This is a genomic window from Bradyrhizobium sp. LB8.2 (assembly GCF_040548035.1).
Classification (GTDB): domain Bacteria; phylum Pseudomonadota; class Alphaproteobacteria; order Rhizobiales; family Xanthobacteraceae; genus Bradyrhizobium.
Genome location: NZ_JBEPQV010000023.1, coordinates 1 through 56,144 on the forward strand (window position 1 = coordinate 1; position 56,144 = coordinate 56,144).

At 64.2% G+C, this 56,144-nt stretch carries 51 protein-coding genes and 1 tRNA gene (1 of these 52 running past the window's edge); 27 read left to right on the forward strand and 25 right to left on the reverse strand.

The window, feature by feature from the left end:
* Positions 1-527 precede the first annotated feature (527 nt).
* Entirely contained in the window at positions 528-1,655 is a 1,128-nt protein-coding gene (locus tag ABIB06_RS25130; RefSeq protein WP_354050795.1) for an alkene reductase, read from the reverse strand.
* A 118-nt stretch (positions 1,656-1,773) separates the two neighbouring features.
* On the reverse strand, positions 1,774-3,270 hold the full coding sequence (locus ABIB06_RS25135) for an aldehyde dehydrogenase family protein (RefSeq protein ID WP_354050793.1): 1,497 nt from the start codon (positions 3,268-3,270) through the stop codon (positions 1,774-1,776).
* Between the two features lie 184 nt (positions 3,271-3,454).
* Here ABIB06_RS25135 and ABIB06_RS25140 point away from each other — a divergent pair, with 184 nt between their 5' ends.
* Positions 3,455-4,300 carry an SDR family NAD(P)-dependent oxidoreductase gene (locus ABIB06_RS25140; protein ID WP_354050791.1) on the forward strand — a complete coding sequence of 282 codons (846 nt, stop codon included), beginning with the start codon at positions 3,455-3,457 and terminating at the stop codon, positions 4,298-4,300.
* Between the two features lie 117 nt (positions 4,301-4,417).
* On the opposite strand, the gene ABIB06_RS25145 is transcribed toward ABIB06_RS25140, so the two are convergent.
* The 4 genes from ABIB06_RS25145 to ABIB06_RS25160 form a co-directional block, all read right to left on the reverse strand.
* The gene (locus ABIB06_RS25145; RefSeq protein WP_354050789.1) at positions 4,418-4,624 is read right to left on the reverse strand and encodes a hypothetical protein; all 207 of its coding nucleotides are present in this window, start codon (positions 4,622-4,624) and stop codon (positions 4,418-4,420) included.
* 71 nt (positions 4,625-4,695) lie between these two features.
* Positions 4,696-5,109, reverse strand: coding sequence for a Rieske (2Fe-2S) protein (locus tag ABIB06_RS25150; RefSeq protein ID WP_247339726.1), 414 nt, complete (start codon positions 5,107-5,109; stop codon positions 4,696-4,698).
* Between the two features lie 17 nt (positions 5,110-5,126).
* On the reverse strand, positions 5,127-6,239 hold the full coding sequence (locus ABIB06_RS25155) for an amidohydrolase family protein (protein WP_354050787.1): 1,113 nt from the start codon (positions 6,237-6,239) through the stop codon (positions 5,127-5,129).
* A gap of 14 nt (positions 6,240-6,253) precedes the next feature.
* Complete coding sequence (locus ABIB06_RS25160; protein WP_354050785.1) at positions 6,254-7,318, reverse strand: amidohydrolase family protein; 1,065 nt, start codon at positions 7,316-7,318, stop codon at positions 6,254-6,256.
* Between the two features lie 221 nt (positions 7,319-7,539).
* On the opposite strand from ABIB06_RS25160, the gene ABIB06_RS25165 reads away from it, so the two are divergent.
* Positions 7,540-7,662: a hypothetical protein gene (locus tag ABIB06_RS25165; protein ID WP_354050784.1), complete on the forward strand. Its 123-nt coding sequence runs from the start codon at positions 7,540-7,542 to the stop codon at positions 7,660-7,662.
* Here ABIB06_RS25165 and ABIB06_RS25170 read toward each other — a convergent pair.
* Positions 7,659-7,799 carry a hypothetical protein gene (locus ABIB06_RS25170; RefSeq protein ID WP_354050782.1) on the reverse strand — a complete coding sequence of 47 codons (141 nt, stop codon included), beginning with the start codon at positions 7,797-7,799 and terminating at the stop codon, positions 7,659-7,661. The genes ABIB06_RS25165 and ABIB06_RS25170 overlap by 4 nt on opposite strands.
* 79 nt (positions 7,800-7,878) lie before the next feature.
* On the opposite strand from ABIB06_RS25170, the gene ABIB06_RS25175 reads away from it, so the two are divergent.
* The 5 genes from ABIB06_RS25175 (at position 7,879) to ABIB06_RS25195 (ending at position 12,819) form a co-directional block, all read left to right on the forward strand.
* Positions 7,879-8,448, forward strand: a complete 570-nt coding sequence (locus ABIB06_RS25175; protein WP_247445069.1) for an alpha-ketoglutarate-dependent dioxygenase AlkB — start codon at positions 7,879-7,881, stop codon at positions 8,446-8,448.
* Between the two features lie 233 nt (positions 8,449-8,681).
* Positions 8,682-9,176, forward strand: coding sequence for a hypothetical protein (locus tag ABIB06_RS25180; protein ID WP_354050781.1), 495 nt, complete (start codon positions 8,682-8,684; stop codon positions 9,174-9,176).
* A 125-nt stretch (positions 9,177-9,301) separates the two neighbouring features.
* Positions 9,302-10,231, forward strand: coding sequence for an alpha/beta hydrolase (locus tag ABIB06_RS25185; protein ID WP_354050779.1), 930 nt, complete (start codon positions 9,302-9,304; stop codon positions 10,229-10,231).
* A gap of 168 nt (positions 10,232-10,399) precedes the next feature.
* Positions 10,400-11,623 (forward strand): ABC transporter substrate-binding protein, encoded by a 1,224-nt coding sequence (locus ABIB06_RS25190; RefSeq protein ID WP_247339817.1) that lies wholly within the window; start codon positions 10,400-10,402, stop codon positions 11,621-11,623.
* Between the two features lie 104 nt (positions 11,624-11,727).
* The gene (locus ABIB06_RS25195) at positions 11,728-12,819 is read left to right on the forward strand and encodes an enolase C-terminal domain-like protein (RefSeq protein WP_354050777.1); all 1,092 of its coding nucleotides are present in this window, start codon (positions 11,728-11,730) and stop codon (positions 12,817-12,819) included.
* A 221-nt stretch (positions 12,820-13,040) separates the two neighbouring features.
* Here the strand turns inward: ABIB06_RS25195 and ABIB06_RS25200 are convergent, their stop codons facing one another.
* Complete coding sequence (locus ABIB06_RS25200; RefSeq protein WP_354050775.1) at positions 13,041-14,468, reverse strand: sulfatase family protein; 1,428 nt, start codon at positions 14,466-14,468, stop codon at positions 13,041-13,043.
* A gap of 169 nt (positions 14,469-14,637) precedes the next feature.
* Between ABIB06_RS25200 and ABIB06_RS25205 the strand changes: the two genes are divergently transcribed.
* The 5 genes from ABIB06_RS25205 to ABIB06_RS25225 are packed head-to-tail and all read left to right on the forward strand — an operon-like array spanning position 14,638 to position 19,319.
* Positions 14,638-15,402 carry a FadR/GntR family transcriptional regulator gene (locus tag ABIB06_RS25205; protein ID WP_354050773.1) on the forward strand — a complete coding sequence of 255 codons (765 nt, stop codon included), beginning with the start codon at positions 14,638-14,640 and terminating at the stop codon, positions 15,400-15,402.
* Positions 15,403-15,432: 30 nt separating this feature from the next.
* The gene (locus tag ABIB06_RS25210; protein WP_247339714.1) at positions 15,433-16,785 is read left to right on the forward strand and encodes an ABC transporter substrate-binding protein; all 1,353 of its coding nucleotides are present in this window, start codon (positions 15,433-15,435) and stop codon (positions 16,783-16,785) included.
* Positions 16,782-17,678, forward strand: coding sequence for a carbohydrate ABC transporter permease (locus tag ABIB06_RS25215; RefSeq protein WP_247339695.1), 897 nt, complete (start codon positions 16,782-16,784; stop codon positions 17,676-17,678). Before ABIB06_RS25210 ends, ABIB06_RS25215 begins: the two co-directional genes overlap by 4 nt.
* Positions 17,675-18,502, forward strand: a complete 828-nt coding sequence (locus ABIB06_RS25220; RefSeq protein ID WP_354050770.1) for a carbohydrate ABC transporter permease — start codon at positions 17,675-17,677, stop codon at positions 18,500-18,502. Before ABIB06_RS25215 ends, ABIB06_RS25220 begins: the two co-directional genes overlap by 4 nt.
* 4 nt (positions 18,503-18,506) lie before the next feature.
* Positions 18,507-19,319, forward strand: coding sequence for a shikimate dehydrogenase family protein (locus ABIB06_RS25225; RefSeq protein WP_247339691.1), 813 nt, complete (start codon positions 18,507-18,509; stop codon positions 19,317-19,319).
* 35 nt (positions 19,320-19,354) lie between these two features.
* Here the strand turns inward: ABIB06_RS25225 and ABIB06_RS25230 are convergent, their stop codons facing one another.
* From ABIB06_RS25230 to cpdR, 4 genes are all read right to left on the reverse strand, one after another.
* Positions 19,355-19,597, reverse strand: a complete 243-nt coding sequence (locus ABIB06_RS25230) for a hypothetical protein (RefSeq protein WP_247339815.1) — start codon at positions 19,595-19,597, stop codon at positions 19,355-19,357.
* Positions 19,598-19,611: 14 nt separating this feature from the next.
* Positions 19,612-20,085, reverse strand: coding sequence for an L-2-amino-thiazoline-4-carboxylic acid hydrolase (locus tag ABIB06_RS25235; RefSeq protein ID WP_354050768.1), 474 nt, complete (start codon positions 20,083-20,085; stop codon positions 19,612-19,614).
* A gap of 200 nt (positions 20,086-20,285) precedes the next feature.
* Positions 20,286-20,360 (reverse strand) — tRNA-Val (locus tag ABIB06_RS25240).
* Positions 20,361-20,434: 74 nt separating this feature from the next.
* On the reverse strand, positions 20,435-20,794 hold the full coding sequence (cpdR, locus tag ABIB06_RS25245; protein WP_007597092.1) for a cell cycle two-component system response regulator CpdR: 360 nt from the start codon (positions 20,792-20,794) through the stop codon (positions 20,435-20,437).
* A gap of 360 nt (positions 20,795-21,154) precedes the next feature.
* On the opposite strand from cpdR, the gene ABIB06_RS25250 reads away from it, so the two are divergent.
* From ABIB06_RS25250 to ABIB06_RS25260, 3 genes are all read left to right on the forward strand, one after another.
* Positions 21,155-22,045 (forward strand): N-formylglutamate amidohydrolase, encoded by an 891-nt coding sequence (locus ABIB06_RS25250; protein WP_354050767.1) that lies wholly within the window; start codon positions 21,155-21,157, stop codon positions 22,043-22,045.
* A 535-nt stretch (positions 22,046-22,580) separates the two neighbouring features.
* A complete protein-coding gene (hisN, locus tag ABIB06_RS25255) occupies positions 22,581-23,363 on the forward strand; it encodes a histidinol-phosphatase (RefSeq protein WP_354050765.1) in 783 nt (260 codons plus the stop codon).
* An 18-nt stretch (positions 23,364-23,381) separates the two neighbouring features.
* Positions 23,382-24,347, forward strand: a complete 966-nt coding sequence (locus ABIB06_RS25260) for a Bug family tripartite tricarboxylate transporter substrate binding protein (protein WP_354050763.1) — start codon at positions 23,382-23,384, stop codon at positions 24,345-24,347.
* 8 nt (positions 24,348-24,355) lie between these two features.
* Here the strand turns inward: ABIB06_RS25260 and ABIB06_RS25265 are convergent, their stop codons facing one another.
* Positions 24,356-25,249, reverse strand: coding sequence for a LysR substrate-binding domain-containing protein (locus ABIB06_RS25265; RefSeq protein ID WP_354050762.1), 894 nt, complete (start codon positions 25,247-25,249; stop codon positions 24,356-24,358).
* 93 nt (positions 25,250-25,342) lie between these two features.
* On the opposite strand from ABIB06_RS25265, the gene ABIB06_RS25270 reads away from it, so the two are divergent.
* Positions 25,343-26,095, forward strand: a complete 753-nt coding sequence (locus ABIB06_RS25270) for a sulfite exporter TauE/SafE family protein (RefSeq protein ID WP_354050760.1) — start codon at positions 25,343-25,345, stop codon at positions 26,093-26,095.
* Positions 26,096-26,101: 6 nt separating this feature from the next.
* Here ABIB06_RS25270 and ABIB06_RS25275 read toward each other — a convergent pair whose 3' ends face one another.
* Positions 26,102-26,734, reverse strand: coding sequence for a LysE family translocator (locus ABIB06_RS25275; RefSeq protein WP_354050758.1), 633 nt, complete (start codon positions 26,732-26,734; stop codon positions 26,102-26,104).
* 244 nt (positions 26,735-26,978) lie between these two features.
* On the opposite strand from ABIB06_RS25275, the gene ABIB06_RS25280 reads away from it, so the two are divergent.
* Both ABIB06_RS25280 and ABIB06_RS25285 read left to right on the forward strand, forming a co-directional pair.
* Positions 26,979-28,775, forward strand: a complete 1,797-nt coding sequence (locus ABIB06_RS25280; protein WP_354050756.1) for an adenylate/guanylate cyclase domain-containing protein — start codon at positions 26,979-26,981, stop codon at positions 28,773-28,775.
* 173 nt (positions 28,776-28,948) lie between these two features.
* Positions 28,949-31,714: a di-heme-cytochrome C peroxidase gene (locus ABIB06_RS25285; RefSeq protein ID WP_354050754.1), complete on the forward strand. Its 2,766-nt coding sequence runs from the start codon at positions 28,949-28,951 to the stop codon at positions 31,712-31,714.
* Between the two features lie 205 nt (positions 31,715-31,919).
* Here the strand turns inward: ABIB06_RS25285 and ABIB06_RS25290 are convergent, their stop codons facing one another.
* On the reverse strand, positions 31,920-32,867 hold the full coding sequence (locus ABIB06_RS25290) for an alpha/beta fold hydrolase (RefSeq protein ID WP_354050752.1): 948 nt from the start codon (positions 32,865-32,867) through the stop codon (positions 31,920-31,922).
* A 205-nt stretch (positions 32,868-33,072) separates the two neighbouring features.
* On the opposite strand from ABIB06_RS25290, the gene ABIB06_RS25295 reads away from it, so the two are divergent.
* Both ABIB06_RS25295 and ABIB06_RS25300 read left to right on the forward strand, forming a co-directional pair.
* A complete protein-coding gene (locus tag ABIB06_RS25295; protein WP_247445457.1) occupies positions 33,073-33,543 on the forward strand; it encodes an Hsp20 family protein in 471 nt (156 codons plus the stop codon).
* Positions 33,544-33,697: 154 nt separating this feature from the next.
* Positions 33,698-34,468, forward strand: coding sequence for an alpha/beta fold hydrolase (locus ABIB06_RS25300; RefSeq protein WP_354050750.1), 771 nt, complete (start codon positions 33,698-33,700; stop codon positions 34,466-34,468).
* 61 nt (positions 34,469-34,529) lie between these two features.
* Here the strand turns inward: ABIB06_RS25300 and ABIB06_RS25305 are convergent, their stop codons facing one another.
* Positions 34,530-35,309 carry a hypothetical protein gene (locus tag ABIB06_RS25305; protein ID WP_354050748.1) on the reverse strand — a complete coding sequence of 260 codons (780 nt, stop codon included), beginning with the start codon at positions 35,307-35,309 and terminating at the stop codon, positions 34,530-34,532.
* A gap of 490 nt (positions 35,310-35,799) precedes the next feature.
* Between ABIB06_RS25305 and gltB the strand changes: the two genes are divergently transcribed.
* Positions 35,800-40,533, forward strand: coding sequence for a glutamate synthase large subunit (gltB, locus tag ABIB06_RS25310; protein WP_354050746.1), 4,734 nt, complete (start codon positions 35,800-35,802; stop codon positions 40,531-40,533).
* Between the two features lie 141 nt (positions 40,534-40,674).
* A complete protein-coding gene (locus tag ABIB06_RS25315; protein WP_354050744.1) occupies positions 40,675-42,126 on the forward strand; it encodes a glutamate synthase subunit beta in 1,452 nt (483 codons plus the stop codon).
* Positions 42,127-42,285: 159 nt separating this feature from the next.
* On the opposite strand, the gene ABIB06_RS25320 is transcribed toward ABIB06_RS25315, so the two are convergent.
* Positions 42,286-44,052, reverse strand: coding sequence for an outer membrane beta-barrel protein (locus ABIB06_RS25320; RefSeq protein WP_354050742.1), 1,767 nt, complete (start codon positions 44,050-44,052; stop codon positions 42,286-42,288).
* A gap of 191 nt (positions 44,053-44,243) precedes the next feature.
* Between ABIB06_RS25320 and ABIB06_RS25325 the strand changes: the two genes are divergently transcribed.
* Entirely contained in the window at positions 44,244-45,251 is a 1,008-nt protein-coding gene (locus ABIB06_RS25325) for a KpsF/GutQ family sugar-phosphate isomerase (protein WP_354050740.1), read from the forward strand.
* Between the two features lie 107 nt (positions 45,252-45,358).
* Here ABIB06_RS25325 and ABIB06_RS25330 read toward each other — a convergent pair whose 3' ends face one another.
* A complete protein-coding gene (locus ABIB06_RS25330) occupies positions 45,359-45,910 on the reverse strand; it encodes a carboxymuconolactone decarboxylase family protein (RefSeq protein ID WP_354069331.1) in 552 nt (183 codons plus the stop codon).
* A 72-nt stretch (positions 45,911-45,982) separates the two neighbouring features.
* Here ABIB06_RS25330 and ABIB06_RS25335 point away from each other — a divergent pair, with 72 nt between their 5' ends.
* Complete coding sequence (locus ABIB06_RS25335; RefSeq protein WP_354050737.1) at positions 45,983-46,321, forward strand: winged helix-turn-helix transcriptional regulator; 339 nt, start codon at positions 45,983-45,985, stop codon at positions 46,319-46,321.
* A gap of 118 nt (positions 46,322-46,439) precedes the next feature.
* Here the strand turns inward: ABIB06_RS25335 and ABIB06_RS25340 are convergent, their stop codons facing one another.
* The 4 genes from ABIB06_RS25340 to hemH form a co-directional block, all read right to left on the reverse strand.
* Entirely contained in the window at positions 46,440-46,883 is a 444-nt protein-coding gene (locus ABIB06_RS25340) for an NfeD family protein (protein ID WP_354050735.1), read from the reverse strand.
* A gap of 74 nt (positions 46,884-46,957) precedes the next feature.
* Positions 46,958-47,962, reverse strand: a complete 1,005-nt coding sequence (locus tag ABIB06_RS25345; RefSeq protein WP_354050733.1) for an SPFH domain-containing protein — start codon at positions 47,960-47,962, stop codon at positions 46,958-46,960.
* Positions 47,963-48,188: 226 nt separating this feature from the next.
* On the reverse strand, positions 48,189-49,166 hold the full coding sequence (locus tag ABIB06_RS25350; RefSeq protein ID WP_354050731.1) for an ABC transporter substrate-binding protein: 978 nt from the start codon (positions 49,164-49,166) through the stop codon (positions 48,189-48,191).
* Positions 49,167-49,176: 10 nt separating this feature from the next.
* Positions 49,177-50,214, reverse strand: coding sequence for a ferrochelatase (gene hemH, locus ABIB06_RS25355; RefSeq protein ID WP_354050730.1), 1,038 nt, complete (start codon positions 50,212-50,214; stop codon positions 49,177-49,179).
* Positions 50,215-50,297: 83 nt separating this feature from the next.
* On the opposite strand from hemH, the gene ABIB06_RS25360 reads away from it, so the two are divergent.
* Positions 50,298-50,696, forward strand: coding sequence for an MAPEG family protein (locus ABIB06_RS25360; protein ID WP_247445097.1), 399 nt, complete (start codon positions 50,298-50,300; stop codon positions 50,694-50,696).
* Between the two features lie 154 nt (positions 50,697-50,850).
* Here ABIB06_RS25360 and ABIB06_RS25365 read toward each other — a convergent pair whose 3' ends face one another.
* From ABIB06_RS25365 to ABIB06_RS25375, 3 genes are read right to left on the reverse strand one after another with little or no spacing between them, the layout of a single operon-like run.
* Positions 50,851-51,963 (reverse strand): nickel/cobalt transporter, encoded by a 1,113-nt coding sequence (locus tag ABIB06_RS25365; RefSeq protein ID WP_354050729.1) that lies wholly within the window; start codon positions 51,961-51,963, stop codon positions 50,851-50,853.
* Positions 51,960-52,598 carry a DUF1007 family protein gene (locus ABIB06_RS25370; RefSeq protein ID WP_354050727.1) on the reverse strand — a complete coding sequence of 213 codons (639 nt, stop codon included), beginning with the start codon at positions 52,596-52,598 and terminating at the stop codon, positions 51,960-51,962. Before ABIB06_RS25370 ends, ABIB06_RS25365 begins: the two co-directional genes overlap by 4 nt.
* On the reverse strand, positions 52,598-54,679 hold the full coding sequence (locus ABIB06_RS25375) for a M3 family metallopeptidase (RefSeq protein WP_354050726.1): 2,082 nt from the start codon (positions 54,677-54,679) through the stop codon (positions 52,598-52,600). Before ABIB06_RS25375 ends, ABIB06_RS25370 begins: the two co-directional genes overlap by 1 nt.
* A 138-nt stretch (positions 54,680-54,817) precedes the next feature.
* Here ABIB06_RS25375 and ABIB06_RS25380 point away from each other — a divergent pair, with 138 nt between their 5' ends.
* Together ABIB06_RS25380 and ABIB06_RS25385 are read left to right on the forward strand one after the other, a co-directional pair.
* The gene (locus tag ABIB06_RS25380) at positions 54,818-55,072 is read left to right on the forward strand and encodes a hypothetical protein (RefSeq protein ID WP_247445101.1); all 255 of its coding nucleotides are present in this window, start codon (positions 54,818-54,820) and stop codon (positions 55,070-55,072) included.
* 657 nt (positions 55,073-55,729) lie between these two features.
* Positions 55,730-56,144 carry the beginning of a type III PLP-dependent enzyme gene (locus ABIB06_RS25385; protein ID WP_354050724.1) on the forward strand. The gene runs 728 nt beyond the window's last position, so 415 of the gene's 1,143 nt are visible here — the first part of the coding sequence; the start codon lies at positions 55,730-55,732; its stop codon lies beyond the right edge, outside the window.

Genomic DNA, 56,144 nt, shown 5'->3' on the forward strand with positions numbered 1-56,144 from the left:
GACTTGACGCACAGACCCCGGGCGTCAGGACCACACGACTTCTCCGTCCGCGGACGGTCCCGCCTGATCGTCAAGGGCTTGCGTGTGCTCACCCCGGACAACCGACCAGCCCGTTCTCCAGCGCCGTGTCGTACCGCGTCGCGTGAGGACTCACGGTTGCCCGCCCTGTCATCACGCTGCCCGCGCCGTCGCTGCCGCGTCCACCGCCACCCGGCCCGCATGTCGTGACGATCGCGAACGCCCCTTTGGCAGGGCCAGGATGACCGTCGTATGCCATAAATCCGAAATTCGGAAAAGTGAAATTTTTTTACGCGGAGGGCTTGACGGGGTGTTTTGCCCGACGCCTCGCGGGTGCAGGCCGCGCGCGGCGAGAGGGCTTGGGCAGCCCGCAGCTACACCGTCATTGCGAGCGCAGCGAAGCAATCCAGACTGTCTCTGCGGAAAAGATTCTGGATCGCTTCGCTTCGCTCGCAATGACGGAAATTATGCTGGCGGTCGGAGCATCACTATCCGGGCCACGGAAAAGTCTACGCCGGCGTCAGCTCGTCATACACCGGATAATCCGTATACCCCTTCTCCTCGCCGCCATAGAACGTCGCACGGTTATACGGCGTGACCGGGTAATCGTGCTGCAGGCGGCGCGGCAGATCGGGGTTGGAGATGAAGATGCGGCCGAAGGCGATGATGTCGGCATGTCCCTCCGCGATCGCGGCGTTCGCCGTCTCGCCTGTGAAGCCGCCGGCGGTCATCAGCACACCGCGGTAGAGCGGGCGGAACAGCAGCATCGCCGACGGCACGTTCTGCCAGTTGACTTCCGCTCGCCCCGAGCCGCTGGAGCGCGGTTCGATGAAATGCAGATAGGCGAGACCGAGTTTGTCGATCGCCTTCACCACATGCGTGTAGAGCGGCATCGGATCGGGCTCGCCGGAATCATTGGCGATGCCGTGGGGCGACAGCCGCACGCCGACGCGGCCCGCGCCCCAGACGTCGATCGCGGCCTGCGTCACTTCGAGCAGAAGCCGCGCGCGGTTCTCGATCGAACCGCCGTACTGATCGGTGCGCTGGTTGCTGCGCGACTGCAAGAACTGTTCGAGCAGATAGCCGTTGGCGCCGTGGATCTCGACGCCGTCGAAGCCGGCGGCCAGCGCGTTCTTCGCGCCCTGCCTGAAGGCCTCGACGATGCCCTTGACCTCTTCGGTCTCCAGCGCGCGCGGCGTCTCGTAGTCGGAGATCTTGCCGTCGGCGGTCATCGCATTCACGCCTTCGGCCTTGATCGGGATCGCCGAGGCCGAGACCGGCAGCTCACCACCGTGGAAAGAGGAATGAGAGACGCGGCCGACATGCCAGAGCTGGAGAAAGATGATGCCCCCCGCAGCATGCACGGCGTCGACCACCTTGCGCCAGCCGGCGATCTGCGTCTCCGAATAGATGCCGGGCGTCGCCGGGTTACCGCGGCCATGCGAGAGCACGGGCGAGGCCTCGGCGATGAGCAGGCCGCCTTGGGTGGCGCGCTGACCGTAATATTCGGCGTTGAGCGGCCGCGGCGAAAAGCTCTCGCGCTCGGCCCGCATGCGCGTCAACGGCGCCATCGCGACGCGATGCGCGAGCTTGTACGGACCGACCTGCAACGGTTTGAACAACGCCTCGAATTTCATGTGGGCCCCAATGGCTAAGAAAGGATGCGGATCATATAGCGAGGGGCGGCCACCGGAAAAGGCGCCGCCCCTACAAAAGCAGATATTCCCTCCCGCGGAACGCGGGAGAGAACAGGCCTTACGCCGTCTTGATCCAGACGGCCTTCACGTTGAGATATTCCTCGACATGCTGCTTGCCAGACTCGCGGCCGTAACCGCTCATCTTGTAGCCGCCGAAGGGCACTGCCGGGTCCATCGCCTGGTAGCAATTCACCCACACCGAGCCGGCGCGGAGCCTCTTCGCAACCGCATGTGCCTTGCTGACGTCGCGCGTCCACAGGCCCGAGCCCAGGCCGAACGTGGTGGTGTTGGCGCGCTTGACCAGTTCGTCCATGTCCTTGAACGCGATGGCGGAGATGACCGGTCCAAAGATCTCCTCCTGCGCGATCCGCATGTTGTCCTGGACGCCCGCGAACACGGTGGGTGAAACGAAGAAGCCTTTCGACAGCGCGCCTTCGGTGACCCGGCCGCCGCCGGCGAGCGCCTTGGCGCCTTCCTTCTGGCCGATGTCGAGATAGCTGGTGACACGTTCGAGCTGCTGCTCGGAGACCAGCGGCCCGATCTGGGTGTTGGGATCGAGGCCGTTGCCCACTTGCAGCTTCTTGCCGAACTCGGCGACACGTCCGACGAATTCCTCGTAGATCGACTGCTCGACGAACAGCCGCGTGCCCGCGCTGCAGATCTGCCCCGAATTGGCGAACACCGCCATCGCCGCACCAGGCACGGCGGCATCGAGATCGGCATCCGCGAACACGATGTCCGGCGACTTGCCGCCGAGTTCGAGCGAGACACGCTTGAGGTTGCCGGCCGAGGCACGGATGATCGACTGGCCCGTGACATGCGAGCCGGTGAAGGCGACCTTGTCGACGTCGTGGTGCGAGGCAAGCGCCGCACCCGCGGTCTCGCCATAGCCAGGCACGACGTTGATGACGCCGGGCGGCACGCCCGCTTCCATCGCGAGCTCGGCGATGCGCAGCGAGGTCAGCGGCGCTTCTTCGGCGGGCTTGAGCACGACGGTGCAGCCGGTCGCGATCGCCGGACCGATCTTCCAGATCGTTGCGGTCAGCGGGCCGTTCCAGGGAATGATGGCGCCGACGACGCCGATCGGCTCCTTCAGCGTGTAGGAGAATATCTCGCCGGGCAGCGAGTTTTCGATGGTTTCGCCGTAGATCGCGGTGGTCTGGCCGGCATAGTAGCGCAGCATGCCGACGGCGCGCAGGCGATAGGCGCGGGTACGGCTGAGCGGGGCGCCCATATCGAGCGTGTCGAGCTGCGACAATTCGTCGAAATTCTTCTCGACGAGGTCGGCGAGCTTCAAGAGCAGGTTCTGCCGCTCGAACGGCTTGACCTTGCTCCAGGCCCCTTCGAAGGCGCGGCGGGCGGCAGCAACTGCACGGTCGATATCTTCCTTGTCGCCCTCGGCGACGGTTGCGAGCAGTTCGCCGGTGGCGGGGTTGTGGGTCTCGAAGCGCTTGCCGGAGGCAGCATCGACCCACTTCCCGTCGATCAGCATCTGCTTGTAGGACCCGTTGGCGAATGGATGGCGCGTGATCGGAATTGCCTGCGACACAGCCATGGCTGAACTCCCTGTCAAATGATTGATTGGTTCGATCTGGGCGGGATCGTTAGGTCGATAGAATACTGCGATGCCGGATAGGCGTAAAGTCGGTGCGGAACGAAGACCTCCCATGCCGACTTGTGCAGGGTCGCGCGAGTGCCATGTTATAGCTCGACCGAGCCCCTCCCCCGGAGACCGATCCATGCCGCACCCCGCCATCGTCAAAGACAATGTTGCCGTGATCACCGGCGGAGCGTCCGGCATCGGATTCGCCGCCGCCGCAGCGTTCGCGCGCGGCGGCATGAAGGTGTGTATCGCCGATGTGGATCAGGCGCGGCTGGCGGAGGCCGCCGCAAAACTGTCATCCATCACTTCTGCCACACATGTGATGACCTTCGCGGTCGATGTCAGCAAGGCCGAGAGCGTGACGCAACTGGAGCGCGCCGTGCACGAGCGCTTCGGCGGCACCGACATTCTCATGAACAACGCCGGCATCCAGCCCGGCAGCACGCTGTTCGGCGAACCCGACAACTGGCAGCGCATCATCAGCGTCAATATGTGGGGCATCATCAACGGCTCGCGCATCTTCGCGCCCAACATGATCGCGCGCGGCAGCGCCGGCCTCATCATCAACACCGGCTCGAAGCAGGGCATCACCACGCCGCCCGGCGATCCCGCCTATAACGTCTCCAAGGCCGGGGTGAAGGCTTTTACGGAAGCGCTCCAGCACGAACTGCGCAGCACCAGGGATTGCCGCATCACCGCGCATCTGCTGATTCCGGGCTTCGTCTTTACGGGCCTCACCGCGAAGGGCCGCACTGAAAAGCCGGCGGGCGCCTGGACGGCCGAGCAGACCGTGGATTTCATGCTGGCGCGGCTGGAGGCCGGCGATTTCTACATCCTGTGCCCGGACAACGACGTCCCGCGCGTGCTCGACGAAAAGCGCATGCTGTGGGCCGCCGGCGACATCGTGGAGAACCGCCCGCCGCTGTCACGCTGGCATCCGGACCATGCGGATGCGTTCAAGAGATTTGTCGAGGGGGATTAGATGAGCCGTGAGCCCCTCATGGTGAGGAGCGCGGAACGCGCGTCTCGAACCATGCAGGCCCGGCTGGGGCTCGATCCTTCGAGACGCCCGCTTCCAGCGGGCTCCTCATGATGAGGGTTAGAGCGTCTCTTGCTGATGCCCGCAATTCTTGCAGGCGAATTTGACGCGGGACTGGCCCTTTGGCGCCTGCACCCGGTTCGGGGCGCCGCATTTGCCGCAGACGGCCTCGATGCGGGTATCGCCCTGCTTGACGACGACGGTCTTCTTTTCCATCGATTCGCGGATCAGGCGCTCGGCCTCCTCACGCAGGGACTGTTTGGACAAAGCTCGTCTCCGCCATAAATGCGGGCGAGGCTTATCCCACCTGCGGCGAAATCACAATCCGAAACGGCTGCTCAGACTTCGACAATCACGTAGCTGTCCTCGACATGCACCGCAAACGTCTCGGCAACATACGGGCCTTTCTGGAGTTCCTCGCCTCGCTCAACCGCGACGGGATATGACCTTATCTTGACGCGCTTCGGGTCGAACCACGACTGGCCGTTGCGCATGTCGAACTCCCAGCCATGCCAGGGACAGCGCAGCATCTCGCCGACGCGCGAGCGCTGATAGATGCCGGGCTCGGGCGAGGTCAGCCGCGCCACGCAGGCCGCTTTCTCCAGCGGCGCGCCTTCGTGCGGGCAGCGGTTCAGCAGCGCGAAGAACTCGCCATTGACGTGGAACACGACGATGTCGCGGCCCTCGACGTCGACGACCTTGTTGCCGCCGGGCGGGATCTCCGAGGTGGACGCAACGATGTGACGGGCCATATTCGCTCACACCGCTCTCAGAATTTATAGACCGCGCGGGCATTGGTGCTGAAGATCTTTGTCCGCTCGGCTTCTGTCAGCGGCGTCTTGAAAGCGAAGCGCGGATCGTCAAAGTCCCAGTGCGGATAGTCCGATGAGAACAATAGACGGTCGATGCCGACCCATTCGATCAGCGAGCGCAGATGCCGGGCTTCGTCAGGCTCGTCGATCGGTTGCGTCGTGAACCAGAAATGCTCGCGCACATATTCCGACGGCTTGCGCTTGAGATGCGGCACCTCGCTGCGGAAGCGCGCAAAGTGCTGGTCCATCCGCCACACCGCAGATGGGATCCAGCCGAAGCCGCCCTCGATGAAGACGAACTTCAATTTTGGAAAGCGCTCCGGCACGCCCTCGATCACGAGACTGGCAAGCTGCGCCGCAATGGTGTGTGCGTTGGACTGGTGCTCCTCGACATAATAGGACGGCCAGCCGCCGCCGGTCGGCGCATGCCCGCCATAGCCGCCGACATGGATGCCGAGCGGCAGATCCAGTTCTTGGGCACGTTCGTAGATCGGCCAGTAGCGGCGGCGGCCCAGCGGCTCGTTGGCGCGCGGCGAGACGTTGATCTGGATGTATTCGCCGATTTTCGCGCAACGTTCGATTTCGGCAATCGCAAGATCGACGCCATCCTGGCCGACCAGAATCGAAGCCTTCAGGCGCGGGTCGCGATGCGACCAGAACGCCAGTTGCCAGTCGTTGATGGCACGCTGGATCGCGGCGCCAAATTCGAGGTTCTGCTGCGAGAAGATAAAGAGATCGAGCACCTGCAAAATCCCGAACTCGACATCGAGCGGATCGAGATGCTGCTTCTGCATGAAGGCGAGATCAGAGCCGGGTGGCCCGCCGGTCGGCGGCCAGGCGTCGCGCCGGGCGATCAAAGGCGAGGAGCGCGGATATGGCGTGGTGAACAGATAGGGCGTGCGCAGATGGCTGCCATATTCCTTCAGATGCTGCTGCCAGCGCTTGGGCAGGAACTCGTTGAGATCGTCGAACGAATGCAGGCTCGGATGCACGTCGCAATCGACGATGCGCAGCCGGGTCGCCATCGGCTTCTCGTCTTCACGCAGCGGACGGTCGATGACTTCACTCATGCGAACCTCCAAAGTTAGTTGGCGAGCGACAGCCGCGGAAACGTCTCCAGCGGGTTGTCGACGCACATCTTCGAGATGATGCTCTTCGGCAGGTTCGGCGGGATCGGATCGTCGCCGTCGAACTGCCAGTGCGGATAGTCGGACGCGAACAGGAACATCTTTTCGGAGCCGATCTGGTCGATGATCTCCTCGACGCTTTTGGCGTCGGCCGGCGCGTCGAACGGCTGCATGGTGACGCGAAAATTGTCGCGGATGATCGCAGCCGGCTCGCGCTCGACCCAGGGCACCTCGACGCGCACCCCGCGCCAAGTCTTGTTTGCGCGCCACATGAAGGTCGGCAGCCAGCTCACACCGGATTCCATCAGCACGACCTTGAGGTTCGGAAACTTGCCGAACACGCCCTCATAGATCAGGCTCAATATCTGCGCCTGACACGCCTGCGCCTCGACGAAGTAATATTCGTAGCGGTGCGACGGCCAGCCGGCCGAGCTCGGCGCCTGCCGATATTGCGTGCCGGCGTGGATCGCGAGCGGCAGCTTGTATTTCTCCGCGAGCCGATAGACCGGCCAAAAATGCCGCCGCCCCAGCAGCGTCTCGCCCTGAGCCAGCACCAGGATGGAGACGAAGCGATTGTCGCCGGCGCGGCGCTCGATCTCCTCGATCGCCAGATCCGGATCCTGCATCGGCACCATGATCGAAGCCCGCAGGCGCGGATCGCGCGACAGCCACTCAGTGGCGATCCAGTCGTTGATCGCCTTGCAGAAATCGGCCGCCATGTAGGGGTCGAACACGGCCTGCGCGCCATAGAGCACGTTGAGGATGGCGTGGCTGGCACCGAGCTGCTCGAACGCGCCCTTCTGCACCATCGCGAGATTGGAACCAGGCTTGGCGCCGTTCGCCGGACGCCAGTCGGCGCGGCCCGCCAGCGGCATGCTCGGTGGATAGGAGGTGAGATCGAGTCCGTCGATGGCGCGGCTCACGACCTGCTCTTTCCAGTGATCGCTGAGATAGGGCAGCAGCGTCGTGCGCGTGCCACCAACCGCCGGGTGGACGTCGCAGTCGATCCGCGTCACCGCCATGAGCTTCCTCGCCGAGATCTTGTAAGCACATCTTATTGGCGGCGTTCTTGTGCGCCGCCCGCGAAGACTGCCCCTGCCCGTACGTTTGCGCAAGGTCGCGCGACCGCGCGATCCGTCATGGCTCGGTTGCATTTCCCAAGCGCGATATGAAGTTTGGCGGAATGTGCTCCGCCGCCGAAGCAGCGGAGCGCATTGGTCCGCCGCCTTCTTGCGTATTGTCTATGCCCATCAAGCCTCGATCAAGGGCGCGGCCCGAAGCGATGGCGCAGCGGCTGCGCGGCTCGATCAGGCTGAAGCCGACCGACGAGGGCGCGGCCTTCGAGCTGCAGTTTCCAATAGCCTAGATCGCGAACACCCAGGCGGCGACGATGGTGCCGATGGTGACCAGACCGGCGATGGTCCAGCCGGCGGCGTATTCCAGCTCAGGATGACCGGTCGCCCGCATGATCTCTGCCGGATCGGCGGCATGCTTCTGTGCCATGACAGCCTCGCACATTACTTCCTGCGTCATATGTAAGTCGCATCAGCAGCCATTAGGTTCCATCACGGAAATGCGAGGAATGACGCAGCTTGGTTTGTTCGCTGATCCGCAAGAAGGCCCCGTCGGCCTTCGCTACACGGACAATTTTATCGAGGCCGCCGCCGAGCAGGCGCTGATCGGCCGCATCGCGGCATTGCCGCTCCAGCGCTTCCAGTTCGGCGCCTTCGAGGGCAACCGCCGGGTGGCGTCCTTCGGCTATCGCTATGACTACGCCCTGCAGCGGCTGGCGGAGGCCGAGCCGATCCCGGACTGGGTGCTGCCCCTCGCGCATCAGGTCGAGAGATGGGCGGGCCTCGTTGGCGGCAGCGTCCAGCAGGTGCTCTGCACCGAATACGACGCGGGCGTCGGGATCGGCTGGCATCGCGACAAGCCGCATTTCAAAGAGATCCTCGGCCTGTCGCTTGGCTCGTCCTGCAAATTCCGCTTCCGCCGCCGTAGCGGCGACAAATGGGAGCGCCACACGCTCGAAGCCCTGCCGCGCTCGCTTTACATGATGGACGGCGAGGCGCGGTCGCAATGGGAGCACAGCATCCCGCCGGTCGAGGCGCGCCGCTACTCCATCACCTTCCGGACGATGAAGCAGGCCTGACGGGTCGGCCAAAACAAAAACCGCGAAAACAACCCCATGCACAGTAGAACGGCCTTCTCGGCGCGAGGCTCGGCTCTGCGGCGTAACCGTTTGACACCTCGATGCAAAACAGCCGTGCCGCGCAAAGGCGCAAGGCCTGGCGAACTTGCCTTCCAATTCGCGTTTACATGCTAAACTGGTTCCACGCGCCGCCCAGGAGGGAAGCCGCGATTGCAGGGTCCAGGGAGCCACGGATGAAACCCGTTCGATTGATCCTCGCCTGCGCCCTCGCTGTCGCAACCGCGTCCGGCGTCGCCGGTGCCTCCGGCGCGGCGCCCGCAAAAGTCTCCGGCTCGATGGCGCTGGGGCTCGCGGGGGTGATCGCGCCGCTGTCACCGGTTCTGTCCGGCGCCGAGAAGAAGGCAATGGCGATGCTGTCCGCCGCCAACAGCGACATTCCCTACAAGAAGCCGATCGTGGTGACCGCCGATAGAATCGTTTGTCGCACCGGCAACGTCGACATCACCGTGCGGAACTGCGAGGTCGCCTTCGGCAAGAAGACCAGGACGGTGAACGGCTCCACGGCCAACGAGATATTCGCCACCGAAGCACTGGCCGGCATTCCGCCCGACGGCGCGGCGGGATCGAATTTCGAGAGCCTGACGAACCTGAGCTGCACGATCGACCCCAATGCCATCAGGCGGAAGGACGGCAGCGGGGCAGATTGCACGTTCCAGCCGGGGAATTGAACCGGGCCGGGAGGACGAAACCGGGGTGCCGTCAAATCGCCTCAAGACCAGCTAACTAATAAGGCGAATTGAAAAGACAGGCCAAGCGCGCGAGCCCATATCGGGCACGCAGGGCCGACACCGACATGAAGAATTATCTCGCTTTTTTTCTAATTCTGGGCGTGACGGCAGCCTCCGCGCACGGTCCGTTGCCGATGCTGCCGGCCGCGCCGTCCGATCTCGTCCGGGTGGGCCTCACCGACAACGACACGAGCGCCGGTGGCACCGCGCGGCTGTGCGAGCAGGTCACCTTCTCGCGCGGCCTGCGCTACGGCGAGAGCGAAGCCAATGTGCTCGATATCGCCACCAGCACGGCCAAGGCGGATACCCCGCGGCCGGTGCTGTTGTTCGTCGCCGGCGACACCTTCACCGGCGACCACGCCGCGCCGGAACTGTCGCGCCAGATCCAGGACCAGGCCATGTGCTTTGCCGCGCGTAACGACATGATCGGCGTGCGCGTCAGCTACCGGCTGGCGCCCTCGGCGACCTGGCCCACTGGGGCGACCGACGTGGCGGCGGCGCTGTCCTGGATCCACGGCAATATCGACCTGTTCAATGGCGATGCCCGCGAAATCGTCGCGGTCGGCTACGGCGCCGGCGCCTTCCATGTCGCCACCCTGCTGGCCCATCCCGAGTTCCAGACCGACCGCGCCGATGTCGCGGCGGTCGTGCTGGTGTCCGGGGTCTATCGCGCGGGCAAGGACGCGAGCGACAGCGAGAAGGCGTATCTCGGCAGCGACGCCGGCCAGTATGACAAGCGCTCGGTCTTCCCCGGCATCCTCAACGTCGACGTGCCGATCGTGCTGGCCTGGGCCGCGGACGATTCCGCCGGGCTCGTGGCACAAGGCGAGACCCTGAAGAAGACGCTCTGCGGCGCCGGCCATTGTCCGCGCGCCACGCTGCTGCGCAGCCGTGACGGCATCGCGAGCGCCTTCGGCCTCGACGGCTCCGGCGACAGCCTCGCCGAGCCGACGCTGCTGCTGGTGCATCAACTCGAGGCGCGCGGGCTGCCGTAGCGGCACCCCGCTATCAGCGTCAGCGAGGCTGCCGTGTGGCTCCGAGCGCGCCGCGCACGGTCGAACGGAGCCATCAGGCCACACGATCGACAAACGCTTGACCTAGATCAAGCGGCCCTGGTGCAAATTGAGCCGACCTCGATCAGGGCCAACGTCAAGGTATCGAGCATGCGCGTCTCCGGCAGGATGCTGTTCGTGTTGATGGTTGCCCTGGCATCGCTCGGGGCGATGTCCCAAGAGCGCGCCGATCAATCCACCGTCGATAACGAAATCCGCATCGGCAACGTCATGCCGTATTCAGGACCGCTCTCCGAATTCGGCGCCATCGGCCAGGCGGAAGCCGCCTATTTCGACATGGTCAACGCGCGTGGCGGCATCAACGGCCGCAAGATCCGCTTCATCACCCGCGACGACAATTCCGATCCGGCGACCGCGCTGGAGCTGACCCGCAATCTGGTCGAGACGGACGACGTGCACCTGATGTTCGGCTCGTTCGGCACGCCCGGCAATCTCGCCACGCGCTGGTATCTCAACGAGAAGAAGATCCCGCAGCTGTTCGTCGCATCCGGCGACGAGGAGCTGAGCCAGGCCAAGGCGTTTCCCTGGACCATGGGCTGGCAGCCGCCGTTCCGGTCGGAGGGGCGCATCTATGCCAACTACATCCAAGCCTATTATCCGCGGAAGAAGATCGTAGTGCTCTGGCAGAACGACCAGTTCGGGCGTTCGCTCCTCAAGGGCATCGAGGAAGGTCTTGGCGATCTGAACCGTCTCATCCTCGTCGACATCGCCTTCGACATTGCCGACGAGCATCTCGACGGACACGTCTCGATCCTCAAACGCGCCGGCGCCGATGTTTTCGTCTTTCTCGGCGTGCCGTCGACGGCGTCCAAGGTGATCAAGCTGGCGGCGTCACTGAAATGGCGCCCGGTCTTCATCGTCAACGACGCCTCCGCCTCGATCGCCAACGCGATGGCGCCCGCGGGCCTGGAGAATTCGGCCGGCGTGATCTCGGCGGCCTTTCTGAAAGATCCAAGCGATCCCGCGTGGAAAGACGATCCTGCCATGAAGGACTGGTTCGCCTTTATGGACAAGTACCATCACGTCGAAAGCACCAACAACAGCGCGGCGCTCTATGGCTACGCCGCGGCCGAGACACTGACGCAGGTGCTGAAGCAATGCGGCGACGACTTCTCGCGCGAGAACATCATGCGTCAGGCAGCTTCGCTCAAGAGTTATCAGCCTTCCGTCGCGCTGCCCAACATCAGGATGAACACCTCGCCGAACAGCTATCTGCCGATCAGGCAGATGCGGCTGGTCCAGTTCGACGGCCGGTCCTGGCAACCGTTCGGCGAGGTGATCGAAACCGCATTCACGGAAGGTGCGGCGCGGTAGGCGCAAAGTCAGTTTATTGTGGTTGCGGCAAATGCCTTTTCGTTTCATGACGAATGCTTAAAATCGACCCAGATCTGCATTCACTCCGCCGGGAGATCCTCCAAATGACCGAGACCATCCGCATCAAGCGCTTCAATGCGCGCCCCGTGATCGTGCCGATGAACCTGCCGCTCAAGACCTCGACCGGGGCTGTCGCAAAGGCGCCGCTGGTGCTGATCGACTGCGAGACCGACCAGGGCGTGCGCGGGCACGCCTATCTGTTCTCGATCACGCCCTCGGCCTTGAAGCCGCTGACGGCGATGGTCACGGAAATGTCGGACCTCGTCGCCGGCGACGAGCTGCTGCCGTTCGAGCTCGAGCGCAAGCTGACCCAGCGTTTCACGCTGCTGGGGCTCGCCGGCCTGCAGCGGATGGCACAATCCGGCATCGACATAGCCGCATGGGACGCGCTGGCGCGCGCACGCGGCCTGCCGCTGGCGCGGCTGCTCGGCGGGACGCCGAAACCGGTCAGAGCCTACAATTCGAAGGGCCTCGGCATCATGCCGGCGGGTGCCGCGGTGGAGGAAGCTCACAAGCTGCTGGCCGAGGGCTTTCAGGCCGCAAAGATCCGCGTCGGCCGCCCCGATGCGCGGGAAGACCTGAAGGTGGTGCGCGCGGTGCGCGAGGCGGTCGGCGACGACGTGACGCTGATGTGCGACTACAATCAGGCGCTGACGGTCACCGAGGCCATCCGCCGCGGCGAGATGCTCGACGATGAGGGGCTGACCTGGATCGAGGAGCCGATCCGTCACGACGACTATTCCGGCTGCGCCCGTATCGCGGATGCGCTGCGCACCCCGGTCCAGATCGGCGAGAACTTTGACAGCGCGTTCGCGATGCAGTCCGCGCTGTCGGCGGAAGCCTGCGACTACGTGATGCCCGACGTGCAGCGCATCGGCGGCGTCACCGGCTGGCTGCGCGCCGCGGCGCTCGCGCATGCCGCCGGCAGCGAGATGTCGACGCATCTGTTCTCGGAAGTCAGCGCGCATTTGCTTTGCGTGACGCCGACCGCGCATTGGCTGGAATATGTCGACTGGGCCGACGCGGTGCTGGCGACGCGGTTGCAGATCAAGGATGGCTTTGCGCTGCCGAGCGAGGAGCCCGGCAACGGCATTGCGTGGGACGAGGCGGCGGTGAGGAAGTATTTGGTGGGGTGATCGACCCGGCTTCCTTGTGGCCATCCTTCGAGACGCCCGCTTTTAGCGGGCTCCTCAGGATGAGGTCCTGTTGCGCGGCGAGACCGTAGACCCTCAGGCAAGACTGTAGACCCTCATGGTGAGGAGCGCCGCTTACGGCGCGTCTCGAACCATGAAGGCCGAGCACTCTCGCAGCCTCGCCATATGCGTTAGGCCTGCCGGGACCGGGCGAGGGAGCGCCGTCAACGCACCGCCGCGTTCAAATCCATCGTCTCCAGCAGGCTGTTCTGGCGCCAGTCGATAAAGGCATCCTTGAGCCGGCTGATGATTCCGGCATGCTCAGGCATACCCCAGAGATTGCGCTGTTCAAGCGGATCGCGCTCGAGATCGAACAACTGCCCGTCCTCGGCGCCGTGGATGAACACGACCTTCCAGCGGTCATCGCGCACCATCGTGATCAGCCGCGCGCCGGTCATGGCGACGTCGCCGGCTTGCTCGCTGAACACGAACTCGCGGCCACTCCATTCCTCGCCCTTCAGCGCCGGCAGCAAGCTGCGGGCCTGGAACGGCTTTGGATGCTGCGCGCCGGCAAGATCGAGGATGGTCGGGCCCAGATCGAACAGCTGGCACTTTTCCTGAATCCGTCGCCCGTCGGAAAGAAGGCTGGGTGACCAGAACAGCAGCGGGACGCGGGTGACGGGCTCGTACATCGACCATTTCTGGCTGAGACCGTGTTCGCCGAGATTGTCACCGTGATCCGACATGAAGACAACGACGCAATTATCAAGGTAGCCCTTGTTTTCCAGCACCTCGATCAGGCGGCCGATCTGCTCGTCGATCATGGTGACGTTGGCATAGTAATGCGCGCGCAGGCGCCGCATCTCTTCGTGCGTCGGCGCCAGCTTCCATGACACCGCGTCGTGGTCGACCTCGGTGTCATGGCGCCGCTTCTCCTTCAGATACGCCGGAAGCCCCTCGATCTCGGCCTCGGTCGGCTGCGGCACCGGAAGGTCGTTGCGCGCGAGATAATGCTCCAGATATTCCGGAAGGGGGTCATAGGGCGGGTGCGGTCCGGGCAGGCCGATCTGCATGAACAGCGCTTCCGGCTTGGGGCGGGTCTCCAGCCACCACATCGCGGTCTCGGCGACAAAAATGTCCGGATGCAGCGACTTCGGCATCTCCCAGGTGAACGCGCCCATCCGGTCGCCATAATCCGGCAGGCTGCGATAGCCGGCGCGCGACGGCTTTGTCAGCTTGTGCGTGGCGAAGGCCTTGTCGAGCTCGTCGGCGAACCAGCGTCCCTCCAAAAAGCGATCCTTGTTCTCGACCACGAAGCGTTCGTGAAAGCCGGCCTTGGCGTCATAGGGGATCGTGTGCATCTTGCCGACATTGACGCAGTGATAGCCGGCTTCCGCCAGATTGCTGACCCAGGTCTTCTGCCAGTGTTGCCCGTTCTTCAGGACGCCCGAGGCGTGCGGGTAGAGACCGGAGAACAATGCCGCGCGCGAGGGAACGCAGCTCGGCGCATTGATGAAGCAATTATCGAAATAGATGCCTTCACGCACCAGACGATCGAGATTCGGCGTCTTCATGTAGGGATGGCCCGTCGCCGCGATCGTGTCGAAGCGTTGCTGGTCGGTCATGACCAGGACGATGTGGGGCTTTGTCACGATTGTTTTGTCCTACGCGGCATTGGGAGAGGAGAAAATATGTCTGACATAATAATTCTTGTCAAACTGCCATTGGCTGGATTATCCTTCAGAACGGCCGCGTTTTATGCCGGTCATTTCTTCGCACTCGCAATATATCAGACATTAAACCCAGCAGAGCCGGATCAACGTGGCAAAGGCCGACAGCAAGGACAGTCAGCAATCAAGCGGTCACGTCGCCCGCGAGGTGGCGCGGCTGATCCTCACCGGCGTGTGGCGCGAAGGCGCGACCCTGCCGCGCGAGATCGAGCTTGCGTCACGCTTCGGCGTCAGCCGCGCATCGATGCGCGAATCGCTTTCGCTCCTGAAGGCGAAGGGGCTGATCGCCTCGAAGCAGAAGGCCGGCACGCATGTGCGCACGCGCTTCGACTGGAACATGCTCGACGCGGAACTGCTGAACTGGACCTTGATGGCGTTGCCGACGCAGGAGTTTGCCAAGCAGATCATGGAGATCCGCAGGATCGTCGAGCCCGAGGCCTGCGCGATTTGCGCGACGCGCGGCACGGACGAAGACTTTGCCAGGATCGAGCGGGCCTATCGCGGCATGGACGCTGCCGGAATGGACCGCGTCGCCTATGCCGAGCCCGACTTGCAGTTTCACCGCGGCATTCTCATCGCCACGGGCAATGACTTTCTGATTGCCTTTGGCGCCACGGTCGCAGCCGCACTGCGGATGTCGTTCAACCTGTCGAGCACCAATCCGGGCGCGCCGCGCAAGAGCCTGCCCTATCATCGCGCGGTGCTTGAGGAAATCTGGGCGCGCAATCCCGACGGCGCGCGTCAGGCCATGCACAAGCTGATGGATCTCACCGAACAGAACATCGTCTCGGCCATGTCGCGCCAGAAGAAAAAGGACACCGAGGACGAGAAGGCCCGCACCAGACGGGCGCGTTGAAACCGGCATACAATATTGAGGGAGATCAAGATGAAGAACGCATCGCGCGCGAGTTCGCTCACCCGCCGTAAACTGCTCAAGGCCAGTGCCGCGACCGCGGCGCTAGCCGCGTTCCCCGCGCCGCTGATCGCGCAGACAAAACCGTTTGCCGGCGTGACGCTGCACGGCGCCTCGTTCCAGCACCGCTTCTTCACGCTGCTGCAAAAATACATCCCCGAATTCGAGGAGCAGACCGGCATGAAGGTCGACCTGCAGCTCTCGGCCTTCCCGGTCTACAACCAGCAGGCCAATCTCGAACTGTCCTCGGGCGGCTCGGCCTACGACTTCGTCAACGTCACCTTCATCCTCGCTGCGCGCTGGGTCGCTGCGGGGCTGCTCGCCGATCTCAACGAATTCACCGGCGATCCCAATTTGACGCCCGCCGAGTGGAATCCCAAGGACTTCGTCGAAGGCGCGCAGGTGCCCTATCGCGACGCCAGGGGCGGCACCTATGGCTATTCCTGGGAAGGCGGCGCGATGCTGATGGGGCTGTCGCGCATGGACCTGATGGAAAAGAAGGGACTGAAGATCCCCAAGACGTTCGCCGAGCTCCAGCAGGTCTGCGCCGAGATCAACGGCACCGATGGCGTCAGCGGCATCACATCCTTCCAGCTTCATCACTGGAACCTGCCGCCCTACATCCAGGGCTTTGGCGGCGACATCTTCCGCAAGCCGCCGGGCGACATCATGCCGGCGCTGAACACGCCGGAGACCATTCAAGGCATCGAGTTCTACGCGAACCTGTTGAAGAACGCGCCGAAGGGCGTGCTCACCTATACCGAGGACCAGGCGCGGCAGTCGCTGCTCACGGGACGTTCCAACATCTTCATCCATTCCAGCTCCTGGGTGACGCCGATCCTGCTCTCCGACGAGAGCAAGGTGAAGGAGACTTCGCGCGTGGTGCGCTCGCCCGCCGGTCCCGTGCATGATTATCCGGCGTCGAATAGCCAGGGGCTCGGCATTCCCAAGAACGCCAAGAACAAGAAGGCCGCGTGGGAATTCATCAAATGGGCGCTCTCGCCCGACATCTCGATGCGGCTGGTGAAGGAGCACGGTCATTCCTCGGTGTGCCGGCGCTCGATCATCACCAGCGAGGCCTATCGCAAGCTCAACACGGTGAACGGCCAGGACCTCGGCGCGCTCTATCTCGAAGTGCTGGAGCTGCCGGCCAAGGGCGAGAACTACATGGCCTATCGCACCGTGAAGGAATTCCCGATCGTGGGCGACGTCCTCAACAAGGCGTTCGAGCAGGTCGCGACCGGCCAGCTGCCGGCAAAGGACGCGATGAACGCGGCGCAGGACCAGGCTATCGCCGCACTGCGCCGTTCCGGGACGCAGCTTTGAGCGAGAGTGGAATTGACGGAGAGCGCCGCAGGTTCATCGCCTTCGCGCTCACGCCGAGCCTGATCGTGCTGTTCGCGATCGCCGTGCTGCCGGCGATCTATCTCGTCGTGACGAGCCTCACGCCATTCCAGCTGACGATGCCGGGCTCGGCCACCGATTTCAGCGCGCCGCTCCGCAACTACGGCCTGCTACCCGGCGATCCCCGTTTCGTCAATTCGCTGTGGGTGCAGGCCAAGCTGTCTTGCTGGGGCGTGCTGTTCCAGGTGTTGTTCGGCATGCTGCTCGCGCTGCTGCTGAACGTGCCGTCGCGCCTTGTCGAGTTCGCCCGCACCTTCTTCCTGATTCCGATGGTGCTGCCGCCGATCGTGGTCGCGGTGATCTGGAAGCTGATCTACACGCCAGACATCAGCCCGCTCTATTACGCGGCACAAGCCCTGCATTTCACCATGCCGGCACTGACATCGAGCGTCGATTTCGCGCTGACCGCGATCATCATCGCCGACACCTGGGAATGGCTGCCCTTCACCTTCCTGATGGTTCTCGCGGCGCTGCAGACCATCCCGGATGAATATTCGGAAGCAGCCCTCGTCGACGGCGCCAGCACGCTGCAGATCTTCTGGTACGTCACGCTGCCATTCATCATGCCGATCCTGGTCATATCGGGCATGTTCCGGCTGATCGACAGCGTGAAGGCGTTTCCGCTCATCTTTTTGCTGACCAGCGGCGGCCCCGGCACAGTCACTGAAGTCACCAATTACTATGCATATCTGCTCGCCTTCGACACTAACGAGATCGGCTATTCCAGCGCGGTCACGGTCGTGATGCTGCTGCTGGTCGCCGGCGTCAGCCTTGGTCTGGTCTGGATGGGACGGCGCCGGGAGGCGATGGCATGAACGCGCCCACCTCACGCAAGGCGACGCCCGGCCGGCTGGCCGCGATCATGGTGACCCTGCTCGTCCTGCTCTCGCCGTTCCTCTGGTTGTTGCAGATGAGCTTCAAATCGAACGACCAGATCCTGCAATTCCCGCCACCGCTGATCTTCACGCCGACACTGGAGCACTACAGCGCGCTCTGGCACAGCGCGTTCTCGGCTTCCTTCGTCAACAGTCTGCTCAGCGCCTCGTTTTCGACCGCACTCGCGCTGCTGCTCGGCGTGCCCGCCGCCTACGCGTTGTCGCGCTGGGCCGGACGCGGCAAGCACGCGCTCTCCTTTGCGATCCTGGTCACGCGCATGGCGCCCCCGATTGCGTTCACGATCCCGTTCTTCCTGTTCTACCGCTGGATCGGCCTGCTCGACACTATCACCGGCCTGGTGCTGGTCTATACCAGCTTCAACCTGCCGCTGGTCATCTGGATGATGCAGCCGTTCTTCGACACCATCCCGGTCTCTCTGGAGGAAGCAGCGCTCGTCGATGGCGCACGGACCCGGACGGTTTTCACCAAGATCGTGCTGCCGATGGTGACGCCAGGGATCGCGGCGACCGCGATCCTGTGCTTCCTCTACGCTTGGAACGATTTCTTCTTCGCGCTGATCCTGACCCGGACCAATGCGCGCACGGCCCCCGTCGCCGTCGTCAACTTCATGAACTACGAAGGCTGGGAATGGGGCAAGATCGCCGCCGGCGGCTCGCTGGTGATGGCGCCGGTGCTGATCTTCTCGCTTGCCGTGCGCCGCTATCTCGTCAGCGGGCTCACTGCCGGCGCGGTCAAGGGATGAGGCCATGAAGCTTCCGACCGGCGCATCGCGCACCGTCTTCATCTTCGCCCATCCCGCCGGTCATGTTGGCGCGCCGCGCCATTACACGCCCTATTTCGAGCAGCAGGGCCTCGACTGGCACATGATGCCGATGGACGTCGAGCCGAAGCATCTCGCCGAGACGATCCGCGCGCTGGCAAAGTCGCCGAGCACCGCCGGCTTCAATTTGACCATGCCGCACAAGCCGGCCGCGTTCGAGCTCTGCGACGAGGTCGGGCCTGCCGCGACATTCGAGGGCGTGGTCAATACCATCCGGATCGAAGCCGATGGAAAACTCGTCGGAGAATCCTTCGACGGCGGCGGATTTCTGAACGCCGCGCGCGAGGCCGGCATCTTCGATCCCGACCGCGGCACCGTCGTGATCGGTGCCGGCGGCGCCGGCCGCGCGATCTGCCATGCCCTCGCGGCGGCAGGTGTGAGGCGCCTGCGCATCCTCAACGAGGTGCCCGGCCCGGTCGAGACGCTGGCGGCAAAGCTGCGCGGACAATTCCCTGATCTCGACATCAGTCTCGAGGAGCGCTTCGACGATTTAGGCCTGTGCGTCAATGCCACCTCGCTCGGTCTGCACGCGACCGACGCGTTGCCGATGGATCCGGCCAAGCTGCCGAAGGATTGCGCCGTGTTCGACATCATCGCCGCCCGCCGCACTGGATTCATGGAAGCCTGCGCGGCCCGTGGCCTCAAGGTCATCGACGGTGTCGCCATGATCCGGCATCAGTTGCCGCTGCAAACCGCGTTCTGGCGGGGAGCAACTGCTCCTTCAGCTCCGACATCCTGAGGCGCAAGCAGCGGGTAGTGCACCTGCAGATGCCTCTACCAAACCTCCGCGCCGGGGATTTTCTTGCGCACCGCCATGCGCTGGATCCAGATGCAGCGACGGACCGATCTATTGGAGCGGCCGACCGCGGATATTCCTTCGCCGGCCTGCAGCAGTGGCGCCACGTTTTCACGCAACGCGCGGCAGCGCTGGAGCTCGGCCTGCCAGTCGATGATTGCTGCGTCGGCCCGCGACGCAATCAGCGACAGTACCGCCACGGCAAGACAGCTCGCTCGCATGGTCCGCATTCCCTTCACCGTGGTCCGACCGGATCGCGCCGGTAGCGGAAATCGCAATGAGGCGCGCCTTGCATGATGGTCTGCGTCCGCGTCAGCGCGACGTCGGGGCCGAACCCTTCTGCGGTCGCAAAATCGGCGGTACAGACCAGGAGAAAGCCGAGCTCCGGCTCGCCCAGCGCCTTGTAGAACTCGGCATAGGCGCACCGCGTCACGTCGAACGCGAAGACGTCCTCAGTCTGCTCGATGACGTCATAAGCGAGCGCGTCGTCACGGGCATAGGCCCTGAACGCCGATGATACGGCCTTGCCGAGATCGGTCTCGTTCCTGGCTTTCCAGAATTCCTCGCCGTAGCCGCGATACAGATTGCCGAGCGTGGTGCGCACCAGCGCGTTGGCGCGCGCCTCGCCGAGTTCGGCCTGGAGCGCCTTCACCAGCGGCACCAGGACTTGCGCCTGAATCTTCGCCTGTTCGATGACGGAAACGCTCATGGGCGGCCTCGTATCTGAGGCCACATCGTAGCCCGGATCGGACGAAGCGTAATCGGGGTTTCGTGCCGGATGACGAGATTTCCGGATCTCGTGAAGCGTAGTCCGGGCTGCGCGGGCCGCACACGTTCGGTTGTTTGGACTTGGCCGATGCCTGCTGGGCTTCGGCAAGGCATCCTTCACTCGGTACCGCGAGCGAAGGATGGTGGGCGCGACAGGGATCGAACCTGTGACCCCTACCATGTCAAGGTAGTGCTCTCCCGCTGAGCTACGCGCCCTAGATGTCGTCTAGATCGGGTCGGGACCCTATAACGGCTCAGGAGAGCCGGTGCAAGGACGGAAGGGGGCCGATTTAGGCCGCCAGCATCTTGTTCACTTCGCTGACCAATTCGCGCAAATGCACGGGCTTGGACAGCACCTTCGCGTTCTTGGGGGCGTCCGAATCCGAGTTCAGGGCGACCGCGGCGAAGCCAGTGATAAACATGATCTTGATGTCGGGGTCGAGTTCCGAAGCCCGGCGGGCGAGCTCGATGCCGTCCATCTCCGGCATCACGATGTCGGTGAGCAGCATCTCGAACGGCTCTTCCCGGAGCCGCTGATAAGCGGCCATGCCGTTGTCATGGGACGAGACCTGAAAACCGGCGTTTTCCAGCGCCTTGACCAGGAAACGGCGCATGTCGTTGTCGTCTTCGGCGAGCAGGATTTTTGGCATGGCTGGAACGTCGAATCCCCAAGACAATTACAAGGCATCAGCAGAGGTCACTAAGCCCGACAGAGGGTAAATTTCGGGTGAAAATCTTTACCCTGGCCCGACCGGCGCGGCTCCCTTGTGAACCCGAATGCGGCTCGAAGCAATCAAGTCGCGTTGGTCGATCCCCATCTCGATGCCCGCAGGGTTAAGACATGTTCCAGCGCAGATCACATCTTTTCGCTTGGCAGGATGGTTGCGATTCCGGACAATGACGACACATAACAGCCGCTCGATCGGCCGAATCAATTCGATCTGGCCCCTTTTCCGGATCCTGCGGCGCCAAGGGACGAAGCCTGAGAACAAGGGACGAAGCCTAAGAAGATGACCCGGTTTGACGGCGACATGTCGCCAGCGTTCGAGATCGTGGAGCCCGCGCAATGGCGCGCGCCTGTCATCTTCAACTCGCCCCATTCCGGCTCGACCTATCCGGACGAATTCCTCGCGGCATCGCGGATCGACCTGCCGCAGCTGCGGCGGTCCGAAGACTCTTTCATGGACGAGCTGATCGCGCATCTGAGCGAGCGCGGCTTTCCGACCGTGCGGGTCAACTTTCCGCGCTCCTATGTCGACGTCAATCGCGAGCCCTATGAGCTCGATCCCCGGATGTTCACCGGGCGCCTGCCGAGCTTCGCCAATACCCGCTCGATGCGGGTTGCCGGAGGGCTCGGCACCATTCCGCGCGTGGTCGGCGACGGCCAGGAGATCTATCGCGACCGCATCCTGGTTGAAGATGCGCTGGCGCGGATCGAGACGCTCTACAAGCCCTACCATCGCGCGCTGCGCCGGCTGATCAACAAGGTGCACCAGATGTTCGGCACCGTGGTGCTGGTCGACTGCCACTCGATGCCCTCGGTCGGCGTCTCCCGCGACGAGCCACGGCGGCCCGACATCGTGATCGGCGACCGCTACGCCACGAGCTGCACGCCGCTCCTGCCCGACAGGGTCGAGGAGACCATGACCGGGCTCGGCTATTCGATCGGCCGCAACAAGCCCTATGCGGGCGGCTTCATCACCGAGCATTACGGCAACCCGGCCAGCGGCCTCCACGCCGTGCAGCTCGAACTCAACCGCGCGATCTACATGGACGAGCGGCGGCGCGAGCGCAGTCCGCGTTTTGCGCAAGTGGCGTCGGACTTCGGCGTGCTCGCCGACGTGCTGGCGACCACGATCCCGTTCGGCGATCTCGGCCCGTTCCAGGCCGCGGCCGAATAGGCGCGACGTTTTCTTCGAACGATTGTGCTGGGTCGATCAAGCGCGAACGCGTTTCGCGGCGCGTATTGAAATGAAAGCCAAGGGCTGAAAGAAAAAAGGCTGAAAGAAAAAAGGGCCGCTTCTGATGAAGAAGCGGCCCAAGTCTAGGGAGGAAACGCCCAAGGAGGGCAGCAGTAACGCGAGAAGCGCTACCGCACCGCAACAATATGCGGCCGCGACGCACAAAGTGCAAGGGCTTTCGAGCGGTTTCCCATGCAATGAGGACATAGCTCGGTTGCTTCTAGAGAAACCCAGATTCAGTTCCTTTGATAAGGAAATTCAATGGGTTGATAGTCATTTGCATACGAACGAGGCAGATCCGGAACTAAGGTTTCAACTCAATGATCGATATTTGCCCAGTGAGTGGTCTTTGACGAGGCGAACGCTTCCGGCATCCAAAATACCAGGGTGCGAAAGCAAGACAGCGCTGCACGATCCCTCCGATTTGAGCTAGGCAGGAGTGAGCTTCACCCGACTTTCGTTTTGAGGATGCGCCGTGACGGTGATCGACTTCTCCGCCTTCATCGAACGGCTCGCCACCGTCTCCGGCGAAACCATCCTGCCGTTCTTCCGCACTTCCCTGTCGATCGACGACAAGAGCAAGACCAAGGATTTCGACCCCGTGACAGAGGCCGACCGCGCCGCGGAGGCGGTGATGCGGCGGCTGATCAAGGCCAGCTTCCCCCAGCACGGCATCGTCGGCGAGGAGTTCGGCAACGAGCGCGAGGACTCCGACTATGTCTGGGTGCTCGACCCTATCGACGGCACCAAATCCTTCATTGGCGGCTTTCCGATCTGGGGCACGCTGATCGCGCTCTTGCACAAGGGCGCGCCGGTGTACGGCATGATGCACCAGCCCTTCATCGGCGAACGCTTTTCCGGCGACAACGGCTCGGCCACCTATAAAGGCCCTTCCGGCGAGCGAAGGCTCCAGGTCCGCCGCTGTGCTTCGCTCTCGGAAGCGACGACCTACACCACCAGCCCGCTGCTGATGAACGAGCGCGACCGCGCCATCTTCGGCCGCATCGAGAAGGGCGCACGTCTCTCGCGCTATGGCGGTGACTGCTACTCCTATTGCATGCTGGCCGCAGGCCACGTCGATCTCGTGGTCGAAACCGAGTTGAAGCCTTACGATATCGCGGCCCTGATCCCGATCGTGACCGGCGCCGGCGGCGTCGTCACCACCTGGGAAGGCAAGCCGGCGCAGGGCGGCGGCCGCATCATCGCGGCCGGCGACGCCAGGGTTCATGAAGAAGCACTGAAACTACTCAACGGATAGGCCGCACAAGGAGCCTGCATGACGAACCGGCGTACGCTCCTTCTCGCAACCCTGCTTCTGTTTCCGACGCTCGTCTCCGCGCAGAATTTCCCGGCCAAACCGATCAAGCTGATCGTGCCGTTCCCGGCCGGCGGCCCCAACGACATCATCGCGCGGGTGATTGGCCAGCGCATGTCGGAGCTGTCGGGCCAGCCGGTGCTGATCGACAATCGCGGCGGCCAGGGCGGCGTGCTCGGCACCGACGCCGTCTCCAAGGCTGCGCCTGACGGTTACACCATCGCCATCTCCAGCGCCGGCGCACTGGCGATTAGCCCGAGCATGGAGCGGGTCGCCTACGATACGCTCAACGACCTCACGCCGGTGACGTTGGTCGCAACCGTTCCGGAAATGCTCGTGGTCGCCACCAATGTAGAGGCCAAAAACATCGGCGAGCTGATCGCGCTCGCCAAGGCGCAGCCCGGAAAGCTCAACTTCGCCTCCTCCGGCCCCGGCAGCCTGCCGCATCTGGCCGGTGAATTGTTCAAGCTGACGGCCAGGATCGACATCGTGCACGTGCCTTATCGCGGCGCGGCGCCCGCCGTGAACGATCTGCTGGGCCAACAGGTGCAGATGACGTTCCTGGATCTCCCCGTGCTGCTGCCGCAGGTCAAGGCCGGCGCCCTGCGGCCGATCGCGGTCGGCTCGGCCGAGCGCTCCGCCACCGCGCCTGACGTCCCGACCACCGCGGAAGCGGGCTTTGCGGACCTGCGCATCGAGAACTGGTACGGCATGGTCGCGCCGAAGGGCACGCCGAAGGAGATCGTCGCAGCACTGCATGGTCTCGCCACGAAGGCGATGGCGGATCCCGCGGTGAAGGAGAAGCTCGCCGCCCAAGGCGCAACGCTGGTCGGCGACGAGCCGGAGCATTTTCGGCAGTTCATCGCGGACGAGACGAAGAAATGGGCGAAGGTGATCAAGGACGCCGGGGTGGAGACGGCAAAGTAGCGCAGAGTTCACACCGCCGCCGTCGCCCTCAAATGCTCCACCAGCATCTTCGCCGGCCGTGACAATGTCTTGAAGCTGCGCGCGCAGATCACGAGCCTTCGGTTGGCGAAGGCGTCGCGCAGGCGGACCATGGCGAGCGGCATCAGCTTTGCGCAGCGGCGGGCGGCGGCTTCGGGCATCAGCGCGACGCCGACATCGGCGGCGACCATCTGGCAGATCGCGTCGAAATCGCGCAGCCGCGCGCGGAAATGCGGACGCATGCCGAGCCGCGCAGCGTGCTTCGAAATATGCACTTGAAGCGCAGTGGCGCCGGTTAGCCCGACGAACTCGCAATCCCCCGCCTCATGAAAATCGATCTGGCGGCGGCCAGCGAACGGGCCGCGCTTGGAAGTCACCAGCATCAGGCGGTCCTCGCTGAAGACGAAGCGCTCGATATGGTCGGGCAGCGCATGCTCGGCGGCGAAGCCGAGATCGGCAGCACCGGCGGTGATCGCAGCCGCAATGTCGGTGCTCTCGCGCTCCTCGATGTCGATGGCGACGTCGCGATGCTCGCGCAGGAAGCCGGCGAGAGCCTTGGGCAGATGCTCCGACAGACCCGAGGTGTTGGCGAGGAAATGCACGCTCGCCCGCGCGCCGCTGGCAAAGCCGGCGAGATCGCCGCGCATGGCGTCGATCTGGTGCATGACGAGCCTCGCATGATCGAGCAGGCTCTCGCCCGCCGCGGTCAACTCGACACCGCGGCGCCCGCGCTTGAGCAGCGCGACGCCGAGCGCGTCCTCGAGCCTCTTGATGCGCGCGCTGGCCGAGGCCAGCGCCAAATGCGACCGCTCGGCGCCACGGGTGATGCTGCGCTCGTCGGCGACCGCGATGAACAGCTGGAGGTCGATGAGGTCGAAGCGCATGGCAGGTTTCTCCCCTCAGCCTTCGTCATGAACGAAGGCACTCTCCGTAACCTCCAGATTGTGCCCGGGCGCGGCTTCGGTCAATGTGCAGATATGATCGACCCGCTCCTCATTCTCATCGCCGCCGTCTTCCTGATCGCCGGATTCGTCAAGGGCGTGGTCGGGCTCGGACTGCCGACCGTATCCATGGGCCTGCTCGCCGTGAGCATGGCGCCGAGCCGCGCGATCGCCATCGTGATCGTGCCCGCGATCGTCACCAACATCTGGCAGACCTTCGTTGGCCCCCATCTGCGTGACATCCTGAGGCGGCTGTGGCCGCTGATGATCGGCACCGTGATCGGCTGCTGGCTCAATGCCGGCGCGCTGACCGGTCCCCATGCGCGCTACGGCACGATCGTGCTCGGCGTCCTCCTGGTCATCTACGCGATCATCGGGCTGAACAAATTCCAGTTCCGGGTCGCGCCGAAGAACGAGAAATGGGTCGGCGGCGTAGTCGGGGTGATCACCGGCGTGATCTCGGCCTCGACGGGCGTGCAGGTGATCCCCTCGATGCCGTTCATGCAGGCGATCGGCATGGAGAAGGACGAGCTGGTGCAGGCGCTCGGCGTGTTCTTCACGACAGCCACTCTGGCGCTCGCCTTCAACCTCACGGCCGGAGGATTGCTGACGCCGGCCAATGCCGTGCCGGGCGCCGTGGGCATGGCCATGGCCTTTGCCGGCATGTACATCGGCCAGTCGGTGCGGGCGCGGATGCCGGCCGAAGCGTTTCGCCGCTGGTTCCTGATCGCGATGATCCTGCTCGGCCTCTATCTCGCCGGCAGCGCGCTGCTGAAAGAGTTCGCGTAGAAAAAGTTACCGCGTCTCCAGCATGGCGACGCGGATGCCGAGATAGATGAAGAGGCCGCCGAGCGCGCGGTTGACCCAGGCGATCGCGCCCTCGGAGGTCCGCAAGCGGTGGGCGGCCTTGGCCGCGAACGCCGCCAGTACCAGACACCACAGCGTTCCCGTGCAGATGAAGATCAGGCCGAGCGTCAGGAAGGCGAGCGGCTTGTGCGGCGCGTCGGCTGCGACGAATTGCGGCAGGAAGGCCAGGAAAAACAGCGCGACCTTGGGATTGAGCGCGTTGGTGAAGACGCCCTGGAGGAAAACCCGCCGCAGCGAGCTCCGCACCGGCTCGTCGATGGCCGATGCCAGTACCGGGCGCGACCACAGCATCTGGAGCCCGGTCACGACGAGATAGGCCGCACCGACCAGCTTCAGGATCGAGAACGCGGTCGACGAGGCCATCAGCAGGGCCGAAAGGCCGATCGCCGCGCCCGCGACATGGAAAAAGCAGCCGCAGCTGATGCCGAGCGCGGCAGCGGCACCGCCTCGCCACCCCATCTGCATGCTGCGGCCGATCACATAGACCGTATCAGGCCCCGGCGTGATGTTGAGCAGCACGCCCGACAGGACGAAAAGCCAGATTTCGTGAATGCCCAGCATCTGTGAGGTGCCTCCGCCGCCGAGCCGTCGCCTCAGGGGCCGGCTTAGTCGGTTCGCTCGTCCCCGTCCATCGCCGGGATTGCGGAGCATTTAGCTCGAATTTGCAATGCGGATCATACTTTCGCTCGGCCTCATCTGCTCTATAAAGGCAGGTTCTTGAATGCGGGATTCGAGGCGACTGCCACGGCGTGGCCGGTCCTCGATCTCTTCCAAGTCTCTTGCAAGTCTCTTGGAGCTCCGGAATATGGAAAGACGTCTGGCCGCCATCATCTGCGCCGATGTCGCCGGCTATTCGCGCATGATGGGCAGCGACGAGGCCGGCACCCATGCCGCCTTCAAGGCCCATCGCAGCGCGATCCACCCCATCATCCTCAATCACGGCGGCCGCGTCGTGAAGAACACCGGCGACGGCTTCCTGCTGGAGTTCCCGAGCATCGTCGGCGCCACCGAAGCCGCAATCGCGATGCAGACGCTGATGGCGGAGCGTAACCATCATCTGCCAGCCGATCGTGCGATGCAGTTCCGGCTCGGCATCCATATGGGCGACGTCATCGCCGACGAGGACGAGGTCTTCGGTGACGATGTCAACATTGCCGTCCGCCTCGAATCCGTGGCCAGCCCCGGCGGCTTTGCGATATCGGCCAAAGCCTACCAGGAGGCAGGCAAGCATCTCGCCGTGCCGATGGCCGATGCCGGCAACCACCGCTTCAAGAACATCAAGGATCCGGTCGGCGTCTGGACCTGGACGCACGAGGGCGCATCGGCGCTTGCGCCCGCGCTGAAGGAGACATCCGCCCTCTCGCAGCAGTACCGGACCGCCATCGTCGGCGTGCTGCCCTTCGCCAATCTCAGCGACGCCCAGGACGAATATTTCTCCGACGGCCTGACCGAGGACTTGATCCACGCGCTGTCGCTGCAATCCTTCTATCGCGTGCTGAGCCGTAACTCGACCTTTGCCTTCAAGGGCAACAATGTCAGCACTCGCCTGATCGCGCGGGAGATCGACGCGACCTATTTGATCCAGGGTTCGGTGCGGCGCGCCGGAGCCAAGATCCGCGTCACCGCAGAGTTGATCGCGCCGGAGACCGGCGAGCAGCTCTGGACCGGCCGCTACGACCGCGACATCGGCGATCTCTTCGCGATGCAGGACGAGATTACGACGAACCTGTCCGCCGCCATCGCCACCGAGATCGTCCGGGCCGAAGCCTCGGCGCCGGCACGGCTCTCGACCGACGTGACCGCCTGGGACCGCTTCCTCAAGGGGCTGTCGCACTACTACCGGCAGACCAAGGAGGATTTGAACCTCGCCGTCGCCCTGTTCAGGGAGGCGATCGCGGTTGATCCGAAGCTGTCGATCGCGCACGCCTATCTCGCCACGATCCAGATCCAGAGCATCCAGTTCGGCTGGGTCAAGGGCACGCGCGAGATGTGGGCCGAGGCGATGAAGCTTGCCGAAACCAGCGTCCGGCTCGATCCACGCTCGTCATTTGCATTCTCGATCCTGTCCTGGGCCCACGCGCTGGAGGGGCATTACGAGGCCGCGATGGACGCCGCCAAGCGCGCGGTCGCGCTCAACCCCTACGACAACGGCGCGCGCGGCGTGCTCGGCATCTGCCATTTCGTCATCGGCGAGCACCGCGAGGCGATCGAACTGTTCTCGATGGCAGCGCAGCGCGACAACAGCGATCCGCGCTACCAATGGGCCGCGCTGAATGCCTTCAGCCACTATCTGCTGGGCCAATATGACGCGACCCTGTCATGGGCCCGCGAGCAACTCTACATCAACCCGAACCACATGCAGGCGCTGGCGATCCGCGCCGCGGCGCTGGCGCAATTGGGGCGGGCGGGCGAGGCGAACGAGGCGACCCGCGTGCTCATGGGTAACTACCCGACTCTAAATGTTGACCGTCATTTGCGCAATTTCCACTGGAAGCGCCCCGAGGACCTCGCCCATTACCGCGACGGACTCTTGAATGCGGGCGTGCCGCTCGGCAAGCTGACCCTGGTCCAGAGCGACCTGAAACGCGTCGCCGAATCCTGAGGGCCAGCCGCGGCCACGCGGCAATTTCCGTCCACCTTGATTGACACGACAGTGAATTCAACCACACTTCCTTACACGCTGAAGTAGTATAAGTACTGCCGGTTTGTTAGGACTTTCCCCGCTCTATCGCCGCGCCTGTATTTTACGATTCGCTGTTTTCAGGATTCTGGGCCATGCATGATTCCGCTTCGAAGCCCCCCTTCGACCCCTCGATCCAGGTCTCGCCGAACAATCCCTGTCCATTCCTGCGCGGCCTCGTCGGCGAAGGCTTTGTTGACGGCGGGACTGTCCCGCTCGGGACGCTGTCGCAGACGATTGCAAATGCAACCGGCGAGACCGGGCTGAAGAAGGCCTTCGCCCGCATCCAGGTCCGCGGGGTCGCGCTCATCGCAAACGGTCTCGGTCACATCCTGAAGAGCGCATTTTCGGGCGCTCAGCTCGACGCGCTGCGTGGCGGCCCCCTCGACAAGCGCGGCGCCGGCTCGCGCGTCCTCGGCGTCGACGGCAAGGTCGACGAGGCCGAGCTCGCGCGGTTTGCGAGCTTCGGCCGGAATTACCAGAATCCGAACGGCGGCGGCTCCGAGCCGGGTCTCAACGCCTCAGAAATCGACGTCTTCATGCGCGACAACCTCAAGCGCGCCGGCAGCGCCGCGCGCTGGTACTACCCCCTGCTGATGAAGTTCGAATGGCCGATCCTCCTGAAGATCGTGGGCAAGGGCGAGGGGGAGGACCGCTATCTCAGCGTGGCCGACGTGCGCACGCTGTTCAACGAGCGCCAATTCCCTGCTCGCATCAACCGGCGGCTCGTGTCGCAGCCGGCGCTGTCGACCTGCCAGCGCGTGGTGCGGGGCGCCCTCAAGTTAGCGGCCCTGCTCGTCACCCTCGGCCTCGTCTTGCTCGTTGCCGTCGCCGAATTCCCCGACCAGGTCCGCGCCATGCTGCCGCAAAAGGGGATTTTCGTGAATCTGCTGCCGCCGCCCCTGCCCACGGTCCCCGAGACGAAGGCGGCCTATTGGCTCGAGCAAAACTGGTCGCTGAAGGACAGGCACTGGTTTCACCACGCCAGCCAAGGCACGGCGACCTTTCCGGTACCCTATGAATGGTTCATGGCGCTGGAGCAGCCGCGCCTGCACCTGTTCTCGCGGCCAGGCATGATGACGGACAGCGCCTATCTCGAGCGCTACGGCTTCATCCCAAGCCCGCAGTCGATCCAGACTGACGCGGCGTCACTGCGCCGCTTCGGCTACGCCAATGTCTACGAGACGACGCAAGCGCCGGACTGGTCGACCAGATGGACGCCGGCGGAGAACGTCGACGGCCTGCCGGTCGGCTTCGCGCGGATGACCGGGGTCAGCGATCCCGCGACGGGCCGACGCGAAGAGGACAAGATCGGGCTGACCTGCGCGGCCTGCCATACCGGCCAGATCCATTACCAGGGCATCGACATCCGGTTCGACGGCGGCCCGGCCATGACCGACCTGAAGAAGCTCGAGCTCTCCACCGGCCTGTCGATCGCCTACACGCTTTACGTTCCGCTCCGCTTCCAGCGCTTCGCCGATCGCGTGCTCGGCCCCGACGCCAGCAAGACGGACCGCGACGCGCTCAAGCAGAAGCTCAGCGCGATCGGCAATTTCCTGATCGACTGGGCGAAAATCCAGCAAAAGACGATTGAAGGCAAGAAGACCTGGAACGGCAGGCAGCAGAGTGACACCGAGGAAGGATTCGGCCGCCTCGACGCTCTCAATCGCATTGGCAATCAGGTCTTTTCGCAGGACCTGGCGCTGAGCGGGATCAAGGGATTCGAGAAGAACCTGCACGCCCAGGACGCGCCGGTCAGCTACCCTCCGATCTGGACGGTGCCCTGGTTCAAGTTCGCCCAGTACGACGCCTCGATCGAGCAGCCGCTGATCCGCAACGCCGGCGAGGCACTCGGCGTGACGGCGCTGCTCAACCTGTCCGACGCCTATCCGGAGGACAGGATTTGGCGGTCCTCGGTTCACATCAACACGCTCGGCTGGATCGAGGACATGCTCAGAGGGCCCGATCCGTTCAAGACGGCTGATCCCTCCACCGGTCCGAAGTTCGGAGGCCTGCTGGCGCCGAAATGGCCGTCGCAGATCCTCGGCGACAATTGGAGGCTTGATCAGAAGAAGGTCGACAATGGTCGCAAGATCTACGCCGAGATGTGTTCCGGATGCCATTTGCCCGCCATCGACACTCCGGCTTTCTGGTCCTCCGGACATTGGGAGCCGAGCGGCGACGGCAAAGTCCTGAACGCGGTGACGATCCCCCTCGACGAGATCAAGACGGACCCCGAACAGGCGCTCGTGCTCAGCAACAGGATTGTCGATGTGCCCGGCTTCCTCAAGGTGAATACGGCCGACCTCCAGAAATGGTGGCAATGCGACGTCTCGACTGCGAGCTCGCCGACCGAGATGGTGTATGCGCTCGGACTCATGACGGTGGTGGACCTGGTCGCCCGCAAATGGATGGACGACGAGAAGACTCCGGACGCCGAGCGGGCGAAATTGTGGAACCTCGCCCGCAAGAACTGCCTCAATCCGGTGGGGGGAGCACGCTATCGCGCGCGGCCGCTCAACGGCATCTGGGCCACCGCGCCCTATCTGCACAACGGTTCGGTGCCGTCTCTCTACTGGTTGCTGAAGCCTGCAAGCGAGCGTCCGCAAAAATTCTGCATGGGCCGCCGCGACTATGATCCCGTGACCGTCGGCTTTGCGGTCACCGCCGACGAGAAGTGCAAGACGGGTGAAACCGAGTTCTCGGCGGGGTCGGACAAGGATCCGATCCAGGGCAACAGCGTGCTCGGCCATTCCTTCGAGCGCAAACCGGGTGAGGAAAAACGTCCCGGCGTCATCGGCCGCGTATTCAAGGACGACAACGAGCGCTACGATCTGATCGAGTATCTGAAGACGCTGTAGCCGAGCTCTGTCCCGAACACGCCGCCCTCATCCTGAGGAGCCCGCACAAAGCGGGCGTCTCGAAGGATGGCCGAGGGCGAGAGCCGGGCCTTCATGTTTCGCCCGGCGATGCGAAGCATCGTCCGGAGACGCGCGTTCCGCGCTCCTCACCATGAGGGTCTTGCGACCAAGCGGGCCGAGGCAGCGCACCGCCGTCGCTCCCCCCTCACTTGAACAGCGGCGTGCCCGGCACGAAGGCGTCGAAGGCTGCCCAGAATTGGGAACGGTAGCGGTCCTGCTCCTGGAGGATCTCGTGCTTGGCGCCGGCGATCACGAGATGGGAGCCGGCGCGCAGATGATAGGCGAACTCCTCGATCGCCGCGGTCGAGACCACGGTGTCGCTGGAAGCCGCCAGCATCAGGATCGGCTGACGGATCTTCGACGGGTAGTTTTTGCCTCTGAAGGTGTTCATCGCGCGGAAGGCGGTATCGGCCCAGGCGACCGTCGGTGAGGCCAACCCCAGCGTCGGATCCTCCTCAAGGATCGCGGCATTGCGCGCGTAGCGCACGGGATCGCTGGTCAGCGGATTGTTGATGAAGGGATTGAGCCCGGTGATGTGGTCGCTACCGCCGGGGACGTAGCGGCCGCCCATCCCCAACACGCGCATCGTCTTCAAAAGCGTCCGCGCCGGAAACGAGGTGGCGCGGCCGGGCAGGTCGATCATCGGCGCCGACAGCACCATGCGGTCGAACCAGCGCTTGCCCGCATGCGCGACCCGCAGCAACACCGTGCCACCCATGGAGTGAGCGAGCGCGAAGAAGGGCGGCGGGCAATCCGGCAGCACCACCTGCTGCACGAAGGTCTCGACGTCGATCTCGAAATCGGCGAAGTCGCGGACATAGCCCTTGCGCGGATCCCGCAGGCGGCGCGAGGAGTGGCCCTGCCCGCGCCAGTCGATCATCGCCACAGCAAAGCCGCGGTCGCGCAGGTCGCGCACGGTCTCGAAATATTTCTCGATCTGCTCGCTGCGTCCGGTGAAGACGCAAACCGTGCCCTTGCGGTTTGCCGGCGGTGCCCAGCGCGCAAAGCGCAGCTCGGCGCCATCAGGGGTCTTGATGGTGCCGCTGACGACGTCTTTGGGAACAGGATTGGACGGAATCGAGACCAGCGTCATGGGCGGAGGTTTTGAAAATCAGGGGGCGGGAGCGCCGAAAAGGCGCAGATAGCCGCCCTCTTGAACGCAGTTTCCCAAAACCCATATCACCATGGTGCAGGCCGCTACCAGTGTTTCGGAACCGGAACATCAGGCTGCACACAGACGAAAGCCCGGCCCGATTGGCGGGCGGGTTTCCAACAGTCGCTCAATGGAGGACTTGACCATGCGTACCTACGATCTGACCCCCTTTTATCGTTCCACCGTCGGCTTTGATCGCCTCTTCAACCTGCTCGACCAGACGAGCTCGGACGGCAGCCCCGGTTATCCCCCCTATAACATCGAGCGCACCGGCGAGAACGACTATCGCATCACCGTTGCGGTTTCGGGCTTTGCCAAGGATGAGCTCTCCATCGTCGCGAAGGAAAACACGCTGACGATCAAGGGCGAGAAAGTCGCCAACGAGAACTCGAAGTCCGAAGTGCTCTACCGCGGCATCGCCGCGCGTGCCTTCGAGCGCGCCTTCCAGCTTGCGGACTTTGTACAGGTGAAAGACGCCTCGCTCGAGAACGGCCTGCTTCACGTCGATCTCGTGCGCGAGATTCCCGAGGCCAAGAAGCCCCGCCAAATCTCGATCAGCAGCAGCACGCCAAAGGCGCAGGTGATCGAAAACTCGGCCGCGCAAGCCGCCGCGTAAATCACTCACGCCACTTCCAGGTTGCGAAAACGCCCCGGTGCCCCGGGGCGTTTTTTCGTTTTGCACTGCATCACAGAGCGGTGAAGACGCGTAACGCCGCCGCCCCGCACACCGTCCTTTGGATATCGCACCCAAAACAAGACGGAAAACGATCATGACACTTTGGCGCAGCCTTTTCGTCGCCGCGAGCCTGCTGGCCGCTCCCATCAGCCTTGCTCACGCACAGACCCCGCAGACGGTGAAGGCCAAGAACGTCGTGCTGGTGCACGGCGCCTGGGCCGACGGTTCAAGCTGGTCGGAGGTGATCCCGATCCTCCAGGCCGCAGGCCTCAACGTAACTGCCGTGCAGAATCCGCTATCGTCGCTGTCGGACTCCGTCGAGGCGACCAAGCGCGCGCTGGCCGAACAGGATGGTCCAACCGTGCTGGTTGCGCATTCCTGGGGCGGCACCGTGATCAGCCAGGTCGGCAACGACCCGAAGGTCACCGGCCTCGTCTATGTCGCCGCCCGCGCACCCGATGCCAACGAGGATTTCGTCGCTCTGTCCAAGCAATTCCCCGCGGGACCGGTGCGCGCCGGCGTCGTCGAGCGCGACGGTTACACCAAGCTTTCGGAAGACGCCTTCCTGAAGTACTTCGCCAACGGCGTTAAGCCGGAGCAGGCCAAGGCGCTCTACGCGGTGCAATGGCCGACGGCCGCCTCGATCTTCGCCGGCCGCACCACGGAGGCAGCATGGCATTCCAAGCCGAGCTGGTACGCGGTGTCGAAGAACGACGACACCATCAATCCTGATTTCGAACGCTTCCTCGCCAAGCGCATGAACGCCACCACGGTCGAGCTCGACGCCGGCCACCTCTCGCTGGTCTCGCACCCGAAGGAAGTGGCGAACCTGATCCTGGAAGCGGCGGGGTATGGGCGGAGCTGACCGGCGATCGGCTCAATGAGAAAGCGCCCGAGGTTTTCGGGCGCTTTTGTTTTGCTCAGGTCTAATCCAGTCCCTGTGCGGCCGGCATCTCCTGCGTCGGCATGATCGTGGGAGCCGGCTTGGCCTGAACGACGGTTGCTGCCGCGGCTTGCGGTGCGGCTTCGGTGGGCTTGGCCTGCACGGCCACCGTCTGCTGAGCAGGCTGCGGCGCCTGGGCCTGTTGCGTCGTGGGTTCGGCCGGCTTGGCGGCGACCGGCGCCTCGCGCGGCGGGGCGGCCTTCGGCACCGGTACGGCGCGGCTAGCGACATGCGGAATCGGGGCCGGCGGGCGTGGCGGGCCACTGCGGACCATGGTCGGTGGCGGCAGCGCGCTTTGTGGGCGGTCGGGCGCCATCGCGGGCTGCTCGTAGGCCGGCGCCATGCCGTAGGCGTCAGCGGCCGGCATGAAGCGCAAAATTCTTCCGTCGCGGGCATCGATCACCAGCCGGCCGTCCTCGCCGCGGCGGTCGATCACCGCGATGGTGTAGACGCTGCCGCGCAGGCGCGGGATGCCCAGCGGCGAGAAGCCGTTTTCGCGCAGCACCGCGTAGACCTCGGTCGACGGCAGCAGCACCGGGGCCGGGCCGCGGTCTTCGTAGCCGTAGCCGTAGCCTTGGCCGTAACGCGGCGGCGGTGGCGGCGCGGCGTCCGATGGCGCATAGGGGCCGTCGAAATCCGACACCGCAATAGCGGCCCTGCTCCCGATACCGTTCGCCGGAAATTGCGCAAAAACCTGCGCTTGAGCCGCGGTCGCAGCCAGCACCAGCGTGGCAGCGGCCACACATCCTGTGAAAAACTTCATGGTCGACACGCTCCTGTCAGCCCCCGAACGTCTCGCGCTCTTTCGCTTCTTGCGGCGTGGCGCGCCTTTCGAAGGGTCGATCCGAAGCATCCTTGGGGATTTCGGCGTCGGCAGGGCCGGATCAGGGCGCGTTTGCTTCAAAACCGGGGCCGCACGGCTTGCGGAAAGCGGTGATTGACACCTCGGGAATCGGGACTTGCACGCGCTTGTGTGATAGACAAAAATTTGGCAAGGTGATGGTTAGGACAGGAAGACTGTCTCAATTTTGCTTGCGGTTCCGGCATAGGGATTGCAACGAAAGTCGGTGCTTTCGAGCGCCAGTAAGGCAACAGGCAAAGCCGTTCTCGGGGACGAAGAACGCCTTGGCCTGAATTTAAGAAAATGCGGCTCGCGAGCGGACGAGCGGTGACCCAGAAGCGGGTGCCGCGGGACGCCCAAGGTGCGCCGAAGATGGCGGTGAGGCAGCTTGCCGCATGGAGAGGACGAGGACATGAACGGGTCGCAAGTCGAGCGCGGAAACATCGTGGCAGAACAACTGTCGGCGACGCTCGCCTCGAAAACGAGCGACCCGATTCAGGAACACAACTCACGCCCGCCGGCGGTAGGTCTGTACGATCCGAGCCTGGAAAAGGATTCCTGCGGCGTCGGCTTCATCGCCAACATCAAGGGCCAGAAGTCCCACGAGATCGTCGCGGACGCACTCAGCATCCTCTGCAACCTCGAGCACCGCGGCGCCGTCGGCGCCGATCCGCGCGCTGGCGACGGCGCCGGCATTCTGGTGCAGATCCCGCACGCCTTCTTCACTCGCAAGGCCAAGGAGCTGGGCTTCGCGCTGCCCAATCCGGGCGAATACGCAATCGGCGCGCTGTTCATGCCGCGCGATACCGCCTGGCGCAACGTCATCAAGAGCATCATCGCCGACCAGATCAAGGAAGAGGGCCTGACGCTGCTCGGCTGGCGCGACGTGCCGACCGACAACTCTTCGCTCGGCGTCACCGTGAAGCCGACCGAGCCGGCCTGCATGCAGGTGTTCATCGGCCGCAACGGCACCGCCAAGACCGAGGACGATTTCGAGCGCCGGCTCTACATCCTGCGCAAGTCGATCTCGCAGGCGATCTATCAGCGCCGCGACCGCGGCCTCGCCGGCTATTATCCCTGCTCGATGTCGTGCCGCACCGTGATCTACAAGGGCATGTTCCTCGCCGACCAGCTCGGCAAGTACTATCCCGATCTGCACGAAAAGGATTTCGAGAGCGCGCTCGCACTCGTTCACCAGCGTTTCTCGACCAACACTTTCCCGGCGTGGTCGCTGGCGCATCCCTACCGCATGATCGCGCATAACGGCGAGATCAACACGCTGCGCGGCAACACCAACTGGATGGCGGCGCGCCAGGCTTCGGTGAGCTCCGAGCTGTACGGCAAGGACATCAACCGGCTCTGGCCGATCTCCTACGAGGGACAATCGGACACCGCCTGCTTCGACAACGCGCTCGAATTCCTGGTGCAGGGCGGCTACTCGCTGCCGCACGCCGTCATGATGATGATTCCGGAGGCGTGGGCCGGCAATCCCTTGATGGATGAAAAGCGCCGCGCTTTCTACGAGTATCATGCCGCCCTGATGGAGCCGTGGGACGGCCCCGCCGCGATCGCCTTCACCGACGGCCGCCAGATCGGCGCCACGCTCGACCGCAATGGCCTGCGGCCAGCGCGCTATCTCGTCACCAAGGACGACCGCATCGTGATGGCGTCCGAGATGGGCGTGCTGACGATTCCCGAGGACCAGATCATCACCAAGTGGCGCTTGCAGCCCGGCAAGATGCTGCTCGTCGACCTCGAGCAGGGCCGCCTCATCCCCGACGACGAGATCAAGGCCGAGCTCGCGAGGAGCCATCCCTACACGGAGTGGCTGGAGCGGACCCAGATCGTGCTGGAAGAGCTGCCGAAGGCCCCGACCACCGGCGTGCGCTCCAACCTGTCGCTGCTCGATCGCCAGCAGGCGTTTGGCTACAGCCAGGAAGACATCACCATCCTGATGACGCCGATGGCCTCCATTGGCGAGGAAGCCGCGGGCTCGATGGGCAACGACACGCCGATCTCGGCGCTGTCGGACAAGGCCAAGCCGCTGTTCACCTACTTCAAGCAGAACTTTGCGCAGGTCACCAACCCGCCGATCGACCCGATCCGCGAGGAGCTGGTGATGAGCCTCGTCTCCATCATTGGACCGCGGCCGAACCTGTTCGACCTGCAAGGCATGGCCACCACCAAGCGCCTCGAAGCGCGCCAGCCGATCCTGACCGACGCGGACCTCGAAAAGATCCGCTCGATCTCTGACGTCGCCGAGTCGCACTTCAAGTCGCGCACGCTGGACACCACCTTCCACGCCGGCCTCGGCGCGGCCGGCATGGACCAGGTGCTGGACGAGCTCTGCGCGCGCGCCGAAAGCGCGGTGCGCGAGGGCGTCAACATCATCATCCTGTCCGACCGCATGGTCGGCACCGATCGCGTGCCGATCCCGTCGCTGCTGGCTTGCGCGTCCGTGCATCATCATCTGATCCGCACGGGTCTGCGCACGTCGGTCGGCCTCGTCGTCGAATCCGGTGAGCCGCGCGAAGTGCATCACTTCGCCTGTCTCGCGGGCTACGGCGCGGAAGCGATCAATCCTTATCTGGCGTTCGAAACCATCATCGCGATGAAGGACCGCCTGCCCGGCTCACTCGACGACTACGAGATCGTCAAGCGCTACATCAAATCGATCGGCAAGGGCCTGCTCAAGGTGATGTCCAAGATGGGCATCTCGACCTACCAGTCCTATTGCGGCGCGCAGATCTTTGACGCCATCGGCCTGAAGGCGGAATTCGTCGGAAAATTCTTCGCCGGTACGCACACCCGCGTCGAGGGCGTCGGTCTCGCCGAGATCGCGGAAGAGGCCGTGCGCCGCCATGCCGACGCATTCGGCGATGCTCTGGTCTACAAGACCGCGCTCGACGTCGGCGGCGAATATGCCTACCGCAGCCGCGGCGAGGACCATGCCTGGACCGCCGAGTCGGTCGGGCTGCTCCAGCACGCCGCGCGCGGCAATTCGCTGGACCGCTACCGTGCCTTCGCAAAAATCCTCAATGAGCAGTCGGAGCGTCTGTTGACGCTGCGCGGCCTGTTCCGGATCAAGAACGCGGACGAAGAGAAGCGCAAGCCTGTCGCCCTCGACCAGGTCGAGTCGGCCAAGGACATCGTCAAGCGTTTCGCCACCGGCGCGATGAGCTTCGGCTCGATCTCGCGCGAGGCGCACACCACGCTGGCGATTGCCATGAACCGGATCGGCGGCAAGTCGAACACCGGCGAAGGCGGCGAGGAAGCCGACCGCTTCAAGCCGATGCCGAACGGCGACAGCATGCGCTCCGCGATCAAGCAGGTCGCCTCGGGCCGTTTCGGCGTCACCACGGAGTATCTCGTCAACTCCGACATGATGCAGATCAAGATGGCGCAGGGTGCCAAGCCCGGCGAAGGCGGACAGCTGCCCGGCCACAAGGTCGACGCGACCATCGCCAAGGTTCGCCACTCGACGCCGGGCGTCGGCCTGATCTCGCCGCCGCCGCACCACGACATCTACTCGATCGAGGATCTGGCGCAGCTCATCTACGACCTCAAGAACGTCAACCCCACGGGCGACGTCTCGGTCAAGCTCGTCTCGGAGATCGGCGTCGGCACGGTGGCCGCGGGCGTCGCCAAGGCGCGCGCCGACCACGTCACCATCGCGGGCTTCGAGGGTGGCACCGGCGCTTCGCCGCTGACCTCGATCAAGCACGCCGGCTCGCCGTGGGAGATCGGTCTCGCTGAAACCCACCAGACGCTGGTGCGCGAGCGGCTGCGCAGCCGCATCGTGGTCCAGGTCGACGGCGGCTTCCGCACCGGCCGTGACGTCGTCATCGGCGCGCTTCTCGGCGCCGACGAATTCGGCTTCGCCACTGCGCCCTTGATCGCGGCCGGCTGCATCATGATGCGCAAGTGCCATCTCAACACCTGCCCGGTCGGCGTCGCGACCCAGGACCCGGTCCTGCGCAAGCGCTTCACCGGCCAGCCTGAGCATGTGATCAACTACTTCTTCTTCGTCGCCGAGGAAGTTCGCGAGATCATGGCCTCGCTCGGCTTCCGTACCTTCAACGAGATGATTGGCCAGGTGCAGCTGCTCGACCAGACCAGGCTGGTTGCGCACTGGAAGGCCAAGGGGCTCGATTTTTCGAAGCTGTTCGTCAAGCAGAAGGAAGAGAAGGGCCAGAAGGTCTATCACTCCGAGCGCCAGAACCATCATCTGGAAGCCGTGCTCGACCGCACGCTGATCGAGAAGGCAACGCCTGCGCTCGACCGCGGCGCGCCGGTGAAGATCGAGGCCGGGATCAACAGCACCAACCGTTCCGCCGGCGCGATGCTGTCCGGTATGGTCGCCAAGATCTACGGCAATGCCGGCCTGCCGCATGACACCATCCATGTCAGCCTCAAGGGCACCGCCGGCCAGGCCTTCGGCGCCTGGCTCGCGCATGGCGTCACCTTCGAGCTCGAGGGTGAAGCCAACGACTATGTCGGCAAGGGCCTCTCGGGCGGCAGGATCATCGTCAAGCCGCCGGCCAACAGCGCCATCGTGCCGGAAGAGAGTATCATCGTCGGCAACACCGTGATGTACGGCGCGACCGATGGCGAGTGCTACTTCCGCGGTGTCGCCGGCGAACGCTTTGCCGTGCGCAACTCCGGCGCGGTCGCTGTGGTCGAAGGCGCCGGCGATCATTGCTGCGAATATATGACCGGCGGCATCGTCGTCGTGCTCGGCAAGACCGGGCGCAACTTTGCGGCCGGCATGTCCGGCGGCATCGCCTATGTGCTCGACGAGAGCGGCGACTTCGACAAGCTCTGCAACATGGCGATGGTCGAGCTCGAGCCGGTGCTGTCGGAAGAGCTGATCAACGCCGGCACCTATAACCACTCCGGTGACCTCGAGGCGCACGGCCGGGTGGACGTGTTCAAGAACCTGCTCGCCTCCGACGTCGAGCGGCTGCACGTCCTGATCACGCGTCATGCGAAAGCGACCGGCTCCAAGCGCGCCGCCGACATCCTTGCCAATTGGAAGGACTGGCTGCCCAAATTCCGCAAGGTGATGCCGGTCGAGTACCGGCGCGCGCTGCGCGAAATGGCCGCCAACGCGGACGCCGAGCCGAAAATCGCGATCGGGGCGTAGGAATATCAGCGCCGGTCATTGCGAGCGTAGCGAAACAATCCAGACTTTCTCCTCGGATAAACTGGATTGCTTCGTCGCTTCGCTCCTCGCAATGACGGTGGGGAAGCACAACGAATTTAAGCGGCAGGGACTTCGGGTTTAATGGGCAAGATCACGGGTTTTCTCGAAATCGAACGGCATGACCGCAAGTACATCCCGGTCGCCGAGCGCGTGAAGCATTACAACGAGTTCGTCGTCCCCCTCTCCGAGAAGGAAACGCGCGACCAGGCCGCGCGCTGCATGAACTGCGGCATTCCCTATTGCCACGGCACCGGCTCGGTCGCGCCGGGAACGCCCGGCTGCCCGGTCAACAACCAGATCCCGGACTGGAACGACCTCGTCTATCAGGGCAACTGGGAAGAAGCCTCGCGCAATTTGCACTCGACCAACAATTTCCCGGAGTTCACGGGACGCATCTGCCCCGCGCCGTGCGAGGCCTCCTGCACGCTCAACATCGACGACAACCCCGTCACCATCAAGACCATCGAATGCGCGATCGTCGACCGCGCCTGGGACAATGGCTGGCTGAAGCCGGAAGTGGCGGCCGTGAAGACCGGCAAGAAGGTCGCGGTGATCGGCTCGGGTCCGGCCGGCATGGCCTGCGCGCAGCAGCTCGCGCGCGCCGGTCACGACGTGCATTTGTTCGAGAAGTTCGCCAAGGCCGGTGGCCTGCTGCGTTACGGCATCCCCGACTTCAAGATGGAAAAGAACGTCATCGACCGCCGCGTGGCGCAGATGGAAGGGGAAGGCGTCACCTTCCACTACAACAGCCATGTCGGCGTCGACGGCAATGTCGATCCGCGCGAGATGCTCAACGAGTACGACGCGGTGGCGCTGACCGGCGGCGCGGAAGCCCCACGCGACCTGCCGATCCCCGGCCGCGAGTTTTCGGGCGTCCACTACGCGATGGATTTCCTGCCGCAACAAAATCGCCGCGTCTCCAGCGAGCCGCTCAACGGCGTCAGCGAGATCCTCGCCGGCGGCAAGCACGTCGTCGTCATCGGCGGCGGCGACACCGGATCTGACTGCATCGGCACCTCGCTGCGCCAGGGCGCGCTCTCGGTGACCCAGCTCGAGATCATGCCCGCTCCGCCCGAGCACGAGAACAAGGGCCTGACCTGGCCGAACTGGCCGCTGAAGATGCGGACGTCCTCGAGCCAGGCCGAAGGCGCGGCCCGCGAATTCGCCGTGCTGACGCAGAAGTTTTCCGGCGAGAACGGCCAAGTCAAGAAGCTGCACTGCGTGCGCGTCGACGACAAGTTCAAGCCGATCGCCGGCACCGAATTTGAGCTCGACGCCGACCTCGTCCTGCTCGCGATGGGCTTCGTCCATCCCGTGCACGAGGGCCTGCTCAAGCAGCTCGCAGTCGAGCTCGACCCGCGCGGCAACGTCAAGGCCAACACGCTCGACTACCAGACCTCGCGCCCGAACGTGTTCACCGCCGGCGACATGCGGCGTGGGCAATCGCTGGTGGTCTGGGCGATCCGCGAGGGCCGGCTGTGCGCAAGGTCGATTGATACGTTCCTGATGGGAAAGACGGATCTGCCGCGGTAGTCGTTCACTCCACTGCCAGATTTACGAAAGGTGTCATCGCCCGCCTTGTGCGCAATTGCGCACTGGAGCGGGCGATCCAGTATTCCAGAGAAGTTAGCTGTCTACCGACAAACCGCGGCGTACTGGATGCCCCCGCCTGCGCGGGGCATGACAGGGAGGTTAATTCTGCAACCTCACCCCCACCATCATCACCGTGCCCTGCGAGCTAGATCCCGCCTGGTTCGAGTCCAGGATGTCGTGGCGCAGCGTGCCCTTGATCCAGATGTTGCGGTTGAGCTTGTAGATCAGATTGCCTTCGAGCGAGTAGGTCTTGTCGTTGCGATTTTGGCCCTGGTAGTCGTAGGTGCCGTAGGTGAACTTGCCCACTGCCGTAAGCCAACGGCGGAAATCGTGATCGACTTCGGCGGCGTAGGTGTGCACCAGCACGCCGGATGAGCCGGGCACGGTGGTCTCCGCGATCTGCGTGTCGGTGGCGAATTTCACCGTGGTCAGGCCGCTCGCGTTCCAGATCAGCGAGCCCGAGGTGAGGAAGCCCGCGAGCTGGCTCAGCCGCGGATCGACATAGTTGCGCGCGGAATAGCCGACCGAGACTTCGCCCGTGAGGATGCGCGAGAACTCGAAGGACGAGCCGACCTTGGCGTACCCGCCGTTCGAATCTCGGAAGTAGCCGTTGCGGTCCGCGGGCTGGTCGTGGACGCGGGTGTCGCCCTGGATTTCGACGAACGGCTTCAGGCCCGGCTTCAGCTCGTAGGAAAAGCGCCCCACGCCGCCATACTGGTTGAAATCACGATCATCGTTGCTGAAGGTCGAGCCATCGGTCAGCTTGGAGTTGGTGTAGGCGGTGCGATCGACGGCGGCGCCGGCAGCGACCTGGAAGCGATTAAAGGTCTGGTCGAAGCCGACGGTCGTGCCGTAAGTGGCGTAAACAGGATATTTTTGCAGGCCGGCCTGCACATTCGGGCTGCCGGGATTGTCGGTGGCGAGCCGCAGGCGGAGCTGCGTGGTCAGCTTGAGATCGCGATTGACGTCGATGCGGCCGTCGACATGGCCGGTAAAGTCGGGGCGGTCAACCTCGACCGGCGAGGGCGAGGCAAAGCCGTCGATCGTCGCCGGCATGTTGTTGGTGTAGCCTGAGAACGAGCCGCGCAAATCGGCGACCAGCGCGTGGCGCTCCCAGTCGGACACCACGAGAAGGTCGGGCGCGACGACATAAGCCGGCGAGCCGACAGGCTTGTTCAAACGCGCCGGATTGGTGTCGTAGCCGGCGGAGAGCTCGAGCCCACCCTTGATCAGGAAGCTGCCGGCATAGTCGCCGACGGCGCCGAACGAATCCTCGTCGAGCTTGAGGCGGCGGCGCAGCGGCTGGCCGGGCACGTTGCCGGCCAGCGCCGGCGGCACCGGCGTCTTGTGCGCGGTCTCGGAGGGTGGCGGCGCGATGCGCGGCGGCCCGAGCGTTCGATCCGGCGTTGCCGGCGGCACCGGCGAGCCGGGACCGACCGGGCGTTTCGGCTTTGGCTGTCCGGGATAGAGCTTTGGCTGCAGCCGCTTGCGGTTGAGCGAATCGTATCCGGAGGCGCTGGCGCCATTGGCAGCGGGCAGGCCGTAGGTCGGGACCTTATTGGTCGGGTTCTGGCTGGTCGGGTTTTGGCCCGCGCGCGCCGGCGCCTGCTGGCGCTTGCGCCAATCGGCATTGGGATCTGGGAGCGCCGGTAGCGCATCCGAGGGTGCCTGCGGCACGCCCGCGGTACGGCGCGTCGGCAGCGTGTCTGGTGAGGCGAAGCCACCGCGGTTGGGGCTGAACAGGTCGGGGGTGAGGCTCTGGGCGCCTGCCGGTGCGCTTCCAAGGGCAGTCAGCGCGAGACACGGCAAAGCGGCGCGCAGGAAATGCGCGCGTTTGCTCCGGCTCGTGCCTGGAGACGACCCCACGATGGAAGAACCCCAACGAAATCAAATACTTTCGCGATAGCCTCCGCCGACTGGCGGGAACCATCGTTAATGGACTTAAAACAATTATGGTTAACGACCGGTTGAGGGCTGGGGCGCCCTCGTCGCCTCGAAGGCTGTGGCGTGCTAAGCAGGCGCCAACGGGCGAACGCCCCTCCTCCCTGGACCAGAACATGCCGAGTTCGAAACCGCTGATGACCCAATCATCCGGCCCCATTCCCGACAGCGTCGAATCCGCGCTCCGCACGCTGGAAACCGAGGGCGGCGGTATCAACGCACTCGTCGCCGCCCTGCGCGGCCCGCTTGGCGCGAGCTTCGCCAAGGCGGTCGATCTGATCCGCAACGCGAAGGGCCGCGTCATCGTCACCGGCCTCGGCAAATCGGGCCATATGGGCCGCAAGATCGCGGCGACGCTGGCTTCGACCGGCACGCCCGCCTTCTTCGTGCACACCGCCGAAGCCGCCCATGGCGACCTCGGCATGATCACCACCGATGACGTCATCATGGCGCTGTCCTGGTCCGGCGAGCAGCCGGAGATGAAGACCCTCGTCAACTATTCCGCGCGGTTCGCGATCCCGATGATCGCGGTGACGTCGAACGCGGCGTCCTCGCTTGGACAAGCAGCCGACATCGTGCTTGAGCTGCCGAAGGCGCGCGAGGCTTGCCCGCACAATCTGGCGCCGACCACCTCGACCATGATGCAGGTCGCGATCGGCGACGCCATCGCGATCGCGCTGCTCGAAGGCCGCGGCTTCACCGCGCTGGAATTCGCGCATTTCCATCCCGGCGGCAAGTTAGGGGCGATGCTGAAATTCGTCCGCGACTACATGCGCACCGGCGCGGAGATCCCGGTCAAGCCGCTCGGCACCAAGATGTCCGACGCGGTAATGGAGATGTCGGCCAAGGGCCTCGGCTGCGTCTGCATCGTCGATGATGTCGGCGGGGTTGCCGGCATTATCACCGACGGCGATCTGCGCCGTCATATGCGGCCCGACCTGCTGACGGCGTCGGTCGACGACGTCATGACCAGGCAGCCGAAAACCGTGCCGCCCTCGATGCTCGCCACCGAGATGATCGAGGTGCTCAACACCCGCAAGATCACGACGCTGGTCGTGACCGAGGCGGACAAGGTGGTGGGCATCGTGCATCTGCACGATCTGTTGCGCGCGGGCGTGGCGTAAGGTTTCTCTCCGTCATTGCGAGCGCAGCGAAGCAATCCAGAATCCCTCCGCGGAGGCAGTCTGGATTGCTTCGTCGCAAGAGCTCCTCGCAATGACGGCGGTTAGAGCTATGCCGGAAACCGTGCCGCGCTCTCCTCCAGCGGCAGCTTTAGTCCGTTCGCCAGATACGACACCGTGCGATAGAAGCCGCACAGCAGCATGATCTCCAGGATCTGCGCCTCGTCGTAATGCGCCGAGAGCACGGCGAACTCGGCATCGTCAAACGTCGCGCGGTGATGCAGCGCATCGACGGCGGCGATCATCGCCTGTTCGGCCGGCGACCAGCACGACGACGTCGCGTCGCCCTGCACGGTCGCACGCACCTCCGCCTCGCTAAGCCCCGCCGGCCCGGCAAAGATCGCGACGTGCACGCCCCATTCATATTCGCATTTGTTCAGCGCGCAGGTGCGGTCGATGACGATCTCGCGCTGGCGCAGCGACAGCGGGCCGGGATCGAGCAGGCCGCCGGCGCGGAACTTGTCCCAGACGCGGGTGTGGCCCGCCATCACCCGGAACAGCCGCAGCGGCGGCGCGCCGTGCATGATGCGGTCAAACTGCGCCTGGATCTCCGGGGGATAAGGCGACTCGAGCGGCGCAATACGCGGTGTGGCCTGGGACATTGGCTGTCTCCTATGCTACATTTACTGTAGCAAAACGCTACATTATTTGTAGCAATACGCAAGAGGGCGACGATGGCGAAACAGTCCGCTTCCAGATCGCGTAGCGTCCGTGGTTCGCGCACGGGCCGACCGGTCATGGCGCTGCTCGACCTCCTGGGGCGACGCTGGAGCCTGCGTATCCTGTGGGAATTACGCGAAGCCCCCCTCACCTCGCGCGGCTTGCGCACTGCCTGCGACGAGGCCTCGCCGACCGTGCTTCAAGCGCGGCTGAGCGAGCTGCGCGAGGCGGGGTTCGTGGAGTTGGGCGAAGGTGGAGGTTACGGGCTGACGGCGCTGGGGCAGGAGCTGTGCGAGACGTTCATGCCGCTGCACAGGTTTGCGGAGCGGTGGCGCAGCAAGAGTGGCGCCTAAGTCTGGCGACGCCGTCCTGACAAACTCGTCATTGCGAGCGGAGCGAAGCAATCCAGAATCTTTCCGCGGAGACAGGCTGGATTGCTTCGCTTCGCTCGCAATGACGGGGAGGCAACAGCTACGTCGCCGCCACCGTTAAATTAGCGCCGTCCACCTGCACCACTTTCACCCGCGTCCCCGCCGGCGTATCCGGGCCGGCGACGCGCCACACCGTGTCGCCGATACGCATGGTGCCGTTGCCGTCGATGATCGGCTTCTCCAGCGTGAACTCGCGGCCCAGGAGCGCGTCCGCGCGCTTGTTGAGGAAGGGGCTGGCACTCGCATCCGCCCTCGGCCGCGCGAGCCGGCGCCACACCGGCACGGCGGCGGCGGCGAACACAGCGAACATCACGAGCTGGATTTGCCAGGACACGACAATCGCGAACGAGATCAGGCCGACCAAAATCGCGGCGAGCCCGAGCCAGAACAGGAAGATCCCCGGCGCCAGCACCTCCAGCACCATCAGGATGAAGCCGAAGATCAGCCAGTTCCAGGTGCCGAGCGATACGAACATGTCGGTCATGACACGACCTCTTTATTTTAGACGCATGCCCTTATCGGAAAACCGGTGTCCGCTTTTCCGGGGGTGCGCTGTGACTATCCCTGCCGTGGCGGCACCGCCGGCGGCGTGGGGCTGGACGACGGTACCGAACTGCCGCGGCGAGCGGCAGCGGCCGCGGACGCCGCGCTTTCGCCGAACGTCGCCTTCGCGATCTCGCCGATGCCGGCGAGCGAACCCAGCATGCTCATCGCTTCGACCGGAAGCATGATGATCTTCTGGTTCGGCGAGTCGGCCAGCTGCCCGAACGCCTTGATATACTTGTCCGCGATAAAATAGTTCAACGCGGAGATATCACCCTTGGCAATGGCTTCCGATACCACAAGCGTCGCCTTGGCCTCGGCCTCCGCGGAACGTTCGCGGGCCTCGGCGTCGCGGAACGCAGCTTCCTTGCGGCCTTCGGCCTGGAGAATCTGGCCCTGCTTGGCGCCCTCTGCACGCAGGATCTCGGACTGGCGCTGGCCTTCGGCCGCGAGAATATCGGCGCGCTTGACGCGCTCGGCCTTCATCTGCCGGCCCATCGCCTCGACGAGATCGGCGGGCGGCACGATGTCCTTGATCTCGATGCGGTTGACCTTGAGACCCCACGGCGAGACTGCGGCGTCGACGACGCGCAGCAGGCGCTCGTTGATCTCGTCGCGATGCGACAGCACCTGGTCGAGATCCATGGAGCCCATCACCGAACGGATATTGGTCATGGTCAGCACGATGATCGCCTGCTCCAGATTGGAGACTTCGTAGCTCGCCTTCGCGGCATCGAATACCTGGAAGAAGGCGACGCCGTCGACCGTGACCGTGGCGTTGTCCTTGGTGATCACCTCCTGCTCAGGTATCGAGATCACCTGCTCCATCATGTTGATCTTGCGCCCGACGCGATCGAAATAGGGCACGATCAGATTGAGCCCGGGGCTCAGCGTCTGGGTGTATTTGCCGAACCGCTCGATGGTCCAGTCATAGCCCTGCGGCACCGTTTTCACGCCGGCAACCAGCGTGACGATGACGAGCAAAACCAGAACAATCGCGAAAATGTCGAAACCGCTCATATTTCCTCCGAGGCGGGAAAAGGTCTTTCCCGCGCTGTCATTGGTCGGGAATGCGACCCCACCGGTTCAGCGGTCGCGACTCACGTCGGCATTGGCGCGATTCTGCACAAGACGCAGGGAGAGGGAATGGCCGCGATTATGTATTTGCGAGGCGCTCTTGAAAGCATGCAGGCGCAGAGCGGCGGACGTCAACGAATCCAGCCATGCCAGCGGTCGCAGCCGAATTCTATTCGATGACCTCGTTCGCGGTTGCGAGCAGGCTTGGCGAAAGCGTGACGCCGATTGCCCTGGCCGTCTTCAGGTTGATCGTCAGCTCGAACTTGGTGGGATTCTGGACCGGGAGGTCGGCCGCCTGCGCACCCTTCAGGATGCGGTCGATGTAGGAGGCGGCGCGGCGGAGCTGCTCGGCGCTGTCGGTGCTGTAGGACATCAGCCCGCCCTCGTCGACGAAGGTGCGGCTCCAGAACACTGCCGGCACGCCCGCTTCACCGATCGCCGCCAGGAGGTGCGCGCGGTTGGCCATGGTGAAGAAGTCCGGCAGCACCAGCAGTCCGCCGTCCTTTCGCGAGGCCAGCGCGGCGATCGAGGCGGTGTCGTGCACGGGCGCAGGCTCCACCGTCACATGGAGCGTGCGGCCCGCGTCCTCGATGGTGCGCAGCATCAGCGGCGCGAACGGCGCGGTGGCGGGATTGTAGACGACGAACACACGGGACAGTTTTGGCGTGACCTGCGTCAGCATCTCCAGCCATTTGCCGGCCAGCGGGCCGTCGTAATCGGTGAACCCAGTGACGTTGCCGCCGGGATGGGCGAGATTCTGGACGAAGCCCTGGCTGACGGGATCGGTGACGACGGCGAACACGATCGGGATCGTCGTGGTGCGCCGGCGCAGCTCCTCCACCGAGGGCGTGCCGACCGCAAGCAGGATGTCGGGCTTGAGCGCCACGAGTTCGTCGGCAAGTTGCGCGATGCGCGCGCGGTCGCCGCCGCCATTACGCCAATCGATCTTGAGGCCGGCGTGCTCCTTCCAGCCATGGCCGGCGAGCGCCTCGACCAGGATGGCGCTTCGCGTCTGCCCGATCCCGTCGTCGGCCGCAGTGACCGAGAGCACGCCGAGCCGCCGCGTCGCATTCGGCTGCTGCGCCAGCGCTGAAGCCGGCAGCGCTGCGGTCATCCCGAGAAGCGCCAGAATCTCGCGGCGGTTCATGGGGCGCACCTCAGATCCAGCCCTGAAGCTCGCGCAGCACCAGCGTCCGGATCACATCCATGCCGGGATCGCTGTCGTTGAGGCAGGGGATCGCGGAAAACTGCTCGCCGCCATTGTGCTTGAAGATCTCGGCATTCTCCTGCGCGATCTCCTCCAGCGTCTCCAGACAGTCGGCGGAAAAGCCGGGCGTCACGACCGCGATCCGGCGCACGCCCTCTTTCGCCAGACGCTCCATGGTCTTGTCGGTGTAGGGCTGGAGCCACTCGTCGAATCCGAAGCGCGACTGGAAGGTCAGCAGCAGTTTCGTCTCGTCCATGCCGAGCCGGCGTCGCAGCGCCTCCGTCGTGGCCACGCATTGGCCCTGATAAGGATCGCCCTTGTCCACGTAGGCCTTCGGCATGCCGTGGAATGAGGCGACGATCAGCTCCGGCTTGAACGGCAGGCTCGCCAGATGCGTCTCGATCGAGGTGGCGAGCGCCTCGATATAGGCTTCGTCCTCATAGTAAGGCGGTGTCACCCGCAGCGTCGGCTGCGCGCGCAGCCGCGCAAGCACGCGAAACACCTCGTCGCAGACGGTGGCCGATGTCGCGGCGGAATATTGCGGATAGAGGGGCACGGTGAGGATACGTTCACAGCCCTTCGCGATCAGCGCGTCGATGCCCGACTTGATCGAGGGATTGCCGTAGCGCATTGCCCAATCCACCACGACGTGATCGCGATCCGCCAATGCGGCCGCGAGCTTGTCGCTCTGCGAGCGCGTAATGGTCTTTAGCGGCGACTCGTTCTTCTCGGTGTTCCAGATCTTGAGATAGTCGCGCGCCTTGGCGCGGGGTCGGGTGCGCAGGATGATGCCGTTCAGCACGAACTGCCAAATCAAGCCCTGATCCTCGATGACGCGGGCGTCCGAAAGGAACTCTTTGAGATAGACCCTCACACCCGGCGCATCGGCCGTATCAGGCGTGCCGAGATTGACCAGCAGCACGCCGACGCGCGGCAGACCGGACCGGACGGCCTGCTTCGCGGCTGCGATGGGGGCAATTGTCGTCATGTATCGTTGGGTCGCGCGTTGCTCCGAACTTGTCAAGATGAGGCCTGTTTCGCTAGGGTCGCACTCGAGCGGGGAGAGGAAAGATGACGCTCGCGGAATGGTGCGTCTTTGGAGCATTGCTGCTCTATCTGTTAACGATCGGCTCGATCAAATGGATCAGATTTCGCGGCTTCGACAATTCGCGGCCGCGCGATCCCGCCTTCTATCAAGACGCCATCGCGCAGCGCGCGCTCGGCGCGCACCAGAACGGCATCGAGACTTTTCCGTTCTTCGCCTTCGCGGTGCTGCTCGCCGAATACAGGGATTCGCCGCAGCGCCTGATCGACGAGCTCGCGGCGCTGTTCCTGATCGTACGGATCGCCTATGTGCTGACCTATCTCGGCAACCGCCCGACGCTGCGCTCGATCCTCTGGAGCATCGGCTTTGCGATCAATCTCGGGATCTTCTTCATGCCGGTGTTGAAGCGGTTTCTGCCGGTGTGACGCGCCGTGTCCCGGACGCGGTGCTGCGCGCTTGCGCTGCTCCGCAGAGCCGGGACCCAGAAGGCCACCCGCTACCCTATGGAGACATGGGCCCCGACTCTGCAGCGCACCGTCGAAGGGACGCTGCGCTGCGTCCGGGGCACGAGAGTCTTGCTCAGAAACACGTCGTCCGTTCGGCCGCGATGTAACCCAACAACAGACCCGCGCCGAACAGCAGCACGAGGCCGGCGGCGGCGAATTCGATGCCGCGCATGAACAGCGCGCCACCGCCGTCGCGCCCGGCGCTGAGGCGGGCGGCGATGTCCTTGGCGGAGACGGCGACCACCGCGATGGCGGCGACCGTGATCGCGGTGCCGAGCCCCATCAGCAAGGTCGCGGCGATGCCCGCCCAGAACAGACCCTGGGCCAGCGCGAACACCAGCACCAGGATCGCGCCCGAACAGGGACGGATGCCGACGGTCAGGATCGCGCCGAAGCCGCGTCCCCAGCCACCGGGGCCGGCGAGCTCGCTCGGCGTGGGACCGTGGGAATGGCCGCAATGCTCGTCATGGACGTGGTCATGCTCGTGGTGATGATGGGCGTGCGCGTGGTCGTGACTGTGATCATGGGGTCGGTGATCATGCGCGTCGTGATGATGGTGGCCGTGATCATGGTGGTCATGCGGCACGCCCGCGATCGCCGGCACTGACTGAACTGCCTGGAGGGCACGGATGAAAGTGCGGCCCTTGACCCAGACCAGGCGCAGGCCGAACAGCGCGATCAGGGCATAGCTTGCGATCTCGATCGCGCCTTCCGCCTTGCACATGGTCTTGGCGGTCGCATTCAGCACCCAGGCCGAGACGCCGACGATCAGGATTGCCACCAGCGACTGCATCAGCGCCGAGGCAAATGACAGCACGATGCCGCGCCGGGCGGTCTCACGATTGGCGACGAGATAGGAGGCGATCACCGCCTTGCCGTGGCCGGGACCGGCCGCGTGGAAGATGCCATAGGCGAACGAGATGAAGAGCAACGTCCACACCGCCGAGCCGTCGGTCTTCGCGGCGCGGATGGTCGCCGACATCTGGCGATAGAATTCCGACTGTTTTGCCAGGAGCCAGCCGATCAGGCCGCTGGCCTCGGGCTCGGCGGCAGGTGCCGGACGCGGCGCGCCGAACGGGTTTTGCGCGAGGAGATCGTGGAGCGCGGCATCGACCACGCTTACGACCAGCACAACGGCGGCGCAGGCGAGCAGCCCGCGGGCGAGCGGGGAGAGTTGCGGCTTCAAGGGCAATCCACCGTGATCTTGTTGGCGAACATCATGCCGAAATTCGAGTTCTCGCCGTTCATGAAGGTCTGCTCGTTGAGCTTCTGGGCGGTGGCGGAGCCGTCACTGGGCCGATCAAGCTTCATCTGGCAACCGGCGGGCGCGCCGACCAGCTTGACCGGATTGTCCTTGGCCATCTGGAAGTCGATGAAGAAGGAGCGGTCGAACACTTCGAGCACCAATTGCTTGGGCTTGACCGGATTCTTCAGCGGCAGCGTGAAGTGCAGGGTCAGGACCGTATCCTTGTAGTCGAGGAAGTAGTCGACCGGCTCCTGGAATCGCTCCTTCTTGCCGTCGGCTCGCGCAAAGGTGAAGTAGGCATATTCCTTCAGCGATTCGACATTGGTCTGCGCCAGCGGCCCGAGCTCCTCGCGCGTATAGGCGCCCTTGGTTTTGCTCTCGAGCCCTTGCACCGCATAGGCCGAGAACATGTCGTCAAACGTCCAGGCGTGGCGGACGCCGGTGATGGTGCCGTCCTCAGCGTAGAGCAGCTCGCTCGTCGCCGTAATCCAGACATGCGGATGCGCGCTCGCCGTTCCTGCCGCAAGCGACAGGGCGACGGCGAGCAACAGTCCGAACAGGGCACGCATGCCCATCAGGCGACCTTTGCGTCGTCGAGCAGACCGCGGCGGCGCAGCAGCGCGTCCGGCTCCGGCGGGCGGCCGCGGAAGGCCTCATAGGCAACTTCAGGATCGACCGATCCACCCGAGGAGTAGATGTCGTCGTGCAGGCGCTTGGCGACCTCAGGATCGAAGATGTTGCCGGCTTCCTCGAAAGCACCGAAGGCGTCGGCGTCCATTACCTCCGACCACATGTAGCTGTAATAGCCCGCGGCATAATGATCGCCGGTGAAGATGTGACCGAACTGGGTCGGCCGGTGGCGCAGCGAGATCTCCTCGGGCATGCCGATCTTCTCCAGCTCCTTCTTTTCGAAGGCGCGGACATCCTGCGCGGCGGAGGCCGGCTGGGTGTGGAATTCGAGATCGACCAGCGCCGAGGAGACGAACTCGACCGTGGCAAAGCCCTGGTTGAATTTTCGCGCGGCAAGGAACCGTTGCAGCAGATCGTCCGGCAGCGGCTCGCCGGTTTGGTAGTGGCGGGCGAATTGCTGCAGCACCTCGGGCCGCTCCTGCCAGTGCTCGTAGAGCTGCGACGGCAGTTCGACGAAGTCGGTGAACACGGAGGTGCCCGACAGTGAGGGATAGGTCACGTTGGAGAGCATGCCGTGCAGGGCGTGGCCGAACTCGTGGAACAGCGTGCGGGCATCGTCGGGCGACAGCAGCGAGGGTTCCCCGCCTGCGCCCTTGGAGAAGTTGCAGATGTTGAGGATCAGCGGCGCGACCTCGCCGTCGAGCTTCTGCTGATCGCGCAGCGAGGTCATCCAGGCGCCGGAGCGTTTCGACGTCCGGGCGAAATAGTCGCCATAGAATAGCGCCTTGTGCTTGCCGTCCTTGCCCCTCACCTCCCAGACCCGGACATCCGGGTGCCAGACCGGAACGTCCTTGCGCTCGGCGAAGGTGATGCCGAACAGGCGCGTGGCGCAGTCGAAGGCGGCGGCGATCATGTGGTCGAGCGCGAGATACGGCTTGATCGCAGCGTCGTCGAAATTGGCCCGCTGAAGCCGCAGCTTTTCGGCGTAGAAGCGCCAATCCCAGGAGGCGAGCTTGAAATTTCCGCCCTCTTCCGTGATCAGCGCCTGCATGTCGTCGCGGTCGGCAAGCGCGCGCGCCCTGGCCGGCTTCCAGACCCGCTCCAGAAGGCCCCGCACCGCTTCCGGCGTCTTGGCCATGGAATCCTCGAGCCGGTAGGCTGCGAAGGTCGGATAGCCCAGCAGATTGGCGCTTTCCTCGCGCAGCTTCAGGACCTCGACGATGGTCGCGTTGTTATCGTTGGAATTGCCGTTGTCGCCCCGTGCGGTGAAAGCCTTGTAGACCTTCTCGCGCAGGTCACGTCGGGCAGAGCTCTTCAGGAACTGTTCGACCGAGGAGCGCGACAGGGTGACGATGGCCTTGCCGGCCATGCCACGTTCGTCTGCCGCAGCCTCGGCGCTGGCGACAAAACTCTCCGGCAGGCCCTGGCGGTCGGCCTCGCCGAGCTCCATGAACCACTCCTGCTCGTCGCCGAGCAGATGATGGCTGAAGCTGGTGCCGAGTTGGGCGAGCCTCTCGTTGATCTCCGCCATCCGCGTCTTGGCCTCTTCGGAGAGGCCAGCGCCCGAGCGGTGGAAGCGGGTGTAGGTGCGCTCGAGCAGGCGGAGCTGTTCCGGTGTCAGACCGAGATTGGCGCGGTTCTCGTGCAGATGGGCGATGCGGCCAAACAGCACGGCGTTCATCATGATCGGATTCCAGTGCCGCGCCATCCGCAAGGAAACCTCCTTGTCGATCTCCAGGATGGCCGGGTTGGAATGCGCCGAGACGAGGTCGTAGAAGACGGAAGCGACCTTGTTGAGCAGTTTGCCCGAGCGCTCCAGCGCCGTGACGGTGTTGGCGAAGTCGGCTGCGGCCGGATCATTGGTGATCGCCGCGATCTCCGCGGAGTGATCGGCGAAGGCCTGCTCGAAGGCCGGGAGGAAGTGCTCCGGCTTGACCTCGTCGAAAGGCGGGGTCGCAAACGGCGTCACCCAGGCCTTCAGCAGCGGGTTGGTCTCGGAGTCCGTAGTTTGGCGGGGTTCTGACATCACACGTCCCGATTTTCGAGCCTGAATTGTTGCGGCCAGCTATAGCACGCGATGGGGCTTTTTTGGGCCATTTGCCCTTGCTCCCGGCCGCCTTTTCGAGGAGATTGCGGCCCTCCAAGCCTAGGGACCCCTGAGCTCATGAACGCGCCTTCCTCGTCTTCCCGTCGGATCGTCTGGCCGAGCGTCATCACTGTCATCAGCGCCGCCATCCTGATCGGCGCCGAGGTGTTCGGCGCGGCGTTTGCCGGCGGATGGGCGCTCGCGATCCTGTTCGGGCTCGGCGACCAGGGCGCACACATCCTTCAGGCCGCGCTGTTCGCGCTCGGCGTGCTCGTGATGACCGCCTTCATCCGCGCGGCTCAGCGCGTCGAGCCCTTCACGAAGCGCAGCTGACGCTTCTCACGCGCGCGAGGGGGCACGCGCGCGCAGAAAACTTAACGCGCGTTCATCTTTCGCGTCGCTCGCGCAACACTGCGCAAGCAGATGTTAGGCAAATCTGTTCTCAGCCTAAAAAATCTCTTGCGAACCAGAGTCAAAACACCTATTTGCGGATTGCCCAATTTCGCACGTGCCTGTGGTCGTGTGTCAGTCGGTAGGTATCCGGACAAGAGGCCGGACAGCCGCCAAGGGGTGAAGAAGCCGAGGGGCTCTTCGGAAGTGCGGAGGTCGCGAGGCCTGAGCAAACCCGGAGCGTCCAGCATCTCTCTCAAAGAGATGCCTTGTCGAAGGTGACTTCACTTTTTGCAACCGTGACTGGCAGCCGGAGGCGAACCGGCGCACCCCGCTCTCAACGGGGGACGCGACTTAAAGCAACGACGGATCGGGCTTTTTTGGTCTCTACCGGCATTCCAACGCCGGCGCGGGCTACTGAAAAGGCTTGTCCTTCATTGCCAGGTGTGCGGGCGGGAACATTCCCGACCAATCCACGGCAGCACAGTCTGATGTGAGTCTTTGGCTCGTCGCGCCTCCATCGCGCGATCTGGCCGGAGCGCTCTTATCCGACGTCATTTTTTGAACGGATCCCGTCGCTGGGCCGTTTGGGAGAGTGCTATGACCGATCGTATCCAGGAATTCCTGCGCAACCGCCGCAAGGATGGCCTCGACACCGAGCCGTGCCTCGTCGTCGACCTCGAAGTCGTGCGCGACAATTACCAGACCTTTGCCAAGGCGCTGCCCGACAGCCGCGTGTTCTATGCCGTCAAGGCCAACCCGGCGTCGGAAGTGCTGGCTTTGCTCGCCTCCATGGGCTCCTGCTTCGACACCGCGACGGTCGCCGAGATCGAGATGGCGCTGGCCGCCGGTGCGACGCCCGACCGCATCTCCTTCGGCAACACGATCAAGAAGGAGCGCGACATCGCGCGCGCCTTCGCGCTCGGCATTCGGCTGTTCGCGGTTGATTGCGTCGCCGAGGTCGAGAAGGTCGGCCGTGCCGCGCCCGGCGCGAAAGTGTTCTGCCGCATCCTCT

Excerpts from the sequence above, each read along its gene's own strand:
- ABIB06_RS25345 (WP_354050733.1), bottom strand. The coding sequence starts at position 47,962 with ATGAGCGGTTTCGACATTTTCGCGATTGTTCTGGTTTTGCTCGTCATC.
- ABIB06_RS25305 (WP_354050748.1), bottom strand. The coding sequence starts at position 35,309 with ATGAAGTTTTTCACAGGATGTGTGGCCGCTGCCACGCTGGTGCTGGCT.
- ABIB06_RS25185 (WP_354050779.1), top strand. The coding sequence starts at position 9,302 with ATGAAGAATTATCTCGCTTTTTTTCTAATTCTGGGCGTGACGGCAGCC.
- ABIB06_RS25140 (WP_354050791.1), top strand. The coding sequence starts at position 3,455 with ATGCCGCACCCCGCCATCGTCAAAGACAATGTTGCCGTGATCACCGGC.
- ABIB06_RS25270 (WP_354050760.1), top strand. The coding sequence starts at position 25,343 with ATGATCGACCCGCTCCTCATTCTCATCGCCGCCGTCTTCCTGATCGCC.
- cpdR (WP_007597092.1), bottom strand. The coding sequence starts at position 20,794 with ATGCCAAAAATCCTGCTCGCCGAAGACGACAACGACATGCGCCGTTTC.
- ABIB06_RS25325 (WP_354050740.1), top strand. The coding sequence starts at position 44,244 with ATGCCGAGTTCGAAACCGCTGATGACCCAATCATCCGGCCCCATTCCC.
- ABIB06_RS25280 (WP_354050756.1), top strand. The coding sequence starts at position 26,979 with ATGGAAAGACGTCTGGCCGCCATCATCTGCGCCGATGTCGCCGGCTAT.
- ABIB06_RS25190 (WP_247339817.1), top strand. The coding sequence starts at position 10,400 with ATGCGCGTCTCCGGCAGGATGCTGTTCGTGTTGATGGTTGCCCTGGCA.
- ABIB06_RS25195 (WP_354050777.1), top strand. The coding sequence starts at position 11,728 with ATGACCGAGACCATCCGCATCAAGCGCTTCAATGCGCGCCCCGTGATC.
- ABIB06_RS25150 (WP_247339726.1), bottom strand. The coding sequence starts at position 5,109 with ATGGCCCGTCACATCGTTGCGTCCACCTCGGAGATCCCGCCCGGCGGC.
- ABIB06_RS25165 (WP_354050784.1), top strand. The coding sequence starts at position 7,540 with ATGCCCATCAAGCCTCGATCAAGGGCGCGGCCCGAAGCGATGGCGCAG.
- ABIB06_RS25335 (WP_354050737.1), top strand. The coding sequence starts at position 45,983 with ATGGCGAAACAGTCCGCTTCCAGATCGCGTAGCGTCCGTGGTTCGCGC.
- gltB (WP_354050746.1), top strand. The coding sequence starts at position 35,800 with ATGAACGGGTCGCAAGTCGAGCGCGGAAACATCGTGGCAGAACAACTG.
- ABIB06_RS25380 (WP_247445101.1), top strand. The coding sequence starts at position 54,818 with ATGAACGCGCCTTCCTCGTCTTCCCGTCGGATCGTCTGGCCGAGCGTC.
- ABIB06_RS25155 (WP_354050787.1), bottom strand. The coding sequence starts at position 6,239 with ATGAGTGAAGTCATCGACCGTCCGCTGCGTGAAGACGAGAAGCCGATG.
- ABIB06_RS25350 (WP_354050731.1), bottom strand. The coding sequence starts at position 49,166 with ATGAACCGCCGCGAGATTCTGGCGCTTCTCGGGATGACCGCAGCGCTG.
- ABIB06_RS25375 (WP_354050726.1), bottom strand. The coding sequence starts at position 54,679 with ATGTCAGAACCCCGCCAAACTACGGACTCCGAGACCAACCCGCTGCTG.
- ABIB06_RS25330 (WP_354069331.1), bottom strand. The coding sequence starts at position 45,910 with ATGTCCCAGGCCACACCGCGTATTGCGCCGCTCGAGTCGCCTTATCCC.
- ABIB06_RS25315 (WP_354050744.1), top strand. The coding sequence starts at position 40,675 with ATGGGCAAGATCACGGGTTTTCTCGAAATCGAACGGCATGACCGCAAG.
- ABIB06_RS25300 (WP_354050750.1), top strand. The coding sequence starts at position 33,698 with ATGACACTTTGGCGCAGCCTTTTCGTCGCCGCGAGCCTGCTGGCCGCT.
- ABIB06_RS25360 (WP_247445097.1), top strand. The coding sequence starts at position 50,298 with ATGACGCTCGCGGAATGGTGCGTCTTTGGAGCATTGCTGCTCTATCTG.
- ABIB06_RS25170 (WP_354050782.1), bottom strand. The coding sequence starts at position 7,799 with ATGGCACAGAAGCATGCCGCCGATCCGGCAGAGATCATGCGGGCGACC.
- hemH (WP_354050730.1), bottom strand. The coding sequence starts at position 50,214 with ATGACGACAATTGCCCCCATCGCAGCCGCGAAGCAGGCCGTCCGGTCC.
- ABIB06_RS25295 (WP_247445457.1), top strand. The coding sequence starts at position 33,073 with ATGCGTACCTACGATCTGACCCCCTTTTATCGTTCCACCGTCGGCTTT.
- ABIB06_RS25260 (WP_354050763.1), top strand. The coding sequence starts at position 23,382 with ATGACGAACCGGCGTACGCTCCTTCTCGCAACCCTGCTTCTGTTTCCG.
- ABIB06_RS25235 (WP_354050768.1), bottom strand. The coding sequence starts at position 20,085 with ATGAGCGTTTCCGTCATCGAACAGGCGAAGATTCAGGCGCAAGTCCTG.
- ABIB06_RS25210 (WP_247339714.1), top strand. The coding sequence starts at position 15,433 with ATGAAGAACGCATCGCGCGCGAGTTCGCTCACCCGCCGTAAACTGCTC.
- ABIB06_RS25135 (WP_354050793.1), bottom strand. The coding sequence starts at position 3,270 with ATGGCTGTGTCGCAGGCAATTCCGATCACGCGCCATCCATTCGCCAAC.
- ABIB06_RS25275 (WP_354050758.1), bottom strand. The coding sequence starts at position 26,734 with ATGCTGGGCATTCACGAAATCTGGCTTTTCGTCCTGTCGGGCGTGCTG.
- ABIB06_RS25220 (WP_354050770.1), top strand. The coding sequence starts at position 17,675 with ATGAACGCGCCCACCTCACGCAAGGCGACGCCCGGCCGGCTGGCCGCG.
- ABIB06_RS25370 (WP_354050727.1), bottom strand. The coding sequence starts at position 52,598 with ATGGGCATGCGTGCCCTGTTCGGACTGTTGCTCGCCGTCGCCCTGTCG.
- ABIB06_RS25175 (WP_247445069.1), top strand. The coding sequence starts at position 7,879 with ATGACGCAGCTTGGTTTGTTCGCTGATCCGCAAGAAGGCCCCGTCGGC.
- ABIB06_RS25285 (WP_354050754.1), top strand. The coding sequence starts at position 28,949 with ATGCATGATTCCGCTTCGAAGCCCCCCTTCGACCCCTCGATCCAGGTC.
- ABIB06_RS25265 (WP_354050762.1), bottom strand. The coding sequence starts at position 25,249 with ATGCGCTTCGACCTCATCGACCTCCAGCTGTTCATCGCGGTCGCCGAC.
- ABIB06_RS25290 (WP_354050752.1), bottom strand. The coding sequence starts at position 32,867 with ATGACGCTGGTCTCGATTCCGTCCAATCCTGTTCCCAAAGACGTCGTC.
- ABIB06_RS25340 (WP_354050735.1), bottom strand. The coding sequence starts at position 46,883 with ATGACCGACATGTTCGTATCGCTCGGCACCTGGAACTGGCTGATCTTC.
- ABIB06_RS25160 (WP_354050785.1), bottom strand. The coding sequence starts at position 7,318 with ATGGCGGTGACGCGGATCGACTGCGACGTCCACCCGGCGGTTGGTGGC.
- ABIB06_RS25130 (WP_354050795.1), bottom strand. The coding sequence starts at position 1,655 with ATGAAATTCGAGGCGTTGTTCAAACCGTTGCAGGTCGGTCCGTACAAG.
- ABIB06_RS25230 (WP_247339815.1), bottom strand. The coding sequence starts at position 19,597 with ATGCGAGCGAGCTGTCTTGCCGTGGCGGTACTGTCGCTGATTGCGTCG.
- ABIB06_RS25225 (WP_247339691.1), top strand. The coding sequence starts at position 18,507 with ATGAAGCTTCCGACCGGCGCATCGCGCACCGTCTTCATCTTCGCCCAT.
- ABIB06_RS25250 (WP_354050767.1), top strand. The coding sequence starts at position 21,155 with ATGACCCGGTTTGACGGCGACATGTCGCCAGCGTTCGAGATCGTGGAG.
- ABIB06_RS25180 (WP_354050781.1), top strand. The coding sequence starts at position 8,682 with ATGAAACCCGTTCGATTGATCCTCGCCTGCGCCCTCGCTGTCGCAACC.